The organism is Rahnella sp. ChDrAdgB13 (genome assembly GCF_017655185.1).
Classification (GTDB): domain Bacteria; phylum Pseudomonadota; class Gammaproteobacteria; order Enterobacterales; family Enterobacteriaceae; genus Rahnella; species Rahnella contaminans.
In genome coordinates this window covers 1-57,671 of record NZ_JAEMGT010000109.1, presented here as the reverse complement: position 1 = coordinate 57,671, position 57,671 = coordinate 1, and the positions used below count along the sequence as shown (strand labels likewise).

General features: G+C 53.8%; 48 protein-coding genes and 1 tRNA gene (1 of these 49 running past the window's edge). 37 read left to right on the top strand and 12 right to left on the bottom strand.

Going from position 1 to position 57,671, the window contains the following annotated elements; all coding sequences use genetic code 11:
• Both dkgA and J8X26_RS23115 read right to left on the bottom strand, forming a co-directional pair.
• A protein-coding gene (gene dkgA, locus J8X26_RS23120) for a 2,5-didehydrogluconate reductase DkgA (RefSeq protein WP_152324042.1) crosses the window boundary here: on the bottom strand, window positions 1-639 show its 5' portion. 186 nt of this gene lie to the left of the window's left edge; the window shows 639 of its 825 coding nt (coding positions 1-639); its start codon is at window positions 637-639; its stop codon lies off the left edge, out of view.
• 135 nt (window positions 640-774) lie between these two features.
• Complete coding sequence (locus J8X26_RS23115) at window positions 775-1,815, bottom strand: NAD(P)-dependent alcohol dehydrogenase (RefSeq protein WP_152324041.1); 1,041 nt, start codon at window positions 1,813-1,815, stop codon at window positions 775-777.
• Window positions 1,816-2,109: 294 nt separating this feature from the next.
• On the opposite strand from J8X26_RS23115, the gene J8X26_RS23110 reads away from it, so the two are divergent.
• The gene (locus tag J8X26_RS23110) at window positions 2,110-3,045 is read left to right on the top strand and encodes an AraC family transcriptional regulator (RefSeq protein ID WP_152324040.1); all 936 of its coding nucleotides are present in this window, start codon (window positions 2,110-2,112) and stop codon (window positions 3,043-3,045) included.
• Between the two features lie 9 nt (window positions 3,046-3,054).
• On the opposite strand, the gene J8X26_RS23105 is transcribed toward J8X26_RS23110, so the two are convergent.
• The 5 genes from J8X26_RS23105 to J8X26_RS23085 all read right to left on the bottom strand — a co-directional run bounded on the left by J8X26_RS23105 (window position 3,055) and on the right by J8X26_RS23085 (window position 8,152).
• Complete coding sequence (locus J8X26_RS23105) at window positions 3,055-3,714, bottom strand: DedA family protein (RefSeq protein ID WP_101078434.1); 660 nt, start codon at window positions 3,712-3,714, stop codon at window positions 3,055-3,057.
• Window positions 3,715-3,929: 215 nt separating this feature from the next.
• Window positions 3,930-5,123 carry a cystathionine beta-lyase gene (gene metC, locus J8X26_RS23100; protein WP_208952050.1) on the bottom strand — a complete coding sequence of 398 codons (1,194 nt, stop codon included), beginning with the start codon at window positions 5,121-5,123 and terminating at the stop codon, window positions 3,930-3,932.
• Window positions 5,124-5,299: 176 nt separating this feature from the next.
• Window positions 5,300-6,592, bottom strand: a complete 1,293-nt coding sequence (locus tag J8X26_RS23095; protein ID WP_208952049.1) for a TRAP transporter large permease — start codon at window positions 6,590-6,592, stop codon at window positions 5,300-5,302.
• Window positions 6,593-6,604: 12 nt separating this feature from the next.
• Entirely contained in the window at window positions 6,605-7,117 is a 513-nt protein-coding gene (locus J8X26_RS23090) for a TRAP transporter small permease (protein WP_152324037.1), read from the bottom strand.
• A gap of 57 nt (window positions 7,118-7,174) precedes the next feature.
• Window positions 7,175-8,152, bottom strand: a complete 978-nt coding sequence (locus J8X26_RS23085; protein ID WP_165061501.1) for a TRAP transporter substrate-binding protein — start codon at window positions 8,150-8,152, stop codon at window positions 7,175-7,177.
• A 520-nt stretch (window positions 8,153-8,672) separates the two neighbouring features.
• On the opposite strand from J8X26_RS23085, the gene exbB reads away from it, so the two are divergent.
• Window positions 8,673-9,599, top strand: coding sequence for a tol-pal system-associated acyl-CoA thioesterase (gene exbB / locus J8X26_RS23080; protein ID WP_206739003.1), 927 nt, complete (start codon window positions 8,673-8,675; stop codon window positions 9,597-9,599).
• Between the two features lie 9 nt (window positions 9,600-9,608).
• A complete protein-coding gene (gene exbD / locus J8X26_RS23075) occupies window positions 9,609-10,040 on the top strand; it encodes a TonB system transport protein ExbD (RefSeq protein ID WP_152324034.1) in 432 nt (143 codons plus the stop codon).
• Window positions 10,041-10,116: 76 nt separating this feature from the next.
• Here the strand turns inward: exbD and garD are convergent, their stop codons facing one another.
• Window positions 10,117-11,688 (bottom strand): galactarate dehydratase, encoded by a 1,572-nt coding sequence (gene garD, locus J8X26_RS23070; RefSeq protein ID WP_208952048.1) that lies wholly within the window; start codon window positions 11,686-11,688, stop codon window positions 10,117-10,119.
• 652 nt (window positions 11,689-12,340) lie between these two features.
• Between garD and garL the strand changes: the two genes are divergently transcribed.
• The 4 genes from garL to J8X26_RS23050 all read left to right on the top strand — a co-directional run bounded on the left by garL (window position 12,341) and on the right by J8X26_RS23050 (window position 16,718).
• Window positions 12,341-13,111, top strand: a complete 771-nt coding sequence (gene garL / locus J8X26_RS23065) for a 2-dehydro-3-deoxyglucarate aldolase (protein ID WP_152324032.1) — start codon at window positions 12,341-12,343, stop codon at window positions 13,109-13,111.
• Between the two features lie 37 nt (window positions 13,112-13,148).
• Window positions 13,149-14,033, top strand: a complete 885-nt coding sequence (garR, locus tag J8X26_RS23060) for a 2-hydroxy-3-oxopropionate reductase (protein ID WP_152324031.1) — start codon at window positions 13,149-13,151, stop codon at window positions 14,031-14,033.
• 120 nt (window positions 14,034-14,153) lie between these two features.
• Window positions 14,154-15,293 carry a glycerate kinase gene (locus tag J8X26_RS23055; protein ID WP_152324030.1) on the top strand — a complete coding sequence of 380 codons (1,140 nt, stop codon included), beginning with the start codon at window positions 14,154-14,156 and terminating at the stop codon, window positions 15,291-15,293.
• Window positions 15,294-15,410: 117 nt separating this feature from the next.
• Entirely contained in the window at window positions 15,411-16,718 is a 1,308-nt protein-coding gene (locus J8X26_RS23050; protein ID WP_208952047.1) for an amino acid deaminase, read from the top strand.
• A gap of 58 nt (window positions 16,719-16,776) precedes the next feature.
• Here the strand turns inward: J8X26_RS23050 and barA are convergent, their stop codons facing one another.
• A complete protein-coding gene (gene barA / locus J8X26_RS23045; protein WP_208952046.1) occupies window positions 16,777-19,527 on the bottom strand; it encodes a two-component sensor histidine kinase BarA in 2,751 nt (916 codons plus the stop codon).
• 63 nt (window positions 19,528-19,590) lie between these two features.
• Between barA and rlmD the strand changes: the two genes are divergently transcribed.
• The 6 genes from rlmD to queE all read left to right on the top strand — a co-directional run bounded on the left by rlmD (window position 19,591) and on the right by queE (window position 28,296).
• Entirely contained in the window at window positions 19,591-20,961 is a 1,371-nt protein-coding gene (gene rlmD / locus J8X26_RS23040; protein WP_165061509.1) for a 23S rRNA (uracil(1939)-C(5))-methyltransferase RlmD, read from the top strand.
• Window positions 20,962-20,970: 9 nt separating this feature from the next.
• Window positions 20,971-23,208 (top strand): GTP diphosphokinase, encoded by a 2,238-nt coding sequence (gene relA / locus J8X26_RS23035; RefSeq protein WP_208952045.1) that lies wholly within the window; start codon window positions 20,971-20,973, stop codon window positions 23,206-23,208.
• A gap of 80 nt (window positions 23,209-23,288) precedes the next feature.
• A complete protein-coding gene (mazG, locus tag J8X26_RS23030; RefSeq protein WP_208952044.1) occupies window positions 23,289-24,092 on the top strand; it encodes a nucleoside triphosphate pyrophosphohydrolase in 804 nt (267 codons plus the stop codon).
• Window positions 24,093-24,441: 349 nt separating this feature from the next.
• On the top strand, window positions 24,442-26,079 hold the full coding sequence (pyrG, locus tag J8X26_RS23025; protein WP_152324024.1) for a glutamine hydrolyzing CTP synthase: 1,638 nt from the start codon (window positions 24,442-24,444) through the stop codon (window positions 26,077-26,079).
• A 75-nt stretch (window positions 26,080-26,154) separates the two neighbouring features.
• Window positions 26,155-27,459 (top strand): phosphopyruvate hydratase, encoded by a 1,305-nt coding sequence (gene eno, locus J8X26_RS23020; RefSeq protein WP_101078452.1) that lies wholly within the window; start codon window positions 26,155-26,157, stop codon window positions 27,457-27,459.
• Window positions 27,460-27,624: 165 nt separating this feature from the next.
• Complete coding sequence (gene queE, locus J8X26_RS23015) at window positions 27,625-28,296, top strand: 7-carboxy-7-deazaguanine synthase QueE (protein ID WP_152324075.1); 672 nt, start codon at window positions 27,625-27,627, stop codon at window positions 28,294-28,296.
• A gap of 18 nt (window positions 28,297-28,314) precedes the next feature.
• On the opposite strand, the gene queD is transcribed toward queE, so the two are convergent.
• Window positions 28,315-28,674 (bottom strand): 6-carboxytetrahydropterin synthase QueD, encoded by a 360-nt coding sequence (gene queD, locus J8X26_RS23010; RefSeq protein ID WP_120134241.1) that lies wholly within the window; start codon window positions 28,672-28,674, stop codon window positions 28,315-28,317.
• A 168-nt stretch (window positions 28,675-28,842) separates the two neighbouring features.
• Here queD and J8X26_RS23005 point away from each other — a divergent pair, with 168 nt between their 5' ends.
• From J8X26_RS23005 to J8X26_RS22990, 4 genes are all read left to right on the top strand, one after another.
• Window positions 28,843-29,847, top strand: coding sequence for a hypothetical protein (locus J8X26_RS23005; protein ID WP_208952043.1), 1,005 nt, complete (start codon window positions 28,843-28,845; stop codon window positions 29,845-29,847).
• A 345-nt stretch (window positions 29,848-30,192) separates the two neighbouring features.
• The gene (gene cysJ, locus J8X26_RS23000) at window positions 30,193-31,995 is read left to right on the top strand and encodes an NADPH-dependent assimilatory sulfite reductase flavoprotein subunit (RefSeq protein WP_152324074.1); all 1,803 of its coding nucleotides are present in this window, start codon (window positions 30,193-30,195) and stop codon (window positions 31,993-31,995) included.
• Window positions 31,996-32,034: 39 nt separating this feature from the next.
• Window positions 32,035-33,771, top strand: a complete 1,737-nt coding sequence (gene cysI, locus J8X26_RS22995) for an assimilatory sulfite reductase (NADPH) hemoprotein subunit (RefSeq protein WP_165061522.1) — start codon at window positions 32,035-32,037, stop codon at window positions 33,769-33,771.
• A gap of 24 nt (window positions 33,772-33,795) precedes the next feature.
• Window positions 33,796-34,533: a phosphoadenylyl-sulfate reductase gene (locus J8X26_RS22990; RefSeq protein ID WP_208952042.1), complete on the top strand. Its 738-nt coding sequence runs from the start codon at window positions 33,796-33,798 to the stop codon at window positions 34,531-34,533.
• Between the two features lie 160 nt (window positions 34,534-34,693).
• Here J8X26_RS22990 and J8X26_RS22985 read toward each other — a convergent pair whose 3' ends face one another.
• Window positions 34,694-35,731: an aminopeptidase gene (locus J8X26_RS22985; RefSeq protein WP_165061525.1), complete on the bottom strand. Its 1,038-nt coding sequence runs from the start codon at window positions 35,729-35,731 to the stop codon at window positions 34,694-34,696.
• 329 nt (window positions 35,732-36,060) lie between these two features.
• Here J8X26_RS22985 and cysG point away from each other — a divergent pair, with 329 nt between their 5' ends.
• The 13 genes from cysG to rpoS all read left to right on the top strand — a co-directional run bounded on the left by cysG (window position 36,061) and on the right by rpoS (window position 47,356).
• Window positions 36,061-37,485, top strand: a complete 1,425-nt coding sequence (gene cysG, locus J8X26_RS22980; protein ID WP_208952041.1) for a siroheme synthase CysG — start codon at window positions 36,061-36,063, stop codon at window positions 37,483-37,485.
• 10 nt (window positions 37,486-37,495) lie between these two features.
• Window positions 37,496-38,404 (top strand): sulfate adenylyltransferase subunit CysD, encoded by a 909-nt coding sequence (gene cysD / locus J8X26_RS22975; RefSeq protein WP_101078459.1) that lies wholly within the window; start codon window positions 37,496-37,498, stop codon window positions 38,402-38,404.
• Between the two features lie 13 nt (window positions 38,405-38,417).
• Complete coding sequence (cysN, locus tag J8X26_RS22970) at window positions 38,418-39,845, top strand: sulfate adenylyltransferase subunit CysN (RefSeq protein WP_165061531.1); 1,428 nt, start codon at window positions 38,418-38,420, stop codon at window positions 39,843-39,845.
• Between the two features lies 1 nt (window position 39,846).
• The gene (gene cysC, locus J8X26_RS22965; RefSeq protein WP_152324016.1) at window positions 39,847-40,470 is read left to right on the top strand and encodes an adenylyl-sulfate kinase; all 624 of its coding nucleotides are present in this window, start codon (window positions 39,847-39,849) and stop codon (window positions 40,468-40,470) included.
• Window positions 40,471-40,529: 59 nt separating this feature from the next.
• Window positions 40,530-40,895, top strand: a complete 366-nt coding sequence (locus J8X26_RS22960; RefSeq protein ID WP_152324015.1) for a DUF3561 family protein — start codon at window positions 40,530-40,532, stop codon at window positions 40,893-40,895.
• Between the two features lie 224 nt (window positions 40,896-41,119).
• Window positions 41,120-41,440: a cell division protein FtsB gene (gene ftsB, locus J8X26_RS22955; RefSeq protein ID WP_152324014.1), complete on the top strand. Its 321-nt coding sequence runs from the start codon at window positions 41,120-41,122 to the stop codon at window positions 41,438-41,440.
• 2 nt (window positions 41,441-41,442) lie between these two features.
• Complete coding sequence (gene ispD / locus J8X26_RS22950) at window positions 41,443-42,162, top strand: 2-C-methyl-D-erythritol 4-phosphate cytidylyltransferase (RefSeq protein ID WP_152324013.1); 720 nt, start codon at window positions 41,443-41,445, stop codon at window positions 42,160-42,162.
• On the top strand, window positions 42,162-42,635 hold the full coding sequence (gene ispF / locus J8X26_RS22945) for a 2-C-methyl-D-erythritol 2,4-cyclodiphosphate synthase (RefSeq protein WP_152324012.1): 474 nt from the start codon (window positions 42,162-42,164) through the stop codon (window positions 42,633-42,635). Before ispD ends, ispF begins: the two co-directional genes overlap by 1 nt.
• A gap of 22 nt (window positions 42,636-42,657) precedes the next feature.
• On the top strand, window positions 42,658-43,704 hold the full coding sequence (truD, locus tag J8X26_RS22940) for a tRNA pseudouridine(13) synthase TruD (RefSeq protein WP_208952051.1): 1,047 nt from the start codon (window positions 42,658-42,660) through the stop codon (window positions 43,702-43,704).
• Entirely contained in the window at window positions 43,685-44,449 is a 765-nt protein-coding gene (surE, locus tag J8X26_RS22935) for a 5'/3'-nucleotidase SurE (protein WP_208952040.1), read from the top strand. The genes truD and surE overlap by 20 nt, the downstream gene beginning before the upstream one ends.
• Window positions 44,439-45,065 carry a protein-L-isoaspartate(D-aspartate) O-methyltransferase gene (locus J8X26_RS22930; protein WP_152324010.1) on the top strand — a complete coding sequence of 209 codons (627 nt, stop codon included), beginning with the start codon at window positions 44,439-44,441 and terminating at the stop codon, window positions 45,063-45,065. Before surE ends, J8X26_RS22930 begins: the two co-directional genes overlap by 11 nt.
• Window positions 45,066-45,298: 233 nt before the next feature.
• Window positions 45,299-46,318 (top strand): murein hydrolase activator NlpD, encoded by a 1,020-nt coding sequence (gene nlpD, locus J8X26_RS22925; protein WP_152324009.1) that lies wholly within the window; start codon window positions 45,299-45,301, stop codon window positions 46,316-46,318.
• Window positions 46,319-46,369: 51 nt separating this feature from the next.
• Window positions 46,370-47,356: an RNA polymerase sigma factor RpoS gene (rpoS, locus tag J8X26_RS22920; RefSeq protein ID WP_095923512.1), complete on the top strand. Its 987-nt coding sequence runs from the start codon at window positions 46,370-46,372 to the stop codon at window positions 47,354-47,356.
• Between the two features lie 104 nt (window positions 47,357-47,460).
• Here rpoS and mutS read toward each other — a convergent pair whose 3' ends face one another.
• The gene (gene mutS / locus J8X26_RS22915; RefSeq protein ID WP_152324072.1) at window positions 47,461-50,007 is read right to left on the bottom strand and encodes a DNA mismatch repair protein MutS; all 2,547 of its coding nucleotides are present in this window, start codon (window positions 50,005-50,007) and stop codon (window positions 47,461-47,463) included.
• A 263-nt stretch (window positions 50,008-50,270) separates the two neighbouring features.
• Here mutS and mltB point away from each other — a divergent pair, with 263 nt between their 5' ends.
• The 7 genes from mltB (at window position 50,271) to J8X26_RS22880 (ending at window position 57,596) form a co-directional block, all read left to right on the top strand.
• The gene (gene mltB / locus J8X26_RS22910) at window positions 50,271-51,374 is read left to right on the top strand and encodes a lytic murein transglycosylase B (protein WP_208952039.1); all 1,104 of its coding nucleotides are present in this window, start codon (window positions 50,271-50,273) and stop codon (window positions 51,372-51,374) included.
• Window positions 51,375-51,535: 161 nt separating this feature from the next.
• Complete coding sequence (gene pncC / locus J8X26_RS22905) at window positions 51,536-52,030, top strand: nicotinamide-nucleotide amidase (protein WP_208952038.1); 495 nt, start codon at window positions 51,536-51,538, stop codon at window positions 52,028-52,030.
• Window positions 52,031-52,137: 107 nt separating this feature from the next.
• Window positions 52,138-53,202: a recombinase RecA gene (gene recA / locus J8X26_RS22900; RefSeq protein WP_152324006.1), complete on the top strand. Its 1,065-nt coding sequence runs from the start codon at window positions 52,138-52,140 to the stop codon at window positions 53,200-53,202.
• 203 nt (window positions 53,203-53,405) lie between these two features.
• Entirely contained in the window at window positions 53,406-53,972 is a 567-nt protein-coding gene (gene recX, locus J8X26_RS22895) for a recombination regulator RecX (RefSeq protein ID WP_193333076.1), read from the top strand.
• 138 nt (window positions 53,973-54,110) lie between these two features.
• The gene (gene alaS / locus J8X26_RS22890; RefSeq protein WP_152324003.1) at window positions 54,111-56,738 is read left to right on the top strand and encodes an alanine--tRNA ligase; all 2,628 of its coding nucleotides are present in this window, start codon (window positions 54,111-54,113) and stop codon (window positions 56,736-56,738) included.
• Window positions 56,739-56,992: 254 nt separating this feature from the next.
• Window positions 56,993-57,178, top strand: a complete 186-nt coding sequence (gene csrA / locus J8X26_RS22885) for a carbon storage regulator CsrA (protein WP_013574027.1) — start codon at window positions 56,993-56,995, stop codon at window positions 57,176-57,178.
• Between the two features lie 325 nt (window positions 57,179-57,503).
• Window positions 57,504-57,596 (top strand) — tRNA-Ser (locus tag J8X26_RS22880).
• The last annotated feature ends 75 nt before the right edge of the window (window positions 57,597-57,671 follow it).

Genomic DNA, 57,671 nt, shown 5'->3' with positions numbered 1-57,671 from the left:
CGGCGTTTTGTTGTATTTCTCAGCCAGTTTCTGAATCAGAGGCTGATCAAACACACCTTCGCCGCCCTGTGCCAGCGGGCTCCAGGATTCGGTGGCGATAGTGTGCGTGGCGTTCCAGGCGTGCAGCTGACGCTGTTGCATCAGCGGGTGCAGCTCAATCTGGTTCACCACCGGGAAAATACCGGTTTCATCTTTCAGTTTCTGCAAATGCTCCAGCGGGAAATTACAGACGCCGACGCTTTTCGCCAGCCCTTGTTCTTTCAGTTTCAGCAGCGCTTTCCACGCATCGACATAATGGCCCTGCGCTGGCTGCGGCCAGTGGATCAGATACAAATCGACGTAATCAGTTCTCAGCTTTTTAAGGCTGGTTTCCAGCGCCTGTGGGGCGTTTAACTGATCGTCATTCCACAGTTTGGTGGTAATAAACAGCTCTTCGCGGGGAACGAGATTGGCGGCAATCGCTTCGCCGACGCCTTCCTCATTTTTGTAGATAGCGGCCGTATCGATATGACGATAGCCGGTTTCAATGGCCGTTTTCACCGCGCTGGTGGCTTCCTGATTACTGGCTTTCCATACGCCAAGTCCTAACTGAGGCATTAGGTTGCCATCGTGAAGTTTAATGATGGGTTGCGTTGCCATGAGGTTCTCCTTTCAGGGCAGAGTGCCCGCCGCAAAGCACGGGCACAGAGTAGTGAAGGCTTCAGCCTGACGTTAAGTCTAGTTAACGAAACGTCATCTTGCTGAGCAGGCTACTTATTTTATTGCGAACGCTTGTTACGCGTTCATATCCAGAACGACGCGGTAACGCGCTTTTCCTTCGTGCAGATGTTCAACCGCATCGTTAATTTTGCTCAGCGGGAAGTGCTCAACCTGCGGGGTGATTTCGTGACGGGCACAGAACGCCAGCATGTCGGCCAGACGCGAAGGTGAACCGGTCGGTGAACCAGAAACCTCAGCCTGTTTGCTGATAAGCGCCATCACATGCAAAGGAACGGCTTCCGGTACGACGCCCACAAAGTGCAACCGGCCTTTCGGTGCCAGCGTGCCGATAAAGGCATCCCAGTCCAGTGAGGCGTTGGCCGTCACCATGATGAAATCCAGTTCACCGGCGATTTTTTTCAGTTCATCGCTGTCGCGGGTGGCGACCACGCGGTGTGCGCCGAGTGACAGAGCTTCATCACGTTTTGCCAGAGACGAGGTAAACGCCGTGACTTCGCAGCCCCACGCATTCAGGAAGCGCAGCGCCATGTGGCCTAAACCGCCGATACCGACGACGCCCACGCGGTGCGTTGGCAGAACGCCAAACTGCAACAGCGGGTTAAACACGGTGATGCCGCCGCAGAACAGCGGGCCCGCGCTGGTAACGTCTACGCCTTCCGGAAGCGGGATCGCCCACGCCCAGTGACTGCGTATGCGATCCGCGAAGCCGCCGTGATGACCGATAATCGTGGCTTCAACATCGTGGCAAAGATGCTGGTCGCCGGACATACAAGGGTGGCAGTGCATACAGCTGCCACGGTTCCAGCCCACGCCCACAATCTGGCCAACTTTAAGCCCTTTGTTGCGCGCATGGTCGCCGATTTTGACAATTTTACCGACCACTTCATGGCCCGGCACGAACGGATATTGGGTGATGCCCCAGTCGTTATTGAGCATTGAGAGATCGGAGTGGCAGACGCCGCAGTAATCAATGGCGACTTCAATTTCTTCGTCACCGATTGGGCCGGCGTCGAATTGGAAAGCTTCAAGAGGCTGATTCGGACCGGCAGCGGCCCAGGCGTTAAACGTATTTTCGGCAGCGGTAGGTGCAGACATAATTCTCTCCTGACATTGAATTTTTGAAAATTAGGGAGTTATTGAGAAATCGGGCCGGTGACAAAACGTTAGTCACGAACAGCGTATGAAAGGTACGTTCATACAGACTAGCAGTTCACTGCATTTGTGCAGGAAGATGCGACTGCGGAAAGAGGGATTAACTGTAAGAGAAAATCGCCGCAAGGAAGATGCACATTTCTGCCAGAGTCTTGCCTGATCCTGCAAGTCTCTGTAGAAAATGAAACGCCTGTGGCAAAATCGATGCCAGTTTATCGTCTATCCGGAGCAGGAATAATGGAAAATGTGGACAGCTTGTGCGCCCGTCTGGCGGCGCGAGTGGCGCATCTTAGCGGGAATAAAAACCTCAGTCCGTCGGCAGTGCCACAGGTTACGCTGATGCACACCACACGTTACCATCCGCGCCAGCCGGTTTTGTACAATCCTGGCGTAGTGATCCTCTTTCAGGGCCGTAAAGTCGGTTATCTGGGCAAGAAAACCTTCTCCTACGATCCGCATAATTATCTGATGCTGACCGTTCCCCTGCCGTTCGAATGTGAAACGTTCAGCAGCCCCGAAGAACCGATGGCCGGGATCCAGATCAGCATTGATACGCTGATGTTGCAGGATTTGCTGATGGACATGGGGGATGAAACCGTGGCACGTCAGAAAGATTCTTCAACCGGTATCAATTCAGGCGTTCTGGACGATGATATTTTATGCGCGACCGAACGCCTGCTGAGCGTTCTGGATAAACCGCTTCACGCCCGCGTGCTGGGGCCGAAGATCATCCGCGAAATCCTGTTCTTTATCCTGACCAGTGAAAACGGCGGCGCACTTCAGGCGCTGGTTAACCGCCACACGCACTTTAGCCAGATTGCCAAATCCCTGCGTCGCATCGAAGCGCAATATGCGGATAACCTCAGCGTGGAAGCGCTGGCGAGCGAGGTGAACATGAGTATTTCGGCATTTCACCACAACTTCAAAGCGGTAACGAGCACGTCGCCTTTGCAGTATCTGAAAACCTACCGGCTGCACAAAGCGCGAATGCTGATGATTTATGACGGCGTGAAAGCCAGCGTGGCGGCGTTGCAGGTGGGATATGAAAGCGCATCGCAGTTCAGCCGCGAGTTTAAGCGCTATTTTGGGGTGACGCCGAGCGATGAAATGGCCCGCCTGCGCGAAGGCAGTTCGGGCGTTTTAGCACTGGCGGATGTGGCCTTTAAAGCGTGATTTGCGTGCTCAAAAACGGCATTTACGTTTTTTCCACACCACCAGCAATCCACCGGCAAGCCCGATAACCAGCAGCAGAACCGGTAAAATCATCAGACCCGCCATGACCTGATCCTCATGGCGCTTCACTACCGGAATGTGGCTCAGCGCGAAGCCCAGCGAAATCACCACCCCTACCCACAAAATCGCGCTCAGCCAGTTAAAGAACTGGAAGCGCGCATTGTTCAGGCCGGAAATACCGGCAATGGTCGGTAACAGCGTGCGGACAAACGCCAGAAAACGGCCAACCAGCAGCGCCGTCAGCCCGTGACGGGTGAACATCTGGTGCGCGCGCTGATGATAATGTGCGGGAAGCTGTAGCAGCCAGCCTTTGACCATCTTCGTGTGTCCGAGCCAGCGCCCCTGAATATAGCTCAGCCAGCAGCCGAGACTGGCGGCGGTCACAAGAATAATCATCGTTGGAATGAAGCTCATCACACCTTTGGCGATGAGCGCACCGGTCAGCAGCAGAAGGCTGTCGCCCGGCAGGAAAGAAGCGGGAAGAAGTCCGTTTTCAAGAAACAGCGTCGTGAACAGTACAGCGTAGATAACCCAGAGAAGATTCGGGTCGGCGAGCATACTGAAATCATGCCGCCAGAGTGCATGAAAAATGTCGCAAATAACTGCCATATTCTGTCCTGTTGCTAATCATTAAAAACTGTCACTTGCCAGTGTACCAAGGATCCCTTGTCCGTATGTTGATCTGAGGCGGCTGTAAAAAGACAGAACACTCCGGCGATAGTTCACCGGAGCTATAGGTAGAGCTTACAGATTATTCTCATTTTGCGAATGAAAATCCGACAGATACCTTACCGATCTGCGCGGTGTGTCGCAATCTCTCCCGCTCAGGCCGCCGCAATTCTTTCAAATGCGGCAGAAAGGTCGGCAATCAGGTCATCGCTATTTTCCAGCCCGATGTGAAGACGCACCAGCGTACCGGTAAAATCAACGGTTTCTGCCGGACGGATCGCCTGAATTTCTTCCGGCTGATTGGCCAGAACCAGCGATTCAAAACCGCCCCAGGAATACGCCATGCTGAAATGTTCGAAGTGATCGAGATAGTCGGAAAGCTGCTGTTTGCTCAGGCGCTGCTTGAGGATGAACGAGAACAAACCACAGCTGCCGGTGAAATCGCGCTTCCAGAATTCGTGGCCTTTGCTGCCCGGTAACGCCGGATGGTTTACGGTTTCCACTTCCGGACGTTCCGCCAGCCATTGCGCGATACGGATGCTGCTTTCTTCATGCTGTTTCAGCCGCACGCCCATCGTCCGCAGTCCGCGGCTGGCAACGTACGCGGTGTCGGCGTCAACCATTTGCCCCATCAGATAAGAGTGCTCGCGCAACTGTTCCCAGCAACGTTCGTTGGATACCGCCGTACCAATCATGGCGTCGGAATGGCCGACGATATATTTGGTCCCGGCCTGAATGGAAATATCGATATCAAATTCCAGCGCCTTGAACAGAATGCCCGCCGCCCAGGTGTTGTCGATCATAATCACCACGTCCGGAGATACGGCGCGCACGGCTTTCACCATCGCCGGGATATCCGGCACTTCCATGGTGATCGATCCCGGTGATTCGAGGAAAACGACTTTGGTGTTGGGCTGCATCAGCGAACCTAACTCCGCGCCAATGTCAGCACGGAAATAGGTGGTGGAGACGCCGAGTTTTTTCAGCACTTTTTCGCAGAAATCTTGTGTGGGTTCGTAAGCGGAACCCGCCACCAGAATATGGTCGCCGGTGCCCACAAACGACAACACCGCATTGCTGACCGCCGCCGCGCCGCACGGATAAAGCGCGCAACCCGCGCCGCCTTCCAGCTCAACCATCGCCTGTTGCAGGGAGAAATGCGTCAGGGTGCCGCGGCGTCCGTAAAACAGCTCGCCGTTGGCGCGGTTGGCGGTGGCGTGTTTTTTGTCGGCCACGGTTTCAAATACCAGTGATGACGCACGCTGGATAACCGCATTCACTGAGCCTTGCGTAAACTTCTTGTCCCTTCCGGCGCTGACCAGCGCGGTTTCAATTTTTTTAGACGACATAATCCGTATTTCACCCTGTTTGTAGCGCGGCACACTGTGGCATCCGCTGATATGCAATTAACTTAACATGATGAATTTCAGGGATCAGGCTTTTGGCGGGTGGATGAGAAAATTTCAGCAACACGGTCAAAAAAAGCCCGTCTTCACGACGGGCAAGGGAGAAACGCGGGCTGGCGTCAGCCGGTATAAACGCCGAAAAGTTTGGGCAGGAACAGCGAAATGGTCGGGATATACGTCACCAGCATCAGCACCACAAACAGCACGCAGTAGAACGGCAACATGGCTTTCACCACTTTTTCGATGCTCTGTTTACTCACTGCACTGGCGACAAAGAGCACCGAACCGACCGGCGGAGTGATCAGCCCGATCCCCAGATTCACCAGCATGATCATGCCGAAATGCACCGGATCAATGCCGAGTGATAAGACCACGGGCAACAGGACAGGTGTGAGGATCAGAATGATCGGTGCCATGTCCATGAGTGTGCCGATCAGCAGAAGCATGATGTTGATCCACATGAGGATCACGTATTTATTGTCGGAAATGGAGGTGAAGAATTCAGTGATGCGCATCGGCAGCTGCATGTAGGTCATGACTGCGCCAAAGCTGGCGGCAAAGCCAATCAGAATCATCACGATGCTGACGGTTTTGACCGTGCGGTACATCAGTTTCGGCAGTTCGCTCCATTTATAATCGCGGTAGATAAACATAGTGACGAAGAACGACCATAAACAGGCGATGGCTGCGGATTCCGTTGCGGTAAATATCCCGCTGAGAATACCGCCCATGATGATGACCACCGTCATCAGCCCCCACAGTGTGTCGATAAAAATCTTCAGTGCCTGACGGAACGGCACCCGTTCGCCTTTCGGATAACCGCGTTTGTGCGCGAATAATACGCACATCACCATCAGCGTCAGGCTGAGCAGCAAACCGGGCAGAATACCGGCGATAAACAGCGCGGCAATTGAAACGGTGCCGCCGGTGGCCAGTGAGTAAATCACCGAGTTATGGCTGGGCGGCGTCAGAATCGCCTGCACCGAACCACTGGCTGTGACGGCGGCGGCGAAATCGCGCGGATACCCTTTTTTCTCCATCTCCGGGATCATCACCGAACCAATTGATGCAGTATCCGCCACCGAAGAGCCGGAAATCGCCCCGAAAAATGTCGATGCCACGATGTTCACCAGCGACAGACCGCCGCGGATAAATCCGACAAAAATATATGCAAAACTCACCAGCCTGCGGGCAATGCCGCCTTCGGCCATAATCGCACCCGCCAGAATAAAGAACGGGATCGCCAGCAGCGAAAACTTGTTCACGCCGTTAGTCAGCTGAATCATCAGCGCTTCAAACGGCAGATCAATCCACCACGCGCCGGCCAGCGCGCTAAGTCCGACGGCGTACGCTACCGGTACGCCAATCGCCAGCATCGCCGCCAGCGTTAACAACAAGATTAATGCATCCATATCAGACTCCGGTCAGGCGTCAGAATTGCCCAGCATCACGACAGGCCGCTGGTGCTGCGGTCCGGCAATGATCTGCTCAATGATGAATAACAGCGTCAGCGCAGAACCTACCGGCAACGGCAGATAGGTTTGTCCGGCAGTCAGCAGCGGGAACTCCGCGACCGGCTGCTGCCAGAGTTCACTGCACAATTGCAGGCTGTACCAGAAAATAAACACGCTGATCGCCAGCATCATCAGGTCAGCCAGCAAGGCAGAGAATTTTTTCATCGCAGGCGGCAGACGGTCGGTGACCATGGCGACGACAATGTGCGAACCCGCGCGGTAGCTGACGGCGGCACCGATAAAGGTGAATGTCACCATGCACATAATCGCGATGGGTTCAGGCCAGGAGAGGGCGCTGTTCAGGACGTAGCGGGCGAAAATACCGATGGGAATGACCGCCACCATCAGCAATAAAGCCAGCCCGGCCAGCCACATTGCGCCACGATAAAAAATGTCCATCAGGGTGTGATAACCGGAAACCATAAGTTCCTCCGCTGAAGTGTCGGGAAAGAGGCAGCGGACGCTGCCCGGTTCAACGAATTACTGAACGTCAGCGATTTGCTGCATCAGTTCCTGATGGTCTTTACCGAATTCATCGCGCACGGATTGCGTGGCTTTCACGTAGGTCGCCGGATCGATATCCTGGAATTTCACGCCGCCCGCTTTCATCGTCGCCAGCGCTTTCTCGTTATAGGCTTTCCACAGCTCGCGCTGCTCGTCCTGCGCCTCTTTGGCCAGTTTGAGGATCAACTGCTGGTCTTCGGGTTTCAGCTTGTCCCACTTCACTTTTGAATACAGGAACAGCTCCGGAATGATGAAGTGGCGGCTGTAGGTGTAGTTTTTCACCACCGGCAGATAGTTGTGCGCGACAAATGTTGGCGGGTTATTTTCCGTGCCATCGATAACCCCGGTTTGCATCCCGCTGAACACCTCACTGACGCCCATCGCCACCGGGTTTGCGCCCATGGCTTTCAGCGTCGCCAGCGCAATCGGGCTGCCCTGAACGCGGATTTTCATGCCGTGCAAATCTTCCGGTTTCACCACCGGTTCTTTAGTGATCAGGTTACGTGTTCCGCCGTCCATCCAGCCGAGAAATACCAGACGCGAGTTGGGATTGCTGGTGATCTTGTCGCCGATTGATTTCCCAATCTGGCCGTCCAGCACCTTATGCATGTGGTCTTCATCGCGGAAAATATACGGGAGGGTGAATACGTTGATTTCAGGGAGAATCGAGGCAACCGGCGTCATGGATACGCGGATAATATCCAGAGCGCCCAGTTGTGCCTGCTCGATTTCCTGTTTTTCATCGCCGAGCACACCGCCGGGGAACGTTTTGATTTCCAGGCGTCCGTCGGTTTGTTGTTGCAGCTTTTCGCCCATGTGCTGAACGGCGACCACATTGGGATAGCCCTGCGGATGCACATCGGCGGCTTTCAGCGTTTGCGCGGCAAGAGCAGGGGGAAATAACAGGGTGGCGGAACTCAGGCAAAGGCTGAGAAGTGCTTTCTGCATTTTCATCAGTTTGTCTCCAGGGTACTCGGTAAGGGAAAGAAAATGAGAGCAAGCGTCGATCAGGGCGAACGGAAGAACCGGCCTGTTCATTATGAAAAAGGTCTAAATAAGCTTTTAAATTATATGGATACAAGACGTGCCGGTGTGCGGTCTTCGCCTGTGCAAGCACCTTATCCTATTTTGTGTTGTGCGGTATTTGAGCGTTATCACAAACTCATAACAAATGTAAAAAGGTGTTACTTAATATTTAAAACGTTGTTTTGCCTTTAGCAATGAAAGTCAGATGATTGATTTACCATGTGATTTTTGCAGGAAATGTGATGAAGGTGGAATTGTTCATCCTTTATGCAAACCCGAGAAACCTTGTCATCTGTCAATGACACGCGGGCCGCGAGGCGCGACAATGTAAATAATAATGAGAACGACTATCAATTAGGGCTTTTTCTTTGATATCATTCGGCGTTATTCATTCCTTCTACACACTGATTCTGGCTGGAGGCGACGCGTGAAAACGGCTCGCAATAAGATGAAAGAGGCGACTTCACTACTGATGTCGTTAATGTTGGTTGCTGGCTTAAGCGGCAACGCGATGGCCGCACCTGCGACGCCTGCGGCACAAGCCGTGACTTCTGCGGCGGCTCAACCTGCAACGGCTGACACCCCGGCACCGGCTTCAGCTGATGCGACCCCTGCTCCGTTAATGCAACCTGCGCCGACCGAAGCGACGCCTGTCATTCCTACCGATTTGTCTGTATTAGGCATGTATCACCACGCTGACGTGGTGGTGAAAACTGTGATGATTGGCCTGCTGCTGGCTTCCGTCGTCACCTGGGCGCTGCTGTTTAGCAAAGGCGCTGAAGTCTTCAGCGGTAAACGGCGCATGCGTCGCGAATTCGATGCGTTGTCTTCCGTGCGTACGCTGGATGAAGCCGCTGAGCAGGCCGAAAGCTTTGCCGCCAGCAGCATCAGCGCGCAGATGATTCGCGATGCGCAGAACGAACTGGAGTTGTCTGCCGGTTCCACCGACAACAACGGTATTAAAGAACGTACCGGTTTCCGCCTTGAGCGCCGCGTCAGCGCCGCTGGCCGTTACATGGGGCGTGGCAACGGCATACTGGCGACCATCGGGGCAATTTCTCCGTTCGTCGGCCTGTTCGGTACAGTCTGGGGCATCATGAACAGCTTCATTGGTATCGCGCAAACGCAGACCACCAACCTTGCGGTCGTCGCACCGGGTATCGCTGAAGCCTTGCTGGCAACGGCTGTCGGCCTGATTGCTGCGATCCCGGCCGTGGTTATCTACAACATTTTCGCCCGTACCATTACCTCTTACCGCCATCAGGTAGGCGATGTGGCGGCGCAGATTATTCTGTTGCAGGGTCGTGATTTGGATCTGGCTGCCAGCGAAGGCGATGCGCCACGCGGTCAGACAGGCCAGTTACGCGTAGGATAAGAACAGATTATGGCTATTCGGTTAAACGACGATATCGACGAAAGCGGTGAAATGCATGACATCAACGTCACGCCTTTTATCGACGTCATGCTGGTGTTACTGATTATCTTCATGGTGGCAGCGCCGCTGGCTACCGTCGATGTGCGGGTAGACTTACCGGCCTCGACGGCAAAAGCGCAGCCGCGTCCTGAGAAGCCGATCTTCCTGACGGTGAAATCTGACAAGCAGCTGTTCCTCGGCGATAACCCGGTAAACAGCGACAACCTGACCGCGATGCTTGACCAGCGCACGCAGGGTAACAAGCAGAGTACGATTTTCTTCCGTGCGGATAAGACCGTGGATTACGAAACGCTGATGAGCGTGATGGATAACTTGCGTAAAGCCGGTTATCTGAAAGTCGGTCTGGTCGGTGCAGAACAGACCGGTGCTGCGGTGAAATAAATCCTGACGCCCCAGACGCACAAAAACAGAAAAGGCCAGCATTTGCTGGCCTTTTGCTTTCCTGAAACACTAAAACTCAGGTCACCGGCGCCGGGTTAAACACCGCCAGCGCATTGTGGATGCCCCAGGTGTCTGACCAGGTTTTCTTACGGCCGCTGGCGATATCCAGAATAAAGCGGAACAACTCCCAGCCGACGTCTTCGATAGTCGCATCACCGGTTGCGATCGTGCCTGCGTTGATGTCCATCAGGTCATGCCAGCGGTTTGCCAGCGTGGTGCGCGTCGCCATCTTAATGACCGGAACTGCCAGCAGGCCGTAGGGCGTACCGCGGCCGGTGGTGAACACCTGCACGGTAATGCCTGACGCCAGTTGCTGCGTCCCGCAGACAAAATCGCTGGCAGGCGTGGCGGCGTAGATCAAACCTTTTTTCGTCGGACGCTGTCCGGGTGACAGAACTTCCGAGATAGCACTGGTGCCGGATTTGGCAATCGAGCCGAGCGCTTTTTCGACCACGTTCGCCAGACCGCCTTTTTTGTTGCCCGGCGACGGGTTGGCGCTGCGATCGGTCTGGCCCATCGACAGGTAATTATCGTACCAGGCCATTTCTTCCAGCAGGCGTTTCCCGACATCCACGTCAGCCGCTCGCGGTGTCAGCAGATGGATGGCGTCGCGGACTTCGGTAACTTCGGAGAACATCACGGTCGCGCCGCAGCGCACCAGCAGGTCAGATGCAAAGCCGACTGCCGGGTTCGCCGTAACGCCCGAGAACGCGTCACTTCCGCCACATTGTGTGCCGACGACCAGATCCGACGCCGGGCAGGTTTCGCGCTGGCGGCTGTTCAGGCGCTGAAGATGGAACTGCGCGACGGTGAGAATATCGTCCACCATCGACTGAAAGCCGACGTGCTGTTCATCCTGCAAACGCACGATGTGGGTGTCATCGAGGGAAATCGCCTGCACGTCCGGCGTACCTTCCAGCAAACGTTCCGGCTGCAATTTCTCGCAACCCAGCCCGACGACCATCACTTCGCCGCCAAAATTCGGGTTCAGCGCCAGATTGTGGATAGTACGGATCGGCACAATGGCCGCGGGCGCGTTGATTGCCACGCCGCAACCGTAAAGGTGATTGAGTGCAACAACGCCGTCGACATTGGGGAATTTTGGCAATAAATCACGCTCGATGATTTTCACCACGTAATCCACAACGCCCGCCACGCAGTGAACGCTGGTGGTGATCCCCAGAAGGTTCTTCGTGCCTACGCTGCCGTCATCATTGCGATAACCTTCGAACGTATAACCTTCCAGCGGCGGCAACGGTTGCGGCACACGTGTCGCCAGCGGCAGGCTGTTGAGTTCCGGCGCAACCGGCAGCTCTACCAGGGATTCATCAATCCAGGCGCCTCGCGCGATATCCCGAACGGCATAACCAATGACTTCACCATAACGAATTATATCGCCGCCTTTCGCAATAGGGGTTAAAGCCACTTTGTGGCCTTGCGGGATATGCTCAATTAATTCCAGACCGTTAGAAAATCGGGTGCCGGCTTTTAAACCATTGTCATTAACAATAATAGCAACGTTATCGCTTTCATGAACCTTTATAAAAAGCGCTTCGGTAGCATGTTCTTTATCTTTATTACGTGACATAACTGTCTCCGCTTTATTAAATATCCTGAAAGAAGGCTTCAGGTAATTCTCTGAACGTTACGCTGACACTCTTGCTGTCCGTACGGAAGAGGGAGTTCATTATAAAGGACTGATGCCGGAAGCTCATTGTGCAACTGACCAGCTTTTTGCCCGCAGAGCGTTATTCTGTGGGGCAGGTGACAGATTAAATGTGATGAATATCACCCTTTGATTTGCAGGGATATCCGGTTTTCACAATCTGTGATTCTCCTCCCACGCTGATGTGTGTATGCAAAAGAATAGTCACAATAACATCGTGCATTCTTGTGCGATTGCACAGTGTTATTTTGAGCCCTGTTTTTTATACTGTATTGGCTCTCAGGAAGCATTTTGGAACACCCTGTGGGTTAATTTAACGCAAGGATAAATGCACGAAACGCGGGTTTTATATAAGTTTTTTTCGCAGGAAATAATAGAAAATAGAAAAATAAAACAGTATTCCAAAACTGAATTTTTTCCTGCGAAAAATTCTGCATAAATAGTGTGATGTGAAACATGAGAGTTCAGCTCCGGCCCGATGCTGCTGAACCTAAGCGTCTGAAACTCGAAAACAGTAAATTGCGATGGCGGGTTTTCCGGGCACTCCGGCTCCCGCTCCATAACGAGGTTAGAGATGAGTAATCAAATGATTCCAAACCGGTTCCGCCAGGACTTATTGCAAGGGAAAACCCTGATTGGCTGCTGGTCAGCGCTGTGCAATCCGATCTCCACAGAAGTGCTCGGTGTGGCGGGTTTTGACTGGCTGCTGCTTGATGGCGAACACGCGCCGAATGATGTCACGACGTTTGTTCCGCAGCTGATGGCGCTGAAAGGCAGCCGCAGTGCGCCGGTTGTGCGCCCGCAATTTAATGATCCGGTCGTCATCAAACGCCTGCTGGATATTGGTTTCTATAACTTCCTGATCCCGTTTGTTGAAACACAGGAACAGGCCGAACGCGCCGTGGCGTCTACCCGTTATCCGCCAGCGGGGATCCGCGGCGTTTCGGTTTCTCATCGCAGCAATATGTTCGGCACCGTGCCGGATTATTTCACCAGCATTAACGACAACATCGCGGTTATGGTGCAGATCGAAAGTCAGCAAGGCGTCGACAACCTTGATGCGATTGCGGCCGTTGACGGCATCGACGGCATCTTTGTCGGCCCGAGCGATCTGGCAGCGGCCATGGGACATCTCGGTAATGCCGGACACCCGGAAGTTCAGGCGGCAATCCGTCACATTTTTGAACGTGCAAAAGCACACGGCAAGGCCAGCGGCATTCTGGCACCGGTTGAAGCGGACGCACGTCGCTATCTGGACTGGGGCGCAACCTTTGTTGCCGTCGGTAGTGATTTAGGCGTTTTCCGCGCCGGTACTCAGGCGCTGTGCGATCGCTTTACCCAGTGAACCGGTCTCATCACATCAATATTAAGAGGATACCCGAATGAAAATTGGCTTTATTGGTTTAGGCATCATGGGCAAACCTATGAGCAAAAACCTGCTGAAAGCAGGTTATGAGGTTGTCGTGATGGACCGTAATCAGGACGCGGTCGGCGAAGTGGTGAAACTGGGCGCAACGTCCGCGGAAACACCGAAAGCGGTCGCTGCGCTCTCTGACGTCATCATCACCATGTTACCGAATTCACCGCAGGTCAAAGAAGTGGCGCTGGGCGAAAATGGCCTGATTGAAGGCGCGCGTCCGGGTACGATTTTCATCGACATGAGTTCTATCGCACCGCTGGCCAGCCGTGAAATCAGCCAGGCGCTGGCCGCGAAAGAAATCGCGATGCTCGATGCGCCGGTTTCCGGCGGCGAACCGAAAGCCATCGACGGCACCATGTCCGTCATGGTCGGCGGAGATAAAGCGGTCTTCGAAAAATGCTATGAAATCATGAAATCCATGGCCGGTTCCGTGGTGCATACCGGTGATATCGGCGCAGGAAACGTCACCAAACTGGCGAATCAGGTCATTGTGGCGCTGAACATTGCGGCGATGTCCGAAGCGCTGGTGCTGGCGACCAAAGCGGGCGTGGATCCTGATTTAGTTTTCCAGGCGATTCGCGGCGGTCTGGCGGGAAGTACAGTTCTGGAAGCAAAAGCGCCGATGGTGATGGATCGCAACTTCAAACCGGGATTCCGTATCGATTTGCATATCAAAGATTTAGCCAACGCGCTGGACACTTCTCACGGCGTCGGCGCGCAACTGCCTCTGACCTCGCTGGTCATGGAAATGATGCAGGCACTGAAAGCGGATGGTCACGGGCAATCTGACCATAGCGCCATTGCACGCTATTATGAAACCTTAGCGAAGGTTGAAGTTACCCGTTAGTCTGTGGTGGCAACGTGGCCTAAAATCGTCAAACAGGCCGCGTTTCCCTTCAGGCAGGATGCAAAACTGACAGGACGCTTTTCCACTTCGGCGCGTGCAGTTTATGAAGGTAATGACTTTATGAAAATAGTGATCGCACCGGATTCATACAAAGAAAGTTTGTCTGCTTTGGATGTGGCAAAGGCCATCGAGAGTGGTTTCCGTGAGATTTTCCCCGAGGCGGAGTATGTCAAACTGCCGGTTGCTGACGGTGGTGAAGGCACCGTCGAAGCGATGGTGGCGGCGACCGGAGGCCGCGTGGTTAAGGTGACCGTCACCGGGCCGCTGGGCACGCCACTTGAGGCTTTCTTCGGGCTCTCCGGGGATGAGAAAATCGCTTTCATTGAGATGGCGGCCGCCAGCGGGCTGGAAAGTGTGCCTGCGGCGCAGCGCAACCCCCTCAAAACCACCTCTTTCGGTACGGGCGAGCTGATCCATTCCGCGCTCGACCATGGCGTTAAACATTGCATTATTGGCATCGGCGGTAGCGCCACAAATGACGGCGGGGCAGGCATGATGCAGGCGCTGGGCGCAAAACTGCTGACCAAAGAAGGCAAGCAAATTGGTCAGGGTGGTGGCGAGCTGGAGAAACTGCACCATATCGACATCAGCGAACTGGATCCCAGAATTAAAAAATGCCGCTTTGAAGTGGCCTGTGATGTCACCAATCCGCTGACCGGAAAAGACGGCGCTTCTGCGATCTTCGGGCCGCAAAAAGGCGCGACGCCGGAAATGATCGAACAGCTCGATGGCTATCTGCATCATTATGCGCGGGTGATCAAAAAGGATCTGGGCATTGACGTTGAGCATGTTCCGGGTGCCGGCGCGGCAGGCGGAATGGGCGCGGCGTTGTTCGGATTCTGCCATGCTGAACTTCGTCAGGGTATTGAGATTGTCACGGACGCGCTGGGTCTTGATGCGCTGGTGAAAGACGCCACGCTGGTTATCACCGGCGAAGGGCGCATCGACAGCCAGAGCATCAACGGTAAAGTGCCGATTGGTGTCGCGCGGGTCGCCAAGCGTTATAACAAACCTGTCATTGGTATCGCAGGCAGCCTGACCAAAGATGTGGATGTCGTTTACAGCCACGGACTGGACGCCGTTTTCAGTGTGCTTTACAGCATTTGTACGCTGGATGATGCTCTGAAAAATGCCGCAGACAATCTGCGCAAGTCGGCACGTAATATTGCCGCCACCATTAAGTTATCGCAAAAACTCTGAGCTGAAACGGTCAGTATAAAAAACCGGTGTCCAGGCTCAGCCTGCGCCGGTTTTTGTATTTTATTTGCGGCGATTTTACGTTAGGTTTTAGAGACATTCGCCAATGAGAAAACACGCATGTCAGAGACTGATTTTTCGAAGCAGCCGTTAGAAACTCAAACCAAAGGATTAGGAACGCTGAAAGCCGGTGCGCTGACGGGCGATATCCGCGCGCAGGGCTGGAATATTCTCCGTGAAGACGTCAGCCTGCCGGTCGCCGTTCTGCTTGAAGAGAGAATCGAACACAATCTTTCCTGGATGCGTGAATTTATCCAGCGCTACCGGCTGAAACTGGCCCCGCACGGCAAAACGACCATGAGCCCTGAACTGTATCAGCTGCAAATGCAATACGGCGCGTGGGGCATCACGCTGGCAACCGCGCCGCAGGTGAACGTGGCATTTCAGCACGGCGTCCGCAAAGTGATTATGGCGAATCAGCTGGTCGGTAAAGGCAATATGGCGATGATCGCCGGACTGCTGCGCGAAGATCCTGATTTTGATTTCACCTGCATTGTGGATTCAGCCGAAAACGTGGAAACGCTCGGGCACTATTTTGCCGGCCAGCAGCTCAGATTGCGGATCATGTTTGAATACGGGATTGTGGGTGGCCGCACCGGGATCCGCACAGTTCAGCAGGAAGCCGACGTACTCGCCGCCGTGAAACGCTGGCCGCAATCGCTGGCGCTGGTGGGCGTCGAACTTTATGAAGGAGTCAGCAACGACGAAGCGGTGATCCGCACTTTTCTGCGTCATGTTCTGGCACGCACCGAAGTGTTGGCGCAGGCCGGGGAATTCGCTGAATCCACGGTGATTTTAACCGGTGCCGGTTCGGCCTGGTTTGACGTAGTGGCGGAAGAACTGACGCGGGAAGATCCGCATCTGGATGCGCAAAAGCGTTATACGCTGGATATCATTTTGCGTTCGGGTTGCTACGTGACGCATGACGTTGGTGCGTATCAGGCGGCGCTGGAACGTATGCAAACCAGCAATCCGGTGGCGCGTGAGATGAACAGCAGTTTACAACCCGCGTTGCAGGTCTGGGCGGCAGTGCAGTCTTTGCCGGAACCGGGCAGGGCGATTATCGCTTTAGGCAAGCGCGATGCGGGTTATGACGCCGGTTATCCGAAAGCCGCCGGGCATTTCCGTCCGCGCAGCGCCACGCAGGCTGGTTACACCACGGTGGTGCCTGCGCCTGAGGACTGGAAAGTTTACGCGATGATGGATCAGCATGCGTTTATGTCGGTCCCGGAAAATGCGGATCTGAAAGTCGGCGATATGCTGGTGTTTGATATCTGCCATCCGTGCCTGACGTTCGACAAATGGCGTCAGTTATTGCTGGTTAATGAACAATGGGATGTCACCGGCGCGGTGAAAACCTGGTTCTGATGCGCTGATTTGCAGAAACCAAAACGCCCGGCATGATCGGGCGTTTTATTTTGCGGTTTTACCTCGGCAAATATGCCACCGCAGCCTGTTTCACATTTTCGATTTCGTCGAGCAGCTCGAACCATTCCGGCTCCAGCGCATCGACGCTTACGCCCTGACGCAGTTGTTGTTCGATGTAGAAACAAAGCTGTTTCAGGCGCGGCACGCCGCTGTAGCTGCAACTGCCGTGCAGTTTATGGATAAGCGCCAGAATATCGTTATCCGGCTCGTTACGCGTGATGGCTTCCACCCGTTCGGCCACCTGCGGCAGGAACTCCACCAGCATTTGCAGTAAATCCTGCGCCAGCGCGACTTTATTGGCGGACTGGCTCAGCGCCAGCTGCCAGTCGAGCGTACTGATTGGCGCGAGTTTTTCTTCGGTTTGTAACGGCGAATTCAGCTGCGTCTGATGAGAATGATGACGCGACAGCACATTTTTCAGCATGCTTTCGTCGATGGGTTTCGCCAGATAATCATCCATGCCGAGTTTCAGCAGTTGTTCGCGCTCGCCGCTCAGCGAGTGCGCGGTGACCGCGACGACCGGCGTATTCGCGTGGCGCGCCATCTGGTGAATGATTTCGCTGGCGCGGATACCGTCGATATCCGGCATCTGAATATCCATCAAAATAATATCCAGATCGGTGTGACGCGCGACTTCAATCGCTTCCTCACCGCTGTGGCACAGCACGGTGGTTTCCACCAGTTCTTCGAGCAACGCGCCAATCAGTTTGAGGTTCGCCGGGTTATCGTCCACCGCCATCGCGGTCAGCGGCAGGCGCGAAGTCCGGCCTTCTTCGTTGTTAATCACCCGGACCGAGGTCTGCTGTTCTTTAAGCAACAAAGGCAGCAGGCGGATGCTGGACATCGGTTTGATCAGGCAAGCCTGCACGCCGCGTCGTTTCAGTTCTTCGGCATCGACCTGAAACTGGCTCGGCAACGCCAGCAGAAGGTGGCGCGTCATACTCAGCACTTTTTTCAGTTTGCCGTCGTAATCGGAGAGCGTCTGATCCGGTTTGACCGGAATGCTGCACAGCATCATGTCGTAATACGCATCCGGCAGCGACGCCAGCGTGGTGCGGTGGGTGATATCAAGCGGTGTGGCTTGCAGGATTTCCATCGTGGCTTTCGCCGCCGCCGGGTTGGCTTCGACGTAGGCCAGACGTTTGCCTTCAAGGCCGCTCATAGAAACCGGCGTCACGTGGCGGTTTTCATTGAGTTCCAGCGTGACGTGGAACCAGAACGTCGAACCGCGGTTGATCTGGCTGTAGAAGCTGATGTCGCCGCCCATTTCTTTGACCAGACGCTGAGTGATGACCAGCCCCAGACCGGTGCCGCCGTGACGGCGTGAAATGCTGGCATCTGCCTGACGGAAGGCCTGGAAAAGCTGCGACTGCTGGCGCTCGGAAATCCCGATGCCGGTATCGTGGATCTGCACTTCCAGTTCCACTTGCAAATTATTCTGCGAGCGCAATTCAACATTGATATCAATGTTGCCGCTTTCGGTGAATTTAATCGCATTTCCCAGCAGGTTAGTAACCACTTGCTGCATGCGCATCGGGTCGCCGAGAACGTTTTCCGGCACGTTGTTGTGGACGTTCAGCGTCAGCTCCAGCCCCTTATCATGCGCGGTGTGGGCGAGCAGGATCACCACTTCATCGAGCATTTCACGCAGGGCGAAGGGAATATGTTCGAGCACCAGCTTGCCGGCTTCCAGCTTCGAGAAGTCCAGGACGTCATTAATGATGGTCAGCAGGTGATTCGCGGAACGCTCGATGGTTTGCAGGTAATCCGCCTGCGTTGGCGAGAGCGGTGTTTTCAGCGTCTGACGGGTGAAGCCAATCACGCCGTTCAACGGCGTACGCAGCTCGTGGGACATATTGGCCAGGAATTCAGATTTAATACGCGCGGCTTCCTGCGCACGTTTTTTCGCGAGATCCAGCTCGACGTTCTGGATTTCCATCTGCTCAAGCGTTTCACGCAAATCTGACGTGGCCTGATCGATGTTCTGCTGCACTTCTTCGTGATACGCCGTCAGCGACATCGCCATCGAGTTGATGCCGTTTTTCAGCATGCTCAGCTCGCCCGGCATATTGCCTTCCACGCGGCTGTCGAGCTGGCCGCGGCGGATACGGTCAACCGTATTGACCATATTGCGTATGGGGCCGGTGACGTCGCGCATCAGGCGGTAAGCAAACAGGGTGGCGATCCCCAGACACAGCAACAGCAGCATGGTGGAAACGAACGCTTCCTGATATTGCGCAAGGCGCACGGAACGTAAATCCAGCTCAATGGCGATATAGCCTAGCATGTGTTCCTGAGACAACATGAACGCTTCATCATCCGTTTCCGTGTGGTTTTCGGCCTGAATCGGCGTGCGCAGGATTAACATATCGCCGGCGCGAACTTTGGTCAGGCTGCGCGGAATATCGTCGACACTTTTCACCTGTAACGGGCTGCCTTCGCGCAGCGAGTTGGAGGTAGCGAACAGTTTGTTGTCGCCGTCGAAAACGCTGATGCTGCGGACAATATCTGAGTGATTGCGGTGCAGGCGGCTGATCAGGCGCTTCACCGGTTCGCGTTCGCGGAACGTCATGCCGTATTCGCTCGCGACCGCCAGAGGTTCGATAATGCTAGCTCCGGCGTCTGTCAGCTGGTTCTGCAACTCGTTGTAGCGGTGCACCACAAAGAAAGTGCTGAGCAGCAAACCGATCATTAACGTCGGTGCCAGAATCAGGATCATCATCCGTGCGCGAAGGCTATATTTGGTCATGAGGTTCCAATGTGGGAGAATTACCTAAAGTAAGCTTAATAAACCAGCGTGCAATCGACAATAATGGCTCAATTCTACTCTCCGAACCGCCGCGTGACGACCCGGCAAACGATAACTGTGACCGCCACCGACCTTGATGCTTTCGGGCAGGGTGTTGCGCGTCACAACGGCAAAGCGGTATTTGTCAGTGGTTTACTGCCTGACGAACAGGCGGAAGTCACTTTAACAGAAGATAAAAGCAAGTACGCCAAAGGGCGTCTGAAACGTTTGCTGAATACCAGTGCCGAGCGCGTAAAACCGCAGTGCCCGCATTATTCGACGTGCGGAGGCTGTCAGCAGCAGCACGCCAGCGAGGCGCTGCAACAGCGCAGTAAAGCGGCGTCATTGTTGCGCCTGATCTCCCGCGAAACTGGCGTGCAGGCGCAGGAACAGCCGGTGATTGCCGGTCCGCAATACGGCTACCGCCGTCGCGCGCGTCTGGGATTACAAATCGCCGGCGTTAAACCGGGACGTAAAGCCGGAACCGTGAACGGTCCGCTGGTGATGGGATTTCGTCAGGAAGGGTCGAACGATCTGGTTGCCATCACAAAATGCCCGGTGCTGCGCCCTGAACTGGAGCAACTGTTGGTGCCGGTGCAGAAATGCCTCTCCTCGCTGACGGCGGCGAAACGCCTCGGGCATCTGGAACTGGTGCTGGCGGATAATGGTCCGCTGCTGGTGCTGCGTCATCTTGATCCGCTCAGTGAAACCGATCGTGCGCGTCTGACAGCATTTGCCGCGCTACATCAGCTGACGATTTTCCTGGCGCCCGACAGTGATACGCTGGAGCGTTTATGCGGCGAGACGCCTTATTACCAGATTGAGGGTTTGAATCTGAAATTTGGTCCGCGTGATTTTATTCAGGTCAATGATGCGGTTAACCAGCAAATGGTGGCACAGGCCTTGCAGTGGCTGGAACTGACACCTGAAGATCGCGTGCTGGATTTGTTCTGCGGGATGGGAAATTTCACCCTGCCGCTGGCAAAAAGAGCTAAGCAGGTTGTCGGCGTCGAAGGTGTTGCTACACTGGTGGCGAATGGGCAAGATAATGCCCGGAATAATGGATTAGATAATGTGTCGTTCTTTCACGAAAATCTGGAAGACGATGTCAGTAAGCAACCCTGGGCGGCGCAAGGCTTCACGAAAGTCCTGCTGGATCCGGCCCGGGGCGGCGCTGCTGGCGTAATGACGCAGATTATTAAGCTTGCCCCGAGGCGCGTGGTGTACGTGTCCTGCAATCCCACGACTTTGGCCCGGGACAGTAAAATTTTGTTGGAGGCGGGTTATCGCTTAGCTCAGGTTCGTATGCTGGATATGTTCCCGCACACCGGGCACCTTGAATCGATGGCTCTGTTTATCAACCCGTCTGATACAGGCGTTGTATCAGAAACGTAGGGAGAGGGTATGGTTGCGGTAAGAAGTGCACATCTGAATACGGCTGGCGAGTTTGCGCTCGACGATTGGATCAACAGTTTAGGGCTGTCCAGCCAGCAATCATGTGAGCGTTTAGCCGAAACCTGGCGCTACTGCGAACAGCAAACGCAGGGCCATCCTGACGCGTCACTTCTGCTGTGGCGCGGTCTGGAAATGGTTGAAATCCTCTCGACCCTCAGCATGGATAACGACAGTATGCGCGCCGCGCTGCTGTTCCCGCTGGTCGATGACGGCATCATCGACGAAGAAACCCTCACGCAGCAATTCGGCAAAGGCATCACGGATTTGGTTCACGGTGTCCGTGATATGGACGCAATCCGCCAGCTGAAAGCCACACAAAACGATTCGATGGGCTCCGAGCAGGTGGATAACGTCCGCCGCATGTTGCTGGCGATGGTGGAAGATTTCCGCTGCGTGGTGCTCAAGCTCGCAGAACGTATTGCGCATCTGCGTGAAGTCAAAGACGCGCCGGAAGAAGAGCGCGTTCTGGCTGCAAAAGAATGTACCAATATCTATGCGCCGCTGGCGAACCGCCTGGGTATCGGCCAGCTCAAATGGGAGCTGGAAGATTTCTGCTTCCGCTATCTGCATCCCGACGAATACAAACGCATTGCCAAACTGCTGCACGAGCGTCGTATTGACCGCGAGCAGTACATCGACGATTTTGTCTCGACCGTTAAAAATGCGATGGCGGAAGAGGGCATCAAAGTTGATGTTTATGGCCGCCCGAAACATATCTACAGCATCTGGCGCAAGATGCAGAAAAAATCCCTGTCCTTCGATGAACTCTTCGACGTGCGCGCCGTGCGTATCGTGGTGGAACGTTTGCAGGATTGCTATGCCGCGTTAGGGATTGTGCACACCCATTTCCGCCATCTGCCGGATGAGTTTGACGATTACGTCGCTAACCCGAAACCAAACGGTTATCAGTCGATACATACCGTTGTTTTGGGGCCGCGCGGTAAAACGCTGGAAGTGCAGATCCGTACCCGCCAGATGCACGAAGACGCCGAGCTGGGCGTCGCCGCGCACTGGAAATACAAAGAAGGTACCGCCGTGGTCGGTGGCCGCAGCGGTGGCTACGAAGGCCGAATTGCCTGGCTGCGTAAACTCATCGCGTGGCAGGAAGAGATGGCCGATTCGGGCGAAATGCTCGACGAAGTGCGCAGTCAGGTCTTCGACGACCGCGTTTACGTGTTTACGCCAAAAGGCGATGTTATCGATCTGCCGATGGGCTCCACGCCGCTCGACTTCGCTTATCACATCCACAGTGATGTCGGTCACCGGTGTATCGGGGCAAAAATCGGCGGGCGTATCGTGCCGTTTACCTATCAGTTGCAGATGGGGGATCAGATTGAAATCATCACCCAGAAGCATGCGAACCCAAGCCGCGACTGGCTGAATCCGAGCCTCGGTTATGTCACTACCAGCCGCGGGCGTTCTAAAATCCAGAACTGGTTCCGTAAGCAGGATCGCGATAAGAACATTATTGCTGGTAAACAAATCCTCGACGATGAACTGGACCGGCTGGATATCAGCATCAAAGATGCCGAGAAACTGCTGCTGCCGCGCTACAACGTGAACTCGCTCGACGAGGTTCTGGCCGCGATCGGTAACGGCGATATCCGCATCAACCAGATGGTTAACTTCCTGCAATCGCAGCTGAAAAAGCCGAGTGCGGAAGAGCTGGATAAAGAAGCGCTGCGCCAGCTGACGCAGAAAACCACGCCACCACCGGCGCGTACCAAAGATAATGGCCGCGTCGTGGTCGAAGGCGTGGGCAATCTGATGCACCACATTGCCCGTTGTTGCCAGCCAATTCCGGGCGATGAAATCGTCGGCTACATCACGCAGGGGCGCGGGATTTCCATCCACCGCGCCGATTGTGATCAACTGGAAGATTTGCGCTCGAATGCGCCGGAACGCGTGGTAGACGCCGTGTGGGGCGAAAGCTATTCCAGCGGCTATTCACTGGTGGTGCGTGTGGTCGCGAACGACCGCAGCGGGCTGCTGCGTGATATCACGACTATTCTGGCCAACGAAAAAGTGAACGTGCTGGGCGTAGCCAGCCGCAGTGATACCAAGCAGCAACTGGCAACCATCGATATGGATATCGAAATCTACAACCCTCAGGTTCTGGGGCGCGTGATTGCCAAACTGAATCAGCTTCCTGACGTTATTGAAGCGAAGCGACTGCACGGCAGTTGATTATCTTTATCTCAAGGCCCGCCAGTCGGGCCTTTTCTATTTCTATTCCGCCAGAAAAAATTTTAAAACGGACGGGCGCCATGACTGAAACTCCTTTGCAACGTTTGCTCACCATCATGAAAACTCTGCGTGACCCCCAAGCCGGTTGCCCCTGGGATAAAGAGCAGACATTCGAGACTATCGCGCCATATACGCTGGAAGAAACCTACGAAGTGCTGGACGCGATTGCCCGCAAAGATTACGCCGATGTGCGCGACGAACTGGGTGATCTGCTGTTCCAGGTGGTGTTCTACGCGCAAATGGGTAGCGAGCAGGGATTGTTTGAGTTTGACGATATCTGCAACGCCATTTCAGACAAATTAGAGCGCCGCCATCCGCAGATCTTTGGCACTGAAGCGGCCTGGTCGAAAGAGGCCAGCAGCAAAGACGTGCTGGTAAAATGGGAAGCGCGTAAGGCGCGGGAGCGGGCGGAAAAATCCCTGCATTCCGCGCTCGATGATATTCCGTCTGCTCTGCCAGCGCTGATGAAAGCACACAAAATTCAGAAGCGCTGTTCCAATGTCGGCTTCGACTGGACGACGCTCGGGCCGGTGCTTGACAAAGTGTACGAAGAAATCGACGAGGTGATGTTTGAAGCGCGTCAGGCCGTGATCGACGAGGAAAAACTGGGTGAGGAGATCGGCGATCTGCTGTTCGCGACCGTTAATCTTTCACGTCATCTCGGCCATAAAGCGGAAGATGCATTGCAGGCCGCTAACCGCAAGTTTGAGCGTCGTTTCCGGCAGGTTGAGGAGATTATTCGCAGCAAAGGGTTAAATATGGAAGACGCCACGCTAGAACAGATGGAAGCTGCCTGGCAGCAGGTGAAAAAGCAGGAAGACTGAGATCGGCGAATACGACTTTGATCGGCGACAAGATCTGACAATGCTGAAACGGTTAAGCTCAGTGTCATTCAGGGGCTAAAACGCTGATCTGCGAGCATTAAAGTCCAACAAATTGAAATCTAAGATGTTTTAGTGAGTTATGCGAACAGTAATGCATGTTTTATCAGCTAACTGTTTGTTTTTGAAAGACTGAGAGGGAAGGGCTGAAAGGCAAAACCCTTCTGAACTGACGGCAAGGAAACGATGATGGACAGCAAAACGATTATTTGTGGCGCACACAAGGTTCCGGTATACTGTTTTCCCGTCTTGGTTACTCCATCATCTTTAAACCTAACCTCTCAGGTTCAGCATGACAACTAATTATATTTTTGTGACCGGCGGGGTCGTATCCTCTCTGGGTAAAGGCATTGCCGCAGCCTCTCTGGCGGCTATTCTCGAAGCCCGTGGCCTCAACGTGACCATCATGAAACTGGATCCGTATATCAACGTGGATCCGGGTACGATGAGCCCGACTCAACACGGCGAAGTCTTCGTTACCGAAGATGGCGCTGAAACCGATCTCGATCTGGGTCACTACGAGCGTTTCATCCGCACCAAGATGACTCGCCGCAACAACTTCACCACAGGCCGTATCTATTCTGACGTGCTGCGCAAAGAGCGCCGCGGCGATTATCTCGGCGCGACCATTCAGGTTATCCCGCACATCACCAACAACATCAAAGAACGCATCATTGAAGGCGGCGAAGGCCACGATGTCGTGCTGGTTGAAATTGGCGGTACTGTCGGTGATATCGAATCCCTGCCGTTCCTGGAAGCGATTCGTCAGATGGCGGTTGAAGTGGGCCGTGAACATACGCTGTACATGCACCTGACCCTGGTGCCGTACATGGCCGCTGCCGGTGAAGTGAAAACAAAACCGACTCAGCATTCTGTGAAAGAACTGCTGTCTATCGGTATCCAGCCAGACGTGCTGATCTGCCGTTCTGACCGCGCTGTTCCTGCCAATGAACGTGCAAAAATTGCGCTGTTCTGCAACGTGCCGGAAAAAGCGGTTATCTCCCTTAAAGATGTTGATTCCATTTATAAAATCCCGGCCCTATTGAAATCTCAGGGTCTGGACGACTATATTTGTAAACGTTTCAGCATCAACGCGCCGGAAGCCAATCTGTCCGAGTGGGAACAGGTTGTTTACGAAGAAGCTAATCCGGGCGGTGAAGTCACCATCGGTATGGTCGGTAAGTACATTGAGCTGCCAGACGCGTATAAGTCTGTGATTGAAGCGCTCAAACACGGTGGCCTGAAAAATCGCCTGACCGTGAACATTAAACTTATCGATTCACAGGATGTCGAAACCCGTGGCGTCGAAGTGCTGAAAGGCCTGGACGCAATCCTAATCCCGGGTGGCTTCGGTTATCGTGGTGTGGAAGGGAAAGTCGCGACAGCCCGTTATGCGCGTGAAAACAACATTCCTTATCTGGGTATTTGTCTGGGTATGCAGGTTGCGTTGATTGAGTTTGCCCGTAACGTTGCGGGTATGGATAACGCCAACTCAACGGAATTTGTGCCAGACTGTAAGTTCCCGGTAGTCGCCCTCATCACTGAATGGCGCGATGAAGAAGGTAACGTCGAAGTACGTTCCGAAGACAGTGATTTAGGCGGAACCATGCGTGTAGGTGGTCAGCAATGTCACCTGAACGAGGGTAGCCTGGTTCGCGAGATGTACGGCGAGCCGACAATAGTTGAACGCCATCGTCACCGTTACGAAGTGAACAATATGCTGCTGAAACAAATCGAAGCCGCAGGTTTACGCGTAGCCGGTCGCTCTGGCGATAAGCAACTGGTGGAAATTATCGAGCTGCCAAACCATCCGTGGTTTGTTGCTTGCCAGTTCCATCCAGAATTTACGTCTACGCCGCGTGATGGTCATCCGTTGTTTGCAGGCTTCGTGAAGGCTGCCGGTGAGTATCAGAAGCGTCAGGTAAAATAAAATACAGGGGAAACGACGTGTCGCAGATGCGTCGTTTGTCTGAAGCTTTAGTTAACTTGTACTGAGGAAATCCTAATGTCCAAAATCGTTAAAGTCATCGGTCGCGAAATCATCGATTCACGTGGTAACCCGACTGTAGAAGCTGAAGTTCATCTGGAAGGTGGTTTTGTTGGTCTGGCTGCTGCGCCATCAGGTGCTTCTACCGGTTCCCGCGAAGCGCTGGAACTGCGTGACGGTGACAAATCCCGTTTCCTGGGCAAAGGCGTTCTGAAAGCCGTTGCTGCTGTTAACGGTCCAATTGCTCAGGCTGTATTGGGCAAAGATGCAAAAGACCAGGCTAACATCGATAAAATCATGATCGACCTGGACGGTACCGAAAACAAATCTAACTTCGGTGCTAACGCGATTCTGGCTGTTTCCCTGGCTGCTGCTAAAGCGGCGGCTGCTTCTAAAGGTCTGCCACTGTACGCTCACATCGCAGAACTGAACGGTACCCCAGGCAAATACTCTATGCCACTGCCTATGATGAACATCATCAACGGCGGCGAACACGCTGATAACAACGTTGATATTCAAGAGTTCATGATTCAGCCTGTTGGCGCGAAAACGCTGAAAGAAGCCATCCGTATGGGTTCTGAAGTTTTCCACACCCTGGCTAAAGTTCTGAAATCTAAAGGCATGGGTACTGCTGTTGGTGACGAAGGTGGCTACGCGCCAAACCTGGGTTCTAACGCAGAAGCTCTGGCTGTGATCGCTGAAGCGGTTAAAGCAGCAGGCTACGAACTGGGCAAAGACATCACCCTGGCGATGGACTGTGCGGCATCTGAGTTCTACAAAGATGGTAAATACGTTCTGGCTGGCGAAGGCAACAAAGCATTCACTTCTGAAGAGTTCACTCACTTCCTGGAAGACCTGACTAAACAGTACCCAATCGTTTCTATCGAAGACGGTCTGGACGAATCTGACTGGGCTGGCTTTGCTTACCAGACTAAAGTTCTGGGCGACAAAATCCAGCTGGTGGGTGACGATCTGTTCGTAACCAACACCAAGATCCTGAAAGAAGGTATCGACAAAGGTATCGTTAACTCCATCCTGATCAAATTCAACCAGATCGGTTCACTGACCGAAACTCTGGCTGCGATCAAAATGGCTAAAGATGCTGGCTACACTGCCGTTATCTCTCACCGTTCAGGCGAAACTGAAGATGCAACCATCGCTGACCTGGCGGTCGGTACTGCTGCTGGCCAGATCAAAACCGGTTCTATGAGCCGTTCTGACCGTGTTGCTAAATACAACCAGCTGATCCGTATCGAAGAAGCGCTGGCGGCACAGGGTACTCCTGCTCCGTTCAACGGTCTGAAAGAAGTTAAAGGTCAGTAATTACTGCCCTGTAACGCTTTCTTAAAAACCCGCTCCGGCGGGTTTTTTTATGCCTGAAAAATGGTGTCGGGCAAATCTGCCATACTCATTTACAGCACAAGTTTGGCCTCACCCGTCTTATCTGTGATAATGCGCGCTGATTTTTTAGAGATGACTGAGAAAACGATGCAGTACCCGATTAATGAGATGTTCGAAACCCTGCAAGGGGAAGGTTATTTTACCGGCGTGCCGGCGATTTTTGTGCGCCTGCAAGGCTGCCCGGTGGGTTGCAGCTGGTGCGACACCAAACACACCTGGGATAAAATTGCCGATCGGGAAGTCGATATGCAGCGCATTCTGGTCAAAACCGAAGAGAGTGATGCCTGGGGTAACGCGACGTCAGAACAGTTGCTGGACGTCATCGCACAACAGGGTTACACCGCCCGTCACGTGGTGATCACCGGCGGCGAGCCGTGCATTTATGACCTGACCGAGCTGACCTCTTTGCTCGAGAAAAACGGCTTCAGTTGTCAGATTGAAACCAGCGGCACGCATGAAGTGCGTTGTTCAGTGAATACTTGGGTCACCGTTTCACCTAAAGTGAATATGCGTGGCGGGTACGACATTCTGCCGCAGGCGCTGAAACGTGCTGATGAAGTGAAACATCCGGTGGCGCGTCAGCGTGATATCGACGCACTGGAAGCATTGCTGGAAACGCTGACCGACAGCAAATCACGCATTATCGCGTTGCAGCCTATCAGCCAAAAAGAAGAAGCCACCAGACTGTGCATTGCGACCTGCATTGCAAAGAACTGGCGGCTGTCGATGCAGACCCATAAATACTTAAATATCGCCTAAATAGCCATATTGGGTGGATCAGCCTTTATAGACGCAACCCGCTGTGCAAGTTTCTTTCACGCGCACGGCGGAAAGCAAAGGCAGCTTCGGCTTCATCTCATTCCAGATCCATTCCGCCAGCACTTCGCTGGTTGGGTTTTCCAGGCCCGGAATATCATTCAGATTATAATGATCGAGGCGGTCCAGCGTCGGGTTGAATGCAGCTTTCAGATCGGCGAAATCCATTACCCAGCCTGTGTGCGGATCCACTTCACCGGTGATTTCTATACGAACGGTAAAAGAGTGGCCATGCAACCGGCCGCATTTGTGTCCGGCAGGGACGTGCGGTAAATGGTGTGCGGCTTCGAACTGAAAATCTTTAAATAATGTGGTGGTCATGAGGCTGTCTCGTTGCTCGAAAAAACGCGGCATAGTACCGGAATACCGGCTTACGTGCCATGACTTAACTGCGCTTTTCTTCACCAAATCCTGACTTTTACTCTCTTTACTCCGCCCGCATTGCTGGCTTACAGTTAGCCGGTAGAAACTAACCTGTTGAGATAGTGAATGATTACTGTGCTTCGTTGCGCTGTTCTGGCGCTGTTGTTCTCTGCCAGCGTGCAGGCAGAAACCACGGCTCCCCCACAGGAAGCCGCGCCCGCCGCGGCTAAAACCGTTCAGCCTGCGGCAAAAGTGCCACCGGTCGCCAAAACGGCTATACCGAAAGCTCCGCTGATATTCCCGCCGGGTGCCGGTGTCATGCATGTTCCTCTGGCTCAGAGTAAAAAGACGCTGGAAGTCTTCACCTACCAGCCCGCAGAGGCTGATGAAAATACGCCGGTAGTGATGGTCATGACCGGCGTTGACCGCAACGCGGCAACCTACCGTAATGACTGGATAACCGTTGCAGATCAGTATCATTTGCGCGTTATCGTGCCGCATTTCAGCGAACAGGAATTCCCGGGCGCGGCGGGGTACAACCTTGGAAATCTGGTGGACAGCAAAACGCACCGCCGTCTGCCTAAATCTCAGTGGGCGTTCAGCATGGTCGATAATCTGTTTACGACGTTGCAAAAGCAGGGCGTGACTGGCCAGAAGCAATACTATTTGTTCGGGAACAGCGCGGGCTGCCAGTTCGTTCACCGCATGCTGACGTTATTGCCTGAGCCGAATGTCAAAGCTGCCGTCTGCGCTGCGGCCGGCTGGTGGACATTGCCGGATACCGATCAGCGCTGGCCGTATGGTTTGCGTGAAGCGCCAGTGGCGGTAAACCAGCAACAGCTCAATGATTATTTTGCGAAACCGGTGCTGATTGCCGTGGGCGCTGAAGATGACGATCCGGAAAATCATCTGCTGCGTAAATCCAAACAGGCGATGGCGCAGGGGACCAACCGGCTGGAACGTGCAGAAAGCTATTTCACCACATCCCAGCAGCGTGCCGAACAGAACAATACGCCGTTCAACTGGCACTTTATGGACCTCTCTGACATCGGCCATAGCGGCAGTAAAATGTCGGTCTTTGCCGCCGGCCAGTTTGCGTGGTTCGAGCAGCATAACGCCTTCCATCTCTGAGACTTGAGCGTAAAAGCCGTGTCCTGAAAAAATTTCATCACCCCGCTCCGGCGGGGTTTTTCTTTTACTTTCCGTCACTTTGAAAATGCCCGCGAAGTGTGTGGGAAATTTCATAGCGATTTCAGTACGATAAAAAACTCCCTTTACCACTTTTTCAGATAGAACTTACCGCTAAATCCTCTTAGTCATTTTGGTTATTTATTATTTCCATCACTTCTTTAATTGTTATTATCCGGCTCGTTAACCTTACACTTTCTGAAGGTCTTTTCCGCGCGTAGGTATCCCCTGAAAGCCGCTGAAGGCCGGATTGATGACTGGCTTATGCATAAGGGAATTCGTACTGCGATGACGACTCAGGCTCCTCCAATTTCACTGCTCCCGCTGACCCCCGAGCAACTGGCACGACTTCAATCGGCAACGAGTGATTATTCACCGACTCAGATGGCCTGGCTTTCCGGTTATTTCTGGGGGATGGTTAACCAGCAACCGGGCGCTGTGGCCGCGCCGGCACCGGTGCCGGCAGCAGCATCGATTACCTTGATTTCTGCCTCGCAAACCGGCAATGCCCGCCGCGTGGCCGAACAGTTACGTGATGACCTGATTGCCGCAAAACTGAATGTGAATCTGGTGAATGCCGGTGATTACAAATTCAAGCAAATCGCGCAGGAAAAACTGCTGCTGATTGTGGCGTCGACGCAGGGCGAAGGCGAGCAGGCCGAAGAAGCCGTCGCGCTGCATAAATTCCTGCAATCCAAAAAAGCCCCAAAATTCACGGACACGGCTTTTGCGGTGTTCGCGCTTGGCGATACCTCTTATGAGTTCTTCTGCCAGGCCGGTAAAGACTTCGATACGCGTCTGGGCGAACTGGGCGCGGAGCGTCTGTTAGACCGCGTAGATGCGGACGTTGAATATAAAGAGACTGCCGCCGGATGGCGCAAGCGCATAGTTGAAGTGCTGAAACAGCGCGTACCAGCAGACACTTCCGCGCAAGCCGCGCCGACGCTGGCGGGCAGTGTAAATCAGATCGACAGCAGCCCGTATACGAAAGAAGCACCGCTGACGGCGACGCTGGCGGTGAACCAGAAAATCACCGGCCGCGATTCGGATAAAGATGTGCGTCATCTGGAAATCGATCTCGGTGATTCTGGTCTGCGTTACCAGCCGGGCGATGCGCTGGGGATCTGGTTTGAAAACGATCCGCAGCTGGTGCAGGAAGTCGTGGAACTGCTGTGGCTGAAAGGCGATGAGACGGTCGGCATCAACGGCAAATCAATGCCGCTGTCTGAAGCCCTCCAGCATCATATCGAGCTGACGCAAAACACCACGCCAATCATTGAGAAATACGCCGCGCTTTGCCGCGACGAACATCTGACCGGATTGCTGGCCGACAAACCTGCGCTTTTGCAATACGCGCAAACCGTGCCGTTTGTTGACATGGTGCGCCGCGCACCGACTGAACTCGACGCTCAGCAACTGGTGGATTTACTGCGTCCGCTGACGCCGCGCCTGTATTCGATTGCCTCGTCACAGGCCGAAACCGAATCCGAGGTGCATATCACCGTCGGCGTTGTGCGTTATGACATTGATGGCCGTCCGCGTTCCGGTGGTGCATCAGGTTATCTGGCTGACCGTCTGGAAGAAGACGGCGAAGTGAAAGTCTTCATCGAGCACAACGACAATTTCCGTCTGCCAGCTAATCCTGAAACGCCGGTCATTATGATCGGGCCGGGCACCGGGATTGCGCCGTTCCGCGCGTTCATCCAGCAGCGTGATAACGACGGGGCCAGCGGCAAAAACTGGCTGTTCTTCGGCAATCCGCACTTCACCGACGATTTCCTTTATCAGGTGGAATGGCAGCGCTACGTGAAAGACGGCCTGCTGACCCACATCAGTCTGGCGTGGTCGCGTGACCAGGCGGAAAAAGTTTACGTACAGGACAAGCTGCGCGAGAGCGGCGCTGAAGTCTGGCAATGGTTGCAGGAAGGCGCGCACGTCTATGTTTGCGGCGACGCCAACCGTATGGCGAAAGACGTAGAGCAGGCGCTGCTGGAGATTATTGCCGAATATGGCGTGATGGATCTGGAAACCGCCGACGAATATCTCAGCGAGTTGCGTCTGGATCGCCGCTATCAGCGTGACGTTTACTAATCTGGCGTTTATAAAAATTAGAGCGATGAGTAAAAACTTATGAGCAAAAAGTTGTGGAGTGAACTCAATCCCGGCCCCGGTCCGCTGATTGTCGATGCGCCTCTGGCCGACGCCGAACGCCTGAAAAAGGAAAGTCATTTCCTGCGCGGAACCATTGCCGATGATTTAAAAGACGGCCTGACCGGCGGTTTCAACGGTGACAATTTCCTGTTGATCCGTTTCCACGGCATGTACCAGCAGGACGACCGCGATATTCGTGCTGAACGTGCTGAGCAAAAGCTGGAGCCGCGTCACGCCATGATGCTGCGTTGCCGTCTGCCGGGCGGGGTGATGACGCCTTCGCAATGGCTTGGCATCGACAAATTTGCCGAAGACAGCACGATCTACGGCAGCATCCGTATTACTAACCGTCAGACATTCCAGTTCCACGGCATTCTGAAACCGAACGTAAAACCGGTGCATCAGTTGCTGAATAAACTCGGCCTGGATGCACTGGCGACCGCCAACGACGTTAACCGTAACGTGCTATGTACGTCGAATCCGGTGGAGTCTGAACTGCATCAGGAAGCGTATCAGTGGGCGAAGAAAATCTCCGAACATCTGCTGCCGCGCACCCGTGCTTACGCCGAAGTCTGGCTCGATCAGGAAAAAGTCGAAACCACTGACGAAGAGCCGATTCTGGGCGCGACTTATCTGCCACGTAAATTCAAAACCACCGTGGTGATCCCGCCGCAAAACGATGTTGATCTTCATGCGAACGATCTGAACTTCGTGGCGATTGCTGACAACGGTAAACTGATCGGTTTTAACGTACTGGTCGGCGGCGGTCTTTCTATCGCACACGGCGATAAAGCGACTTACGCCCGTACCGCCAGCGAGCTGGGCTTTATCCCGCTGGAGAAAACGCTGGCCGTAGCCGAAGCCGTGGTGACCACGCAGCGGGACTGGGGTAACCGTACCAACCGTAAAAACGCCAAAACGAAATACACGCTGGAACGCGTTGGCGTGCCGGTATTCAAAGCTGAAGTGGAAAAGCGCGCGGGAATTCAGTTCGCTGAAATCCGCCCTTACGAATTCACCGGCCGCGGCGATCGTATCGGCTGGGTGAAAGGCATCGACAAACAGTGGCACCTGACCCTGTTTATCGAAAATGGCCGTATTCTGGATTATCCGGGCAAGCCGCTGAAAACCGGTCTGGCAGAAATTGCTAAGATCCACAAAGGCGATTTCAGGCTAACTGCTAACCAGAACCTGATCGTGGCCGGTGTCGCCGAAAAAGACAAAGACGCGATAGAAACGCTGGCGCGTAATCACGGCCTGATCGACGACGGTGTTACAGAGCAGCGTAAAAACTCAATGGCCTGCGTGTCTTACCCGACGTGTCCGCTGGCGATGGCGGAAGCTGAACGTTTCCTGCCGGAGTTTGTGACCAAAGTGGAAGGCATCATGCACGGTCATGGCGTAGGCGATGAACACATCGTTCTGCGCGTGACGGGCTGCCCGAACGGTTGTGGCCGTGCACTGCTGGCGGAAATCGGTCTGGTGGGCAAAGCCCTCAACCGTTATAACCTGCACCTCGGCGGTAACCGCGCCGGGACGCGCATTCCGCGGATGTACCGCGAAAATATTTCAGACGCAGAGATCCTGACAATCATCGACGAACTGGTAGGGCGCTGGGCAAAAGAGCGCGAAACCGGCGAAGGTTTTGGTGATTTCGTGATCCGCGCGGGGATCATCAGACCGGTGCTTGATCCGGCCCGTGATTTCTACGATTAACCGTTACGACTGACAGGAGGCACCATGAGTTCATTGAATCTGACTCTGGCCGAACTGAACGACATGCCGAAGTCCGGACAGGCCCTGGCGCTGGCGGAAATTAACGTCAGCCTTGAAAAACTGTCTGCACAGGAGCGTGTGCAGTGGGCACTGGAGAATATGCCCGGTGAATTTGCGTTGTCCTCCAGCTTTGGTATTCAGGCGGCCGTGAGCCTGCATCTGGTGACGCAGCAGAAACCGGACATTCCGGTGATCCTCACGGATACCGGTTATTTGTTCCCGGAAACCTACCAGTTCATTGATTCGTTAACTGAGCAGCTCAGCCTGAACTTGCAGATCTTCCGTGCGGAGCAATCGCCTGCCTGGCAGGAAGCGCGTTACGGCAAACTGTGGGAGCAGGGCGTCGAAGGCATTGAGAAGTACAACCACCTCAATAAAGTTGAGCCGATGAATCGTGCGATTCAGACGCTCGGCGTGCAGACCTGGTTCGCCGGTCTGCGTCGCGAACAGTCCGGCAGCCGTGCGCATCTCCCGGTTCTGGCGGTTCAGCGTGGTGTGTTTAAAATCCTGCCGATCATTGACTGGGATAACCGTCAGGTCTTCCAGTACCTGAAAGAACATGGCCTCAGCTACCATCCACTGTGGGATCAGGGCTATCTTTCCGTCGGCGATACCCATACCACGAAAAAGTGGGAAGAAGGGATGAAGGAAGAAGAAACGCGTTTCTTTGGGCTTAAACGAGAGTGCGGCCTGCACGAGTAAATCCCCGTCATACTTCGAGTTGCAGATGCGTTGGCTGCGTGCACTTACCCCGGTCACATGGTTATCTATGCTCAAGGGGATGCGTTTACTTGCCGCCTTCCTGCAACCCGAATTATTTAGGGGATTCCTGTTATTAGCGTCTCTACGACTCTTCTTTAAATCAGGCGTGTTTCGCCGGTTTCGCCAGATCCCTGAGCAGCGGGAACAACACTTTCACGGTATCCCGCGAGCGTTTTTCAATGCGGCCCGGCAGCGCGGTATCGAGATATTGCAGGTTATCGAACTGGCTCTGATAGCGGGTTGTGCCCAGCGGGAAGTGGCTGCTGACGGCGCGTTGTTGCTCGCCATCTTTCTTGCCTAATGCATAATTCGTGGCCGTCACGTTCAGCAGCGGTAATCGCGCTTCATCCAGTGCGCCGATGCCGTCGCAGCAATGCGTATTGTCATGGCTTTCCGCCGGGATCCCCAGACTGTGCGCAATCTTGATGGCGCGGACGCGGGTTAGTTTTGCCACCGCCGCAGAGGTATTCACGCCGCTGTTGAAATACAACCGGTCGCCGGTAATCAGTGAATTCAGATTGATCACCAGCAGTGTGTTTTTCTTCTCTTCAGCGCTCATGCGGTTCACAAAATCCTCCGCACCTTTCGCACCGGTTTCTTCGGCACTCAGCGCCACAAAGCGCAGACTGTAATGTGTGGGAATGGCCTGCATGCGTTCGGCCAGCTCAAGCATCACACCGACGCCTGACGCGTTATCATCCACACCCTGCAAGGTCAGGCCGCCGAGATTATGGTTGGTGTCGCTGTCGCTTTGCGGCACATAAGTATCAAAGTGCGCCATCACAATAATCTGCTGCGGAACGTCGCCGGGGCGCGCGGCAATAACGGACGTGGCGTGAATATTCTGCCAGTTCTTTTTGCCGTCGTTGCTGGTGTACAGATAGCGGGTATCGAATCCGCGCAGATCGCTTTTATACCCTAATTTATTGAATTGCTGATTCAGATAATCTGCCGCGATAAGTTCAGCAGGGCTGCCTGCCATGCGTCCCGGAAAATAGGTTGCGATATGACGAATTTGCTGACTGGCGATTTCACCCATCGCCGGAAGTGGCGACGAAGCAGCCACCGCATGACTCATTAAGACGCCGCTCAACCCGATGGCGAGCAGCGTCCGCTTCATGCGTAAAAAAGAAAACATAGCCAAAAATCCTTGTTTGCGGGTCAAAATGACCGGAAAGGGCACTACACCTGACAGGCCGCGTGTGGCGGTCTTTGTGGGCGATATAGTATGCGATTGTCCGCGCTAATAGACAATTTCCCGTTATCTCAAACCGCTCTTTTTGTCGCCCGGAACGTCCGGAAGAGTTCATGAAAAATATTCAGGCTGGCCGGAGTATAAAAAAAGCAGCCCCCTTACGGCGCGCTATATTCCATTTAGTAACTAATCATTCCTTTTCGTCATTTCAGATCAATTATTGCCTGCACGTATAGTTTGATGATTAATCCTGACAATCAATAAAGGCCTTTGTGGACTATCTACCAATATTTGCCGACCTCAAACAACGCCCGGTGCTGGTTGTTGGTGGTGGCGAAGTCGCTGCCCGCAAAATAGATCTTCTCCTGCGGGCGGGTGCACAAGTTCGGATAGTTGCACAGGCACTTTCCCCCGAGCTGGAACAACGTGAACATGCCAATGAAGTCAGCTGGCTGGCGCAGGCATTTCTGCCAGAGCAGCTCAATGATGTGTTTCTGGTGATTGCTGCCACTGATGACGCCGCGCTGAATGCGGAAGTGTTCGAACAGGCCAGTCAGCGTCATCTTCTGGCGAACGTCGTCGACGATCAGCCTAAGTGTTCCTTTATCTTTCCTTCGATAGTTGACCGCACGCCGATTGTGGTCGCGGTTTCCTCCGGGGGTAAAGCGCCGGTGCTGGCAAGAATGTTGCGTGAAAAACTCGAAACGTTGCTGCCAAACAGCCTGGGGCAAATGGCGGAAATCGCCGGTCGCTGGCGCGGCAGGGTCAAAGCGCAGTTCAGTTCCATGCGTGCACGCCGTCGGTTCTGGGAGCAGGCTTTTGCCGGTCGCTTCTCCAGTCTGGCTTCTGCGGGGAAACTCGCACAGGCGGAGAAAGCGTTGCAAGAACAGTTAGAAAGTGCGGAAGACATCGCGCAAAACGGCAATGTCACGCTGGTCGGTGCCGGGCCGGGTGATGCAGGATTGCTCACCTTACGCGGTTTGCAGGTTATGCAGCAGGCTGATGTGGTGTTGTACGACTATCTGGTCAGCGACGACGTGCTGGATTTAGTCCGCCGTGACGCGGACAGAATTTGTGTCGGCAAACGAGCGGGCAGCCACTCGGTGTCGCAGGAAGAAACCAACCGTCTGCTGGTCGAACTGGCTCAGCAGGGGAAAAAAGTCGTGCGCCTGAAAGGCGGCGACCCGTTCATCTTCGGACGTGGCGGTGAAGAACTCCAGGCGGTGAAAGCGGCCGGAATTCCTTTCCAGGTCGTTCCGGGTGTCACCGCTGCCGCTGGCGCAACGGCGTATGCCGGCATCCCTCTGACGCACCGTGATTACGCGCAGAGCGTGATGTTTGTGACAGGGCATTGCCGCTCTGATGATAACGGCGTGCAGTGGGAGACGCTCGCCAAAGGAAAACAAACGCTGGCGATTTACATGGGCACGCTCAAAGCGGCTGAAATCAGCCAGCAGCTGATCGCTCACGGACGTGCAGCAACGACACCTGTCGCGGTCATCGGACGGGGAACGCGAGCCGATCAGCAGGTGCTGACCGGAACGCTCGATAATCTTGAACATCTGGCTCAAAAGGCGCCGGTACCGGCGCTGCTGGTGATTGGTGAAGTGGTGGCACTTCATCAGCAACTGGCGTGGTTTGGGCATCATCCTGAAACTGACGGGACTCAACGCCCGTCGGTTGTGAATTTGGCTTAAAGGATCTGTTATGGACGAAAAACGACTGACTCATTTGCGGCAACTGGAGGCGGAGAGTATCCATATCATCCGTGAAGTGGCTGCTGAATTCGCCAACCCGGTGATGATGTATTCCATCGGGAAAGACTCCTCGGTGATGCTGCATCTGGCTCGCAAAGCTTTCTTCCCGGGCACGCTGCCGTTCCCGCTGTTGCATGTGGACACCGGCTGGAAATTCCGCGAAATGTACGAATTCCGTGACCGTACGGCGAAAAACTACGGTTTCGAGCTGCTGGTGCATAAAAACCCGGAAGGCGTGGCGATGGGCATTAATCCGTTCGTTCACGGCAGTGCCAAACACACTGACATCATGAAAACCGAAGGACTGAAACAGGCGCTGAACAAATACGGTTTTGACGCGGCTTTCGGCGGCGCACGCCGTGACGAAGAAAAATCCCGTGCCAAAGAACGTATTTACTCGTTCCGTGACCGTTTTCACCGCTGGGATCCGAAAAACCAGCGTCCGGAGTTGTGGCATAACTACAACGGCCAGATTAACAAAGGCGAAAGTATCCGCGTGTTTCCGCTCTCCAACTGGACTGAGCTGGATATCTGGCAGTACATCTATCTGGAAAATATTGAAATCGTTCCGCTCTACCTGGCTGCGCCGCGCCCGGTTCTCGAGCGTGACGGCATGCTGCTGATGGTGGATGACGATCGTATTGATCTCCAGCCGGGCGAAGTGATCGAGAAGAAAATGGTGCGCTTCCGTACGCTGGGTTGCTGGCCGCTGACCGGTGCCGTGGAATCCGAAGCGCAAACGCTGCCGGAAATCATCGAAGAGATGCTGGTTTCCACGACCAGTGAGCGTCAGGGACGGGCGATCGACCGCGATCAGGCCGGTTCGATGGAACTGAAAAAGCGTCAAGGGTACTTCTGAGGAGCCGCAGCTAATGAATAATGCAATTGCACAACAAATCGCGGAGCAGGGCGGCGTCGAAGCTTACCTGCACGCTCAGCAACACAAAAGCCTTCTGCGCTTCCTGACTTGTGGCAGCGTCGATGATGGCAAAAGTACGCTGATCGGGCGTCTGCTTCACGATACCCGCCAGATTTACGAAGACCAGCTGTCCTCGCTGCACAATGACAGCAAGCGTCACGGCACGCAGGGCGAAAAACTGGATCTGGCTTTACTGGTTGATGGCCTGCAAGCGGAACGCGAACAGGGTATTACCATCGATGTTGCTTACCGTTATTTCTCCACTGAAAAGCGTAAGTTCATCATCGCGGATACGCCGGGGCACGAACAGTACACCCGTAATATGGCGACCGGTGCATCGACCTGCGATCTGGCGATCCTGCTGATCGACGCCCGTAAAGGTGTGCTGGATCAAACCCGTCGCCACAGCTTTATCGCCACTTTGCTGGGGATCCGCCATCTGGTTGTGGCTGTGAACAAAATGGATCTGGTCGATTTCAGCGAGTCTGTGTACGAGCAATTTAAACAGGATTATCTGGATTTCGCTCAGCAGCTGCCGACCGATCTGGACATCAAATTTGTACCGCTTTCCGCACTGGAAGGCGATAACGTGGCGACGCCAAGCGAAAAAATGGGCTGGTATACCGGACCAACGCTGCTCGACGTGCTGGAAACGGTCAACATTATTAACATTCGCGAACAGCAACCGATGCGTTTCCCGGTGCAGTATGTGAACCGTCCAAACCTCGATTTCCGTGGTTATGCCGGTACGCTGGCGTCGGGGTCTGTCCGCGTCGGTCAGAAAGTAAAAGTTCTGCCGTCAGGTGTGGAATCTACCGTGGCACGCATCGTGACCTTTGACGGTGATTTGCAGGAAGCCTGGGCAGGCGAGGCGATCACGCTGGTGCTGGCCGATGAACGTGATATCAGCCGCGGCGATACGCTGGTGGACGCGGATGAAACCGTTAAACCGGTGCAGAATGCGAAAGTGGACGTGGTGTGGATGGCGGAGCAACCGCTTAGCGTCGGCCAGAGCTATGACATCAAAGTTGGTGGCAAGAAAGCCCGTGCGCGCGTGGAAAATATTGAGTATCAGGTCGAGATCAACTCACTGACTCAGCGCGTGGTGGAAAACCTGCCGCTCAACGGTATCGGCCTGGTCGAACTGACCTTTGACGAACCGCTGGTGCTGGATAATTACCAGAGCAACGCGGTGACCGGCGGGATGATCTTTATCGATCGCCTGACGAACGTGACCGTGGGCGCTGGTCTGGTTCGCGAAGCGCTGGAAGAAGTTTATCAGGAAGCGGATAAATACAGCGCGTTTGAGCTGGAACTGAACAGCCTTGTTCGCCGCCACTTCCCGCACTGGGGCGCGCGCGATTTGCTGGGTGGAAAATAAGATGGCGTTGCATAACGGCTCCTTCTTAAAAGACGATAATGTTGTCTGGCATCCGCACGCGGTGACGCGCGCGGATCGCGAGAAACAGCATGGTCATCGCGGCGCAGTTCTGTGGTTCACCGGGCTTTCGGGCTCGGGGAAATCCACGGTGGCGGGTGCACTGGAACAGGCGCTGCATGCGCAGGGTATCAGCACGTATCTGCTTGATGGCGACAACGTCCGCCACGGGCTTTGCCGTGATTTAGGGTTTACGGATGACGACCGTCGCGAAAACATCCGGCGCGTTGGTGAAGTGGCAAAACTGATGGTGGATGCCGGTCTGGTCGTGCTGACCGCCTTCATTTCTCCTCATCGCGCTGAGCGGGACATGGTGCGTAATTTGCTCGGGGAAGGGCAGTTTATTGAAGTGTTCGTTGATACGCCGCTGGCGATTTGCGAGGCGCGTGATCCTAAAGGTTTATACAAGAAAGCGCGCGCGGGTGAACTGAAGAATTTCACCGGAATTGACTCTGAATATCAGCCGCCGGAAGTGCCGGATGTGCATCTTAATGGTGAACAATTGGTAACACATTTGGTTCCTCAATTATTAGATGTGATGCGTCAGCGCGCTATTATCAATCCCTGAATGTTTGCCGGCCAAACGCCAGAGAGCGTGCCGGTTTACACTGAATACAGGGATCATCTATGCAGGCTTTACTCAGCAGACTTGTCAGCCGGATCCGGGTCGAAAACACCCGCTATCAGAGGCTGGCGCAGGTCACAGACAGTTCAGACATCGACGAGCCGTCCTACTCTATGCAGGGCGGGTTCATTGGCTTCGTCTTTTACTGGCTGGCCTTTGCAATCCCTTTTATGGTCTACGGCTCCAATACCCTGTTTTTCCTGCTCTACACCTGGCCTTTCTTTCTGGCGCTCATGCCTGTATCCGTTCTTATTGGCATTGCGCTCAGTATGTTCTTTCGTGGTGGCTGGTTTAAAACGTCGGTTACCAGCGCAATCTGCGTTATCAGCATGTTCTGGACGGTCTTCTCATTTCTATCGGGCTGGTGAGTCAGGCAGACTCTTTTCCGGTTCCTTTTCTTCGGGGATGTCGTCCGACGGCCCTGCGTTTTTCAGGCGGTTTTCCCTGCAATTCTCCTTCACGATGTAACCCATTGTGTCATTCTCACCCATAATTGAGTGCGTAAGTCTGATTCTCGCAGGCATTTACCCTGCCACAGTGGAGTCAGAGGGAAAGTTGTGGGATGATTGTCCGGCTTTTTTAGGGGGCGGGGATGGGCAAACTAACACTGCTTTTACTGATTTTACTTGGCTGGCTACAGTATTCACTGTGGCTGGGCAAGAATGGTATTCACGACTACGTTCGTGTAAACGATGACGTTCAGGTGCAACAAGTTAATAACGGCAAACTGAAATCACGTAATGATCAACTTTTCGCAGAAATCGACGATTTGAACGGCGGTCAGGAAGCGATCGAAGAACGCGCACGCAACGAACTGAGCATGATCAAGCCCGGTGAGACTTTCTATCGCCTGGTGCCTGACAACAAACGAGCGCCGGGCAGCACCGTATCGCAAAGCAACCCGAATCAATAGCCATGAGCCATACTGCAGTTTCCCTTCCAGAGGTCATTGCCGTGTTACCGGCTGCCGGAATCGGCAGCCGTATGCAGGCCGAATGCCCCAAGCAATACCTGACTATCGGTGGTAAGACGCTGATAGAACACTCGATCCGTGCCTTGTTGCATAGCAGTAACGTCACCAAAGTTATCGTGGCGCTGAGCCCGCATGACACTCAGTTCCGGCAGTTACCCGTCGCCAGCGATCCACGGATCCAGCTGGTTACCGGCGGAAATGAGCGCGCCGAATCTGTGATGGCAGGCCTTGAGGCCGCAGGCGACCATGGCTGGGTGCTGGTGCATGACGCGGCGCGTCCTTGTCTGCATCCCGATGATCTGACAAACCTTCTGGCCATTTCTGCGGTCAGCAAAACTGGCGGGATCCTCGCCGCACCAGTTCGTGACACCATGAAACGTGGTGAGCCCGGCGCGCATGCGATCGCCCATACTGTGGATCGTCAGGAACTCTGGCATGCGCTCACGCCGCAATTCTTCCCTCTCGAATTATTGAAAACCTGCCTGCGCCGCGCACTGAATGAAGGCGCTGTGGTCACTGATGAAGCTTCCGCAATGGAATATTGTGGTTTTCATCCTATGCTGATCCCGGCGCGGGCCGATAATATTAAAGTCACCAGACCAGAAGATCTGGCACTGGCTGAATTCTACTTAACCCGCTTGTATCAGGAGGAGAACGCATAATGCGTATCGGTCACGGTTTTGATGTACATAAGTTTGGCGGCGAAGGCCCGCTGGTGATCGGTGGTGTGCGTATTCCTTATCCGCAGGGGTTACTGGCGCATTCCGACGGCGACGTTGCGCTGCATGCGGCCACTGACGCACTGCTGGGCGCGGCGGCGCTGGGTGATATCGGCAAGCTTTTCCCGGACACCGACCCGGCCTACAAAGGCGCGGACAGCCGTGAACTGCTGCGTGAAGCCTGGCGTCGCATTCGTGCAAAAGGCTACAAGCTGGGCAATCTCGATATCACGATCATCGCTCAGGCACCGAAAATGGCGCCGCACATCCCGCAAATGCGCGTATTCCTGGCCGAAGATTTGCAGTGCCATATGGACGACGTCAACGTCAAGGCGACCACAACTGAACAACTGGGCTTCACCGGCCGCGGCGAAGGTATCGCCTGCGAAGCCGTTGCACTGCTGATTAAGGAATGATGTTGTGGAAGATTACCGCATGATAGATATGTCCCGTCTCACCTGGTTGCTGGGTGAACCCACCGCCACCGGCCTGCTGAAAGCCAATCCGGAAGACTTTATCGTCGAAGAGGATTTGGGTTTTGAACCGGATGGCGAAGGTGAACATCTCTTAGTGCGGATCCGTAAAAATGGCTGCAACACGCAGTTTGTTGCCGAGCAGCTGGCGCGTTTTGCCAAAGTGCATCCGCGCGATGTCAGTTACGCAGGGCTTAAAGACCGGCACGCGGTAACGGAACAGTGGTTTTGCCTGCATCTGCCCGGTAAGGCAGATCCTGATTTGAGCCAGTTCAATCTCGAAGGTTGTGAAGTGATCCGTGCCTCGCGACATCGCAAGAAAATGCGTATCGGAACCTTGAAAGGCAATGCGTTTACGCTGGTTTTGCGACAGATAAGTGACATCGATAATGTCGAAGAACGTCTGGCGAAAATTGTTGAGCAGGGCGTACCGAACTACTTCGGCACGCAGCGTTTTGGCCGCGGCGGCAATAATCTGGTGCAGGCGAAACGCTGGGCAACCAATGAAGCACGCCCTAAAGAGCGCGCCAAACGTAGTTTCTATTTATCCGCCAGCCGCAGTGCGATGTTTAACATTGTCGCCAGTCAGCGTCTGGCAGAAGGCACCGTCCGTCAGGCAATACTGGGCGATGCGTTGCAACTCAGTGGCCGCGGAAGCTGGTTTGTGGCGAAAGCGGAAGAGTTTGAATCGCTGCAACCGCGTGTCGAAAGCGGAGAACTGCTGGTGACGGCGCCGTTGCCGGGTGACGGGCCGTTAGGCACGTCAGAAGAGGCCGAAGTCTTTGAGCTGGCTTGTCTGGCCGGGCAGGAAGATTTGCTTTCACTGCTCAAACGCGAGCGTGTTGAACCTGCGCGTCGAGCCATTATGCTCCAGCCTTTGCAGATGAAATGGCAGCGCTGGGATGACGTCACTCTGGAACTTAAATTCTGGCTACCGGCGGGCAGTTATGCCACCAGCGTAGTGCGTGAACTGATGCATCTGGATGAAATGAATGCGGATATTACTGAGTAACGACGACGGCGTACTGGCTCCCGGCATTCAGGCACTGGCCTGCGCGCTACGTGAATTTGCGGATGTAAAGCTGGTCGCCCCTGACCGTAACCGGAGCGGCGCGTCAAACGCGCTGACGCTCGACGGTCCGTTACGTATTCAGTCCTATCTGAACGGCGATACCGCAGTCATCAACGGTACACCGACCGATTGCGTGTATCTCGGCGTTAATTCGCTGATGCGCCCGAAGCCGGATATTGTCGTTTCCGGCATCAATGCAGGCCCGAATCTGGGCGACGATGTGATTTATTCCGGCACCGTCGCGGCGGCTATGGAAGGGCGTCATCTGGGATTTCCTGCGCTGGCGGTTTCACTCGACGGTCATCAGCATTATGACACGGCAGCGATTATTACCTGCCAGCTGCTCAGGGCGCTGGCGCGCGAACCTCTTCGTACTGGCAAAATTCTGAATATTAACGTTCCGGACCTGCCACTTTCCGAAATCAAAGGGATTAAGGTGACGCGTTGCGGTAGCCGCCATCCTGCTGAGCAGGTATTTTGTCAGCAGGATCCGCGCGGACAAGACTTGTACTGGATTGGTCCGCCGGGCGATAAGTTTGACGTCGCACCTGACACCGATTTTGCGGCGGTCGCGCAAGGTTATGTTTCCGTGACGCCATTGCAGGTGGATTTGACCGCCTACGCGGCTCAGGATGTCGTGGTCTCATGGTTGGAAAAGGCCGGGGTGAGCGCGAATGGTGAATAAGCCGATGTATAACCTGCTGGAGCAACTCCGGCTGCAGGGCATTCATGATGAAAAACTGCTGCATGCCATCGAGTCCGTACCGCGTGAGCGCTTTGTGGATGAGGCGTTTCAGCATAAAGCTTACGAAAATACCGCGTTGCCGATTGGCTCAGGCCAGACCATTTCTCAGCCTTATACCGTGGCGAGAATGACGGAATTACTGCGCCTGACGCCGACATCCCGCGTGCTGGAGATCGGTACCGGATCGGGCTACCAGACGGCCATTCTGGCGCATCTGGTTGAACATGTGTACTCGGTTGAGCGTATCAAAGGGTTGCAGTGGCAGGCCAAAAGACGTCTCAAGCAGCTCGATTTGCATAACGTCTCCACGCGTCACGGCGATGGCTGGCAGGGTTGGCCTTCACGTGGCCCGTTTGATGCCATCATTGTTACCGCTGCACCGCCTGAAATACCTCAAGATTTACTGCAACAGCTCGAGGAGGGAGGCGTGATGGTGTTGCCCGTCGGCGAAGAAAGCCAGACTCTCCAGCGCGTCACCCGACGTGGTGATGATTTTGTTGCGGAGACCGTAGAAGCTGTCCGTTTTGTGCCGCTGGTGAAAGGCGAACTGGCCTGAACCCTGACGCGCGCAGGACTAACCCCTTAAAATTTAAATACAACTGTTATATGGTGCTGTACTGGCGATGTTGATAGCATCCACTACAGTTTTTTATGGCACGGTCCGTTCCGGGGGAAAACCTGAACGGGCATGTTGCCTGCGCGTACAGTGTCTGATGACACGAAATGCGCCAGTTGGCGCGGTGTGCGCGGATAAAGAGATATTCTGAGATTGCCGTAACGGGGGAAAATATGAGCACGGGAAGCCCAATAAAAACACTAAGCCGCATTGCAGTGTGTACATTTATCAGTGCCTGGATGGCGGGATGTTCGAACAATTCCAACACATCCGCGCCGATCAGCAGCGTTAATGGCGGCGGAAACAGCGGCAGTAGCAGTCAGAATACTCTGAATTCCCCTCCGCAAATGGCGCCTGCCGTCGGCCCAGGCGGACACATTGTGTACAACCGCAGCTATAACTCGATCCCTAAGGGAAGTTACAGCGGAAGCACCTATCAGGTGAAGCGCGGAGACACCTTATTCTACATTGCATGGATCACCGGCAATGACTTCCGGGACCTTGCTGCGCGCAATAATATCCCTGCTCCGTACAGCCTCGAAGTGGGTCAAACAGTCCAGATAAATAACGTTTCTTCTGCCGCCAGCACGAGCAGTACGACGGCCGTCACCGACGCCACAAATAGCGGTGTTCCGAAAGTTCCTACTGGGGGAATGCTCACAGGTTCTGTGGTTGCATCTCAACCAACTACCACGTATTCTGAATCTTCTGGTAAACAGAATGTAGGTAAGATGTTGCCTACATCAGGTGCAGTCACCACCACAACACCTGTTGCTGTAGCCAGCACTCCCGTCGCCACCTCAACGAATAATGGCGGTCCGGTTTCCTCCTGGAAATGGCCGACTGACGGGAAAATTATCGATAATTTCTCAGCTGCTGAAGGGGGAAATAAGGGGATCGATATCGCTGGTTCGCGTGGACAAGCTGTCGTAGCAACTGCCTCGGGGCGCGTTGTTTATGCCGGTAATGCTCTTCGCGGTTACGGTAATCTAATCATCATCAAACACAATGATGATTACCTGAGCGCCTATGCACATAACGATACAATGCTGGTCCGGGAACAACAAGAAGTGCAGGCGGGACAAAAAATAGCGACGATGGGTAGCACCGGAACCAGTTCAGTAAGATTGCATTTTGAAATTCGTTACAAGGGGAAATCCGTAAACCCGCTGCGTTATCTTCCGCAGCGATAAATCCGGGCAGAGCATCGATTCTGCCCTCGGGACCACGGGTAGGAGCAGCTTATGAGTCAGAATACGCTGAAAGTTAACGAGTTACATGATGATGTAGATTTCGATGAGAACAGCGCTGAAGCCTTTGACGAGAAAGCAATAGTCGAAGAGACTGCCGACAACGATGCTGAAGAAGAATTGTTGTCGCAGGCTGTAAGCCAACGAGTGCTGGACGCAACTCAACTGTACCTCGGTGAAATCGGTTATTCCCCTCTGCTGACCGCAGAAGAGGAAGTTTATTTTGCACGACGCGCGTTGCGGGGAGATGTGCCTTCCCGCCGCCGTATGATTGAAAGTAACCTGCGTTTGGTAGTTAAAATTGCCCGCCGCTACAGTAATCGCGGTCTGGCACTGCTGGATTTGATCGAGGAAGGCAACCTGGGTCTGATCCGTGCGGTTGAAAAATTTGACCCTGAGCGGGGCTTCCGTTTCTCTACCTATGCAACATGGTGGATCCGTCAGACGATTGAACGGGCGATCATGAATCAAACCCGTACCATTCGTTTGCCAATTCACATCGTTAAAGAACTGAACGTTTATCTGCGTACCGCACGCGAACTTGCACACAAACTGGACCATGAACCGAGTGCCGAAGAGATTGCTGAGCAACTCGACAAACCGGTGCATGACGTCAGCCGTATGTTACGCCTGAATGAGCGTATTACCTCTGTAGATACCCCGTTGGGTGGTGACTCAGAGAAAGCGCTGTTAGATATTCTGGCAGATGAAAAAGACAACGGCCCTGAAGACACCACGCAAGACGACGATATGAAACAGAGTATCGTGAAGTGGTTATTCGAGTTGAATGCAAAACAGCGTGAAGTTCTGGCACGTCGTTTCGGCCTGTTAGGTTATGAAGCTGCGACGCTGGAAGATGTGGGGCGTGAGATTGGCCTGACACGTGAACGTGTTCGTCAGATTCAGGTAGAAGGTCTGCGTCGCCTGCGTGAAATTCTGCAAGGGCAAGGGCTGAGCATTGAAGCACTGTTCCGCGAATAACTTTTCGTAAAGAAAAACTGTTCGCCGGAAAGACAGTTCGATATCAAAAAAACGGTGGGTTAATCCCCACCGTTTTTCATTTCTGCCGCCAGCCGCCGCGGCTTCTACACCATATCTTTCAGACGGTAAATCCATTCCAGCGCCTGACGTGGCGAGAGAGAATCCGCGTCCAGAGATTCCAGCGCTTCTACTGCAGGCGACACTTCTTCTGCCAGCAGCGTCAGTTGCGGACCATCCACTTTGCTGGCGGCGGCGTTGCTGGACAACGTTTCCAGCTCTTTCAGTTTCTGGCGAGCACGTTTAATGACATCACGCGGGACACCCGCCAGCGCCGCGACGGCCAGACCGTAACTTTTGCTGGCAGCGCCATCCTGCACGCTGTGCATAAACGCAATGGTATCGCCGTGCTCTATGGCATCCAGGTGAACATTGACCGTTCCTTCCATTTTTTCCGGCAGCGTCGTCAGCTCGAAATAATGGGTCGCGAACAACGTCATAGCTTTAATGCGGCTGGCCAGATTCTCGGCGCACGCCCACGCAAGCGATAAACCGTCGTAGGTCGATGTGCCGCGCCCGATTTCATCCATCAGCACCAGGCTGTTTTCCGTGGCGTTATGCAGAATATTCGCGGTTTCGGTCATTTCCACCATAAACGTTGAACGGCCAGAAGCCAGATCATCTGCGGCGCCGACGCGGGTGAATATCCGGTCTACGGGGCCGATAACCGCAGTATCCGCAGGAACGTAGCTGCCAATATGCGCCATCAGAACAATCAGCGCCGCCTGACGCATATAGGTACTTTTACCGCCCATATTCGGGCCGGTGATGATCAGCATCCGGCGCACCGGAGACATGTTCAGCGGGTTGGAAATAAACGGTTCTTTCAGTACCTGTTCCACGACCGGATGGCGGCCACCGGTGATGTTGATGCCGGGTTTCTCGCTCATTGTCGGGCAGGTATAACTGAGCGTGTAGGCACGTTCTGCGAGATTACTCAGAACATCCAACTCGGCCAGCGCACTGGCGCTTTGCTGCAGAGCGGGCAGGTGCGGCATCAGCAAATCAAACAGCTCTTCGTACAGCGCTTTCTCCAGCGACAGGGCTTTGCCTTTGGAGGTCAGAACCTTATCTTCATACTCTTTCAGTTCCGGTATGATGTAACGCTCGGCGTTTTTGAGCGTCTGACGGCGGACATAATGAATAGGAACGAGATGGCTCTGCCGACGGCTCACTTCGATGTAATAACCATGTACACCGTTAAATCCGACCTTCAGTGTTTCCAGGCCCAGCTTCTCGCGTTCGCGAATTTCTAAACGGTCAAGATAGTCTGTTGCGCCGTCAGCCAGTGCGCGCCATTCGTCCAGTTCCGCGTTATAGCCTGGCGAAATCACACCGCCGTCACGCACCAGAACCGGCGGAGCTTCAACAACAGCACGTTCAAGTAGTTCGACCAGCTCTGTAAATTCACCGGTTTGCTCCACCAGTGTAGCGACATGCGCGGCATCAGCATCTTGCAAAATCCCCCGGATTTCGGGCAGTTGCTGTAACGCATGGCGCATACGGGCGAGATCGCGTGGCCGTGCGCTGCGCAAGGCAAGGCGCGCCAGAATACGTTCGAGATCGCCGACCTGACGCAGCACGGGTTGCAAGTCGGCGGTCAGATCCTGTAATGCTCCGATTGCCTGCTGACGATGGGTCAGCATTTTGATGTCGCGGCTTGGCATGTGGATCCAGCGTTTGAGCATACGGCTGCCCATCGGTGTGACGGCCTGATCCAGGACTGCCGCCAGCGTATTTTCCACACCACCTGCAAGATTTTGTGTCAGCTCCAGATTACGGCGCGTCGCCGCATCCATAATGATGCCGTCCTGCTGGCGCTCCATCGTCACGCCACGAATATGCGGCAGGGCGGTGCGCTGGGTATCTTTTACATATTGCAGCAGGCAACCGGCGGCGCGGAGTGCCTGAGTGGCCTGTTCCACACCAAACCCGCTCAGATCGCGGGTGCCGAACTGGAGATTCAGCTGTTGCTTTGCGGTTTCGAGCTCAAATTCCCACATCGGACGACGGCGCAGGCCGCGGCGGGAAGCAATAAGCGGCATGGCTTCAAAGCTTTCCGGATACAGAAGTTCTGCCGGATTTGTACGCTGTAATTCAGCGGCCATGGTTTCCAGATCGTCTGGCTGAGCGACACGAAAACGACCGGAGCTGATATCCAGCGTCGCATAGCCAAAGCCACGTCCGTCCTGCCAGATGGCCGCGAGAAGGTTGTCATGACGCTCACTCAGTAAGGCTTCATCACTGACCGTGCCTGGCGTCACGATCCGCACAATTTTGCGCTCAACCGGCCCTTTGCTCAGCGCCGGATCGCCAATCTGCTCAGCGATGGCGACGGATTCGCCCAGTTGCACCAGCTTGGCCAGATAGCCTTCAACGGCGTGATAAGGCACACCGGCCATCGGAATCGGTTCGCCCGCCGAAGCGCCACGTTTGGTCAGGGAAATATCCATCAGCTGAGACGCACGTTTTGCATCGTCATAAAACAGTTCGTAGAAGTCCCCCATACGATAAAACAGCAGAACTTCCGGGTTCTCCGCCTTAAGACGCAGGTACTGCTGCATCATTGGGGTGTGAGCATCCAGCCCGCTCATATCACTACCTTTATTCTTGATTTCATTCAATTTTAAATCATCCTGTTGGCTCGTACCGCCCGGGGCAACGACTTTACAACGGATCCTAACGTGAGTAGAGGTAAAAAACCACGATGCGCTTTGAAGTTGCGTAATGCTCCGCAATTCACCGTGGATCAGGATCTTCGTGCATCGTTGTAAAGACGTTTATTTTCAGTTTTTTCGGCCCTGATAATGCTCTACCATATCCCCCACCTCTTTTATTGCATGGTTACGGATATCCGATGCGCCTTCTGGCAGTCATTATTCCCCTGGTTTTAACACTTTCTGCCTGTAGCAGTCATAAGCCCGCGCCTCAGCCTGAAGGGCCGCGCAATCCTTTCTCTGACGGAAGAAATGCCAGCGGCAATTCGGTTCCCAGCGGGGGCTTTCTGTTGCAACCCGAACATACTGGCGCAGTGCAGTCCGGTGATTTCGCGTACGATCCGGCCATGAACCGGTTTGTGGACAAAATGGTCAGCGAGCATGGTTTTGATCGCCAGCAACTGCATGATGTGCTGGCGCAAACGAAACGACTGGGCTTCGTTTTACGTCTGATGGATCAGCAAGCGCCATCTGGCCCGCCGTCAACCGTGCCAAATGGTGCCTGGAACCGTTATCGCAGCAAATTTATTACGCCGGATAACGTCCAGAATGGTGTCGTGTTCTGGAATCAGTATCAGGATGCCTTGCAGCGTGCGGAGCAGGTTTACGGCGTACCACCGGAAATCATTGTCGGTATTATCGGCGTCGAAACCCGCTGGGGCCGCGTCATGGGTAAAACCCGCATTATCGATGCGCTGGCGACCTTATCCTTTGCCTATCCGCGCCGGGCGGATTACTTCTCCGGCGAGCTGGAAACCTTTCTGCTGATGTCCCGTCGTGAGGGGGACGATCCGCTGAGCCTGCGCGGTTCGTTTGCGGGTGCGATGGGTTACGGTCAGTTCATGCCATCTTCTTATAAAGATTATGCCGTGGACTTTAACGGCGACGGCCATGCCAATCTGTGGGATCCGATTGATGCTATCGGCAGCGTAGCCAATTACTTCAAGGCGCACGGATGGACGAAAGGCGCACCCATTGCGGTGCCAGCCGCCGGGCAGGCACCGTTGCTGGAGAATGGCTTCAAGACAAAATATCCACTTTATACGCTGACGGCGGCGGGTCTTAGCCCGCTGGGTTCTCTGGGGGGTTATCAGGAAGCGAGCCTGTTGCGTCTGGATATGGGCACCAGTTACCAGTACTGGTACGGGTTGCCAAACTTCTACACCATCACCCGTTACAACCACAGCGTGCATTATGCGATGGCGGTATGGCAGTTGGGGGAAGCGGTGAAAGCGGCGCGCTAACGACGTTGCATTCCTTTTCATGAGGGCCACAGAGCGTGGCCCTTCTTTTTTCTTTTTAAGCCAATTCTGAATACATCGCGCAAAACGCTTCGACGGGACTCGCAGACCGGAGGAGAAATGCTAACATCGGGTCAGATTCAGATGTCCCGCCGGGAGGGGATATGGACGAAAAACGTTTACATGAACTGAGTGTGGAAATCGGAGCAGCGCTGAAAGCAAAAGGAGAGTGGATCACCTGTGCGGAATCCTGCACCGGCGGCCTGATTGCTAAAGCGATTACTGACATTGCCGGCAGCTCCGCCTGGTTTGATCGCGGATTTGTCACTTACAGCAATGCGGCCAAACATGAATTGTTGGGCGTGTCTGAAAGTACGCTTGAGCAATATGGCGCGGTGAGTGAACAGGTAGTGCATGAAATGGCGCAGGGGGTATTGCACGCCGCGGGCGCGGATGTGGCCCTTTCAGTCAGCGGCATCGCCGGACCTGACGGTGGTTCTGCAGAAAAACCTGTCGGTACTGTCTGGTTTGGATTTGCCGGAAAAGACGGGCGCGTTCTGACGGCTAAACAGCAGTTTTCCGGCGATCGCGAAGCAGTGCGTTTGCAAGCTGCTGTTTTTTCGCTACAAACTGCTTTGCGTGAGTTTATTAAAAATTAGGCTTGATACTGTATGAGCATACAGTATAATTACTGCCAATTACCTGTACATAAATTATATTCAGTGATGCAGGCGGGATGTTCCCCTGTATCAGACGAGGAGTAAAAATGGCTATTGATGAGAACAAGCAAAAAGCGTTAGCTGCAGCACTGGGCCAGATTGAAAAGCAATTCGGTAAAGGCTCCATCATGCGTCTGGGTGAAGATCGCTCCATGGACGTAGAAACGATCTCTACCGGCTCTTTGTCTCTGGATATCGCGTTAGGCGCTGGCGGTTTGCCAATGGGTCGTATCGTGGAAATCTACGGACCAGAATCTTCCGGTAAAACCACGCTGACCTTGCAGGTTATCGCCGCTGCACAGCGCGAAGGTAAAACCTGTGCGTTCATCGATGCAGAACACGCACTGGACCCGATCTACGCTAAAAAATTGGGCGTGGATATCGATAACCTGCTGTGTTCTCAGCCGGATACCGGTGAGCAGGCGCTGGAAATTTGTGATGCGCTGACCCGTTCAGGTGCGGTTGACGTTATCATCGTTGACTCCGTCGCGGCTCTGACACCGAAAGCTGAAATCGAAGGCGAAATCGGCGACTCACACATGGGCCTCGCGGCACGTATGATGAGCCAGGCAATGCGTAAACTCGCGGGTAACCTGAAAAACGCCAACACCTTGCTGATCTTCATCAACCAGATCCGTATGAAAATCGGTGTGATGTTCGGTAACCCGGAAACCACAACCGGCGGTAACGCACTGAAATTCTATGCTTCTGTTCGTCTGGATATCCGTCGTATCGGCGCTATCAAAGAAGGTGATGTGGTTGTCGGTAGCGAAACGCGTGTGAAAGTGGTGAAGAACAAAATTGCTGCACCATTCAAACAAGCCGAATTCCAGATCATGTACGGCGAAGGCATCAACATCAACGGCGAGCTGATCGACCTTGGCGTTAAGCACAAGATGATCGAGAAAGCCGGCGCATGGTACAGCTACAACGGTGAGAAGATTGGTCAGGGTAAAGCAAACTCCTGCAACTTCCTGAAAGAAAACCCGAAAGTAGCTGCTGAGCTGGACAAAAAACTGCGTGACCTGCTGCTGAGCGGCACCGGCGAACTGAGCGTTGCCACGACAGCTGAAGACGCTGACGACAACATGGAAACCAGCGAAGAGTTTTAATTTCGCGGTTGTCTGACGTCACAGTCGATAAAATGCCAGCCTGGTTTCAGGCTGGCATTTTGCATATCTGAGGGACTCCGATGTCCACTGAAAAAGCACCGAATCAAAATGTCATCGATCTGAAACGACTTCTTGAAGAAGTTGAACAAAACAGTGAATCCACACTGTTTGCGCCTCAGGAAAAAGACGCCAATGCGGCGAAAATTAATACACTGATCAGCCGCGCGATGCGTCTGCTGTCTCAGCGTGATCACGGTGAAGCTGAACTGCGCCGCAAACTGCTTATCCCGCCAGTCCCCTTTGTAAAACCCCAAAATAAACAAAGCCGCTGGTCTTCACGTAAACGACCAGACGAAAATGCCTTTGATGAAGATAATGCGGTTAAGGCGCGCCCGGAACCACGCCCGGTGCCGGAAGAGATCCCAGAGGAACATGTACAGGCAGTTATCGACTATTGCTACCAGCATCACTGGCTTGATGATGCCAAATTTGCCAGTCGCTATATTTCCGGTCGCAGCAATAAAGGCTACGGGGCACAACGTATTCGTTCGGAATTACTGCAAAAAGGTGTCGATAAAGAAATCATATCGACGGCACTGGAGGAAACGGAGGTTGACTGGTGTGTTCTGGCGCGGGATATTGCCGTCAGAAAGTTTGGAGAAAATTTACCGAAAGACTGGAAAGAAAAATCGAAAGTTCTGCGTTATTTGCTTTACCGAGGCTTCTTTCAGGAAGAAATACAGTCGATTTATCGCGATTTTGACGATTGACCGCATACGGTATTTTACTTCCCTGCGCAGAAATTTTATCTTATCCGCACTTTTTCGTTCGTGAGCTGTACAGATTGCTGCCATATGCAGCGTTATCCGGCTCAAGAGCCGTTCTTCCAGCATGATTCCGGGATATTTATGAGCAAGAGCACCGCTGAGATCCGTCAAGCGTTTCTCGATTTCTTCCATAGTAAGGGACACAACGTTGTTTCAAGCAGTTCGCTTGTCCCGACAAACGATCCGACACTGTTGTTTACCAATGCCGGGATGAACCAATTTAAAGACGTTTTCCTCGGTCTGGATAAACGTGACTACAGCCGTGCCACCACATCTCAGCGTTGTGTGCGTGCAGGTGGTAAACACAACGACCTCGAAAACGTCGGCTATACCGCCCGTCACCACACCTTCTTCGAAATGCTGGGCAACTTCAGCTTCGGCGATTACTTCAAGCACGACGCAATCAACTACGCTTGGGAATTACTGACCGGCGAAAACTGGTTTAATCTGCCGAAAGAAAAGCTTTGGGTCACCGTCTATGAGACTGACGACGAAGCGTTTGAAATCTGGGAAAAAGAAGTCGGCGTTCCAAAAGAACGTATTATCCGCATTGGCGATAATAAAGGCGGCGCTTACGCTTCTGACAACTTCTGGCAGATGGGTGATACCGGTCCTTGCGGTCCTTGCACCGAAATTTTTTACGATCATGGCGACCATATCTGGGGCGGCCCTCCGGGTTCTGCTGAAGAAGATGGCGACCGTTACATCGAAATCTGGAACATCGTTTTCATGCAGTTCAACCGTCAGTCTGACGGCACCATGCTGCCACTGCCTAAACCTTCCGTCGATACCGGGATGGGGCTTGAGCGTATCACCGCTGTTATGCAGCATGTGAACTCAAACTATGACATCGACCTGTTCCAGAAACTGATCGCCGCCGTTGCTGACGTCACTGGCGCGACCGATCTGACCAGCAAATCTCTGCGCGTTATCGCTGACCATATTCGCTCTTGCGCTTTCCTGATTGCAGACGGCGTGATCCCATCGAATGAAAACCGTGGCTACGTGCTGCGTCGTATCATTCGTCGTGCGATCCGTCACGGCAATATGCTGGGCGCGAAAGAGACCTTCTTCTACAAACTGGTTGCTCCGTTAATTGACGTGATGGGCCCGGCTGCGGCTGAGCTGAAAGAACAGCAAGCCATGGTTGAGCAGTTGCTGAAGACTGAAGAAGAGCAGTTTGCCCGTACACTGGAGCGTGGTCTGGCGCTGTTGGACGATGAATTATCTTCTCTGCAAGGCGATACGCTGGACGGTGAGATTGCTTTCCGTTTGTACGACACCTTCGGTTTCCCGCTGGATCTGACTGCGGACGTGTGCCGCGAGCGCAATCTGAAAGTTGACGAAGCCGGTTTTGAAAAAGCGATGGAAGTTCAGCGTCGTCGCGCACGTGAGTCCAGTGGTTTCAGCGCGGACTACAACAGCATGGTACGTGTTGACGGTGTTACGCAGTTCTCCGGTTATGAGCATCTGCAAGGTCATTCCAAAGTTGTGGCGCTGTTCATCAATGGTCAGCCAGTAAATGAAATTCAGGCGGGCGATAACGCTATCGTCGTTCTGGATGACACACCATTCTACGGCGAGTCCGGCGGACAGGTTGGCGATAAAGGCATCCTGAAAACGGCTGCCGGCACGTTCGACGTTTCTGATACCCAAAAATATGGCAAGGCCATTGGTCATCAGGGCTCGCTGAGCGCAGGCAAACTGAGCGTTGGTGACAGCGTTGAAGCCGAAGTTGACGTTGAGCGTCGCGAACGTATTCGTCTGAATCATTCCGCGACTCACTTGCTGCACGCTGCACTGCGTCAGGTACTGGGCAAGCACGTTGCTCAGAAAGGCTCGCTGGTAAACGATAACTATCTGCGTTTCGACTTCTCGCATTTCGAAGCGATGAAGCCGGAAGAGATTCGTCAGGTCGAAGATCTGGTGAATGCGCAAATCCGTCGTAACTTGCCAATTCAGACCACCATCATGGATTTGGATGAAGCGAAAGAAAAAGGTGCGATGGCGCTCTTTGGTGAAAAATACGAAGACAGCGTGCGCGTGCTGATCATGGGTGATTTCTCCACCGAGCTGTGCGGGGGGACACACGCCAGCCGTACGGGTGATATCGGCCTGTTCCGTATTCAGAGTGAGTCAGGCACGGCAGCAGGTGTTCGTCGTATCGAAGCGATTACCGGTGAAAACGCCATTAATGCACTGCATCAGCAAAGTGATTTGCTGCAAGATGTTGCGCACATGGTGAAAGGTGATGTGAACAGCATTACTGATAAAATCCGTACTCTGATTGAACGTTCCCGTGTGCTGGAAAAAGAACTTCAGCAGGTGAAAGGGCAACAAGCTGCGCAGGAGAGTGCTTCACTTTCCAGCCAGGCGAAAGAAGTGAAAGGCGTTAAGCTGTTGGTCCGTCAGCTGGATAACGTAGAGCCTAAAATTCTGCGTACGATGGTTGATGACCTGAAAAATCAGTTGGGTTCAGTGATTATTGTTCTGGCAACCATCGCTGACGATAAAGTCAGCCTGATTGCGGGCGTCACGAAAGATCTGACGGATCGCGTCAAAGCAGGGGATCTGATTGCTTCTGTCGCCCAGCAGGTGGGCGGTAAAGGCGGTGGTCGTCCTGATATGGCGCAGGCAGGGGGAAGTGACGTTCAGGCATTACCGGCTGCACTGGCAACAGTAGAAGCCTGGGTTGAATCCCGGCTGTAATAAGAAATAAATAGCTAACCAGGAAGCGCCATAATGTATTGTGCAATATGGCGTTTTCGGTCTTAATGGCAGGGTAGGCCTCGCGATAAAAGTCGCGACAATGATGATATCGGCTAAACTTAAAGTACTATGGCTTGAGTTGCGGGCCGCTTACAGTTTACGTAGGGGTCATGGCTTACGTTTTACCTGCTTATGATAGATAATGGCCGGGAAACTGAGAGACCCGACTCTTTTAATTATTCAAGGAGCAAAGAATGCTTATTCTAACTCGCCGAGTTGGTGAAACCCTCATGATTGGCGATGAGGTTACTGTTACCGTTTTAGGTGTTAAAGGTAATCAGGTGCGTATTGGTGTGAATGCGCCGAAAGAGGTTTCTGTTCACCGTGAAGAGATTTATCAGCGTATCCAGGCTGAAAAGTCTCAACAGACGAGTTACTGATTTACGAGGCGTCTCGTCGATGACGAGGCGCTGAACTTCCTTTTTGCTCTTTTTTGATTTTTCTCCCCTTAATTTACTGCCTCCCCGGTTTTTATTTTCCTTCTGCGGCTTCTTCCAGACCTGTCATTTTTTAAAAGCTAAGCCTTTTTTCTGACCACTGAGCCCCTTTATTGCCTTCAAACTGCTCAGGTTGTGCGTGAAATGTCCAAACGGGTGATTGTTAGGAAAAAAGGGTTTGACTTATAAGGGCCAGAAAGTAATATGTGCGCCACGCAGTGCCGATGAGCTTAAACAAAGTTAGTCAGCACACTCGCAAGAGGCGTATGGTGAGGTGGCCGAGAGGCTGAAGGCGCTCCCCTGCTAAGGGAGTATGCGGTCAAAAGCTGCATCCGGGGTTCGAATCCCCGCCTCACCGCCATTTAAAATGCACCCATAGCTCAGCTGGATAGAGTACTCGGCTACGAACCGAGCGGTCGGAAGTTCGAATCTTCCT

Coding starts and splice junctions, on each gene's coding strand:
- cysN (WP_165061531.1), top strand. CDS start 38,418: ATGAATAATGCAATTGCACAACAAATCGCGGAGCAGGGCGGCGTCGAA.
- cysD (WP_101078459.1), top strand. CDS start 37,496: ATGGACGAAAAACGACTGACTCATTTGCGGCAACTGGAGGCGGAGAGT.
- exbB (WP_206739003.1), top strand. CDS start 8,673: ATGAAAGAGGCGACTTCACTACTGATGTCGTTAATGTTGGTTGCTGGC.
- J8X26_RS23050 (WP_208952047.1), top strand. CDS start 15,411: ATGTCAGAGACTGATTTTTCGAAGCAGCCGTTAGAAACTCAAACCAAA.
- alaS (WP_152324003.1), top strand. CDS start 54,111: ATGAGCAAGAGCACCGCTGAGATCCGTCAAGCGTTTCTCGATTTCTTC.
- mltB (WP_208952039.1), top strand. CDS start 50,271: ATGCGCCTTCTGGCAGTCATTATTCCCCTGGTTTTAACACTTTCTGCC.
- mazG (WP_208952044.1), top strand. CDS start 23,289: ATGACTGAAACTCCTTTGCAACGTTTGCTCACCATCATGAAAACTCTG.
- ispF (WP_152324012.1), top strand. CDS start 42,162: ATGCGTATCGGTCACGGTTTTGATGTACATAAGTTTGGCGGCGAAGGC.
- J8X26_RS23110 (WP_152324040.1), top strand. CDS start 2,110: ATGGAAAATGTGGACAGCTTGTGCGCCCGTCTGGCGGCGCGAGTGGCG.
- J8X26_RS22985 (WP_165061525.1), bottom strand. CDS start 35,731: ATGTTTTCTTTTTTACGCATGAAGCGGACGCTGCTCGCCATCGGGTTG.
- ispD (WP_152324013.1), top strand. CDS start 41,443: ATGAGCCATACTGCAGTTTCCCTTCCAGAGGTCATTGCCGTGTTACCG.
- garD (WP_208952048.1), bottom strand. CDS start 11,688: ATGTCACGTAATAAAGATAAAGAACATGCTACCGAAGCGCTTTTTATA.
- cysJ (WP_152324074.1), top strand. CDS start 30,193: ATGACGACTCAGGCTCCTCCAATTTCACTGCTCCCGCTGACCCCCGAG.
- J8X26_RS22990 (WP_208952042.1), top strand. CDS start 33,796: ATGAGTTCATTGAATCTGACTCTGGCCGAACTGAACGACATGCCGAAG.
- rpoS (WP_095923512.1), top strand. CDS start 46,370: ATGAGTCAGAATACGCTGAAAGTTAACGAGTTACATGATGATGTAGAT.
- recA (WP_152324006.1), top strand. CDS start 52,138: ATGGCTATTGATGAGAACAAGCAAAAAGCGTTAGCTGCAGCACTGGGC.
- eno (WP_101078452.1), top strand. CDS start 26,155: ATGTCCAAAATCGTTAAAGTCATCGGTCGCGAAATCATCGATTCACGT.
- queE (WP_152324075.1), top strand. CDS start 27,625: ATGCAGTACCCGATTAATGAGATGTTCGAAACCCTGCAAGGGGAAGGT.
- J8X26_RS23105 (WP_101078434.1), bottom strand. CDS start 3,714: ATGGCAGTTATTTGCGACATTTTTCATGCACTCTGGCGGCATGATTTC.
- J8X26_RS23055 (WP_152324030.1), top strand. CDS start 14,154: ATGAAAATAGTGATCGCACCGGATTCATACAAAGAAAGTTTGTCTGCT.
- metC (WP_208952050.1), bottom strand. CDS start 5,123: ATGTCGTCTAAAAAAATTGAAACCGCGCTGGTCAGCGCCGGAAGGGAC.
- J8X26_RS23115 (WP_152324041.1), bottom strand. CDS start 1,815: ATGTCTGCACCTACCGCTGCCGAAAATACGTTTAACGCCTGGGCCGCT.
- garL (WP_152324032.1), top strand. CDS start 12,341: ATGAGTAATCAAATGATTCCAAACCGGTTCCGCCAGGACTTATTGCAA.
- exbD (WP_152324034.1), top strand. CDS start 9,609: ATGGCTATTCGGTTAAACGACGATATCGACGAAAGCGGTGAAATGCAT.
- ftsB (WP_152324014.1), top strand. CDS start 41,120: ATGGGCAAACTAACACTGCTTTTACTGATTTTACTTGGCTGGCTACAG.
- garR (WP_152324031.1), top strand. CDS start 13,149: ATGAAAATTGGCTTTATTGGTTTAGGCATCATGGGCAAACCTATGAGC.
- cysC (WP_152324016.1), top strand. CDS start 39,847: ATGGCGTTGCATAACGGCTCCTTCTTAAAAGACGATAATGTTGTCTGG.
- pncC (WP_208952038.1), top strand. CDS start 51,536: ATGGACGAAAAACGTTTACATGAACTGAGTGTGGAAATCGGAGCAGCG.
- J8X26_RS22960 (WP_152324015.1), top strand. CDS start 40,530: ATGCAGGCTTTACTCAGCAGACTTGTCAGCCGGATCCGGGTCGAAAAC.
- surE (WP_208952040.1), top strand. CDS start 43,685: ATGCGGATATTACTGAGTAACGACGACGGCGTACTGGCTCCCGGCATT.
- cysI (WP_165061522.1), top strand. CDS start 32,035: ATGAGCAAAAAGTTGTGGAGTGAACTCAATCCCGGCCCCGGTCCGCTG.
- pyrG (WP_152324024.1), top strand. CDS start 24,442: ATGACAACTAATTATATTTTTGTGACCGGCGGGGTCGTATCCTCTCTG.
- J8X26_RS23090 (WP_152324037.1), bottom strand. CDS start 7,117: ATGGTTTCCGGTTATCACACCCTGATGGACATTTTTTATCGTGGCGCA.
- relA (WP_208952045.1), top strand. CDS start 20,971: ATGGTTGCGGTAAGAAGTGCACATCTGAATACGGCTGGCGAGTTTGCG.
- csrA (WP_013574027.1), top strand. CDS start 56,993: ATGCTTATTCTAACTCGCCGAGTTGGTGAAACCCTCATGATTGGCGAT.
- rlmD (WP_165061509.1), top strand. CDS start 19,591: ATGGCTCAATTCTACTCTCCGAACCGCCGCGTGACGACCCGGCAAACG.
- mutS (WP_152324072.1), bottom strand. CDS start 50,007: ATGAGCGGGCTGGATGCTCACACCCCAATGATGCAGCAGTACCTGCGT.
- J8X26_RS23005 (WP_208952043.1), top strand. CDS start 28,843: ATGATTACTGTGCTTCGTTGCGCTGTTCTGGCGCTGTTGTTCTCTGCC.
- queD (WP_120134241.1), bottom strand. CDS start 28,674: ATGACCACCACATTATTTAAAGATTTTCAGTTCGAAGCCGCACACCAT.
- J8X26_RS22930 (WP_152324010.1), top strand. CDS start 44,439: ATGGTGAATAAGCCGATGTATAACCTGCTGGAGCAACTCCGGCTGCAG.
- barA (WP_208952046.1), bottom strand. CDS start 19,527: ATGACCAAATATAGCCTTCGCGCACGGATGATGATCCTGATTCTGGCA.
- nlpD (WP_152324009.1), top strand. CDS start 45,299: ATGAGCACGGGAAGCCCAATAAAAACACTAAGCCGCATTGCAGTGTGT.
- J8X26_RS23095 (WP_208952049.1), bottom strand. CDS start 6,592: ATGGATGCATTAATCTTGTTGTTAACGCTGGCGGCGATGCTGGCGATT.
- J8X26_RS23085 (WP_165061501.1), bottom strand. CDS start 8,152: ATGAAAATGCAGAAAGCACTTCTCAGCCTTTGCCTGAGTTCCGCCACC.